Raw genomic sequence first — 57671 nt, forward strand, 5'->3', positions numbered from 1 at the left:
GGCCGCTCCTACAACGGGCGAGTAAACCTTTAAAACGAGCACCCCATGAGACTGTCCCGCTTCTTCATCGACGCCCCCCTGAGCCTTGGCGAACACGACCTGCCCGAGGCCCAGGCCCACTACATCGGCCGCGTGCTGCGCATGGCCCCCGGCGACGCCGTGCAGCTGTTCGACGGCAGCGGCCAGGAATACCTCGGCCAACTGCTTGAAGTGGGCAAGAAAACCGTGCGTGTCAGCCTCGACCAAGCCCTCACCGGCCAGGCCGACTCACCGCTGCACGTGCACCTCGGCCAAGGCCTGTCGCGCGGCGAACGCATGGACTGGGCGATCCAGAAGGCCACCGAACTGGGCGCCAACGAAATCACCCCGATCGTCAGCGAACGCTGCGAAGTGCGCCTGAAGGACGAACGTGCCGACAAACGTCTGGCCCACTGGCGCCAAGTGGCGATCAGTGCCTGCGAACAATGCGGGCGCTCAACCTTGCCGGTCATCCACCCACCCGTGCCCCTAACCGAGTGGCTGAGCAGCACTCAGGCTGACCTGAAGCTGGTCCTGCACCCGGTGGCCGAGCCGCTCACCAGCCATGCCAAGCCTGCAGGCCTGGCCTTCCTGATCGGCCCCGAAGGCGGCCTTAGCGAAGCCGAAGTCGAACAGGCCAAAGCCGCCGGTTTCCACGCAGCACGCCTTGGCCCACGCGTGCTGCGCACCGAAACCGCGCCGGTGGTGGCGCTGTCGGTGGCACAGCAGCTGTGGGGCGACTTTTAACTAACGCACATAGAACGACACCGCCACGAAGTGCATGAGGCTGCCGGCAATTACGAAGAGGTGCCAGATGCCGTGCCAGTGGCGGAAACGGCTATCGAAGGCGAAGAAGATGATGCCGACGGTGTAGAACACCCCGCCGGCCGCCAGCCAGGTAAAACCTGCGGTGCCCAGCGTATTGAGCAATGGCTTGACTGCAACCAGCACGATCCAGCCCATCACGGCATAAATGATGATCGACAGGATCCGCGCCTCGGAGCGCGGCTTGATCTCCTGCAACATGCCAATCACCGCCAGCCCCCAGACCACACCGAACAGGCTCCAGCCCCACGGGCCGCGCAGGCTGACCAGGCAAAACGGCGTGTAGCTGCCGGCGATCAACAGGTAGATCGACAGGTGATCGAGCTTGCGCATGATCACCTTCGCTCGACCGCGGGTGCTGTGGTACAGGGTGGAAATGCTGTACAGCAACAGCAGCGTGCTGCCGTAGATGGAGAAACTGACGATCTTCCACGGGTCGCCTTGCAGGCCCGCGACCACGATCAGCCAGATGGCACCGATACAGGCGAGGACAGCACCGACCAGGTGAGTCCAGGCGTTGAAGCGTTCACCGTAATACATGCAAACACAGACCTCCCGAGGTGGGCTGGGTTCCTGAAGCAGTCTTTTTCGGCCTTACATCCTACCCAAGATCAGGTTGCAGATCCGCGTCACGCACCAGCCTTTCCAATGCAACCAGGTCCGGCACCCTTGCCACCTGCTCGCCCACCTGCACCGCCGCCAACTCCAGGCGCCCCAGTGCCACGTCCACATAGTTGAGCTGGCTGTCGAGCTTGCATGAACGCGGGATGTCCTGCAGCAACAGCGCCAGGTACCGCAGCCCGGTATCGCCCAAGGCATTGAGCACCACTACGCGTGCCCGCTCACCGCACGGCGTCTCGCCACCGCACGCCGCCTCGAAACCAATCAGCGGCAAGCGTTGCTGGCGCCAGTCGATCCAGCCCAGGTGCCAAGCGGGATCACCGTGCTGACACACCAGGTTGCGCTGCCCGCTCAACTCGGCCACCGCCACGTTGGGCAGCACCAGGGTGCGGTCACCCAGCGGCAGCAACAGCCCGGTCAGGCTGCTGCGTTGCCCGGCAATCAGTTCAAGCATGGGTCTGGCTCCAATGGGCGATGCTCTGCAACAACAGCGACTCCTGGTACGGCTTGCCCAGGTATTCGTTGACGCCGATGGCCATGGCGCGGTCGCGGTGCTTCTGCCCGGTACGCGAAGTGATCATGATGATAGGCAGGTCCTTCAGGCGGGCGTCACGGCGGATACGTGTAGCCACCTCGAAACCATCCATACGTGGCATCTCGATGTCCAGTAGCAACACGTCGGGCCGGTGCTCTTCCAGCAAGGCCATGGCGTCAACACCGTCTTTGGCTGTGAGCACGCTCATGCCGTGGCGCTCCAGCAGGCGGCTGGTGACCTTGCGCACGGTTACCGAATCGTCCACCACCATCACCAGCAAGGGGCGGCGTGGTGCCGGGCCAAGCAGTTGGCGTTGGCTGCCACCAGCGGGCAGGCGAGCCAGCCGTCGCTGCTGGCCGCGCAGCTGGCCCAGCAGGTCAAGAATCAACACCACCCGACCATCGCCCAGCAACGTTGCCCCCGACAACCCGGCAACCGCGGCAAACTGCGGCCCCAAGCTTTTCACCACGATCTCGCGGCTGGGCGACAGGCCGTCGGCCTGGATGGCGAACGATTGCTCCTTGGCATGCACCAGCAGCACCGGCAATGGCACGCTCTGGCCCAGCAGGGTCGGGCGTGGCACACCTTGCAGCAACTCGCCCAGGTAGCGCAGCTCGTATTCGTGGCCGGCGTAGACATAACGTGGCGCGTCCAACTGGTAGCACGCCGCCAGCTCGGCCGGCGGCACACGAACGATACCTTCGATGGTATTGAGCCCAATTGCGTACTGCTCTTCGCCCAGGTGCACCATCAACGCGCGGTTGATGGACACCGTGAACGGCAGGCGGATCAAGAAGCGCGCGCCTTTGCCCTGGGCCGACTCGATGCTCATCGAGCCCCCCAGTTGCTTGACCTCCTCATGCACCACATCCATGCCCAGCCCGCGACCGGAAATTTGGGTGATCTTTTCAGCGGTGGAAAAGCCCGGGCGCAGGATGAACTGCAGGATCTCGTGATCGCTCAACTGGGCCTGCGGGTCCAGCAGGCCGCGCTTGATGGCCTTGCGCCGCACCGCCTCCAGTGGCACGCCGGCACCGTCATCGGTCATTTCGATGACGATATCGGCACCTTCGTGCAACAAATTCAGGTGAATGGTGCCCTGCTCCGGCTTGCCGGCAGCCAGGCGCATTTCGCGGCTTTCCAGGCCATGGTCGACGGCGTTGCGCAGCATATGCTCCAGCGGCGCCACCATGCGTTCGAGCACGCTGCGGTCCAGCTCACCCTCGGCATTGCCGACCACCAGCTCCACCTGTTTGCCCAGCTCGCTGGCCACCTGCCGCACCACGCGCTGCAAGCGCGGTACCAGGCGTTCGAACGGCACCATCAGGGTGGCGGTCAGGCCTTCCTGCAACTGGCTGTTCACCCGCGCCTGCTGCTGCAGCAGGCTATACGCCTCCTGAGCGCGCTGGGCCAGGGTTTCCTTCAGGTCGAGCAGGTCCGAGGCAGACTCGAACAGGGCCCTCGACAGCTGCTGCAGCTGCGAATGGCGGTCCATTTCCAGCGGGTCGAAATCGTCATAGGCATCGCCTTCGAACTGCTGACGGCTGGAAATTCGCCCTTGGGTCTCGACGTCCAGGCGCAGCAACTGGTCGCGCATGCGCTCGAGGGTGGTTTCCATCTCGTTGAGGGTGAACTGCGCATCGTTGACCTGCTGCTCGATGCGCCCACGAATGATCGAGTGCTCGCCGGCCAGGTTACCCAGGTCGTCGAGCAGCTCGGCATCGACCTTGACCATGTCGCCCGGCACCCGCTCTGGCGCCGCTGCCGGCACTTCGGCGGTTGCAGCCTCCAGCGCTCCCTGGCCCGCGGCACTGTCGGTCAGTGCCGCGCTGCTGAAATTGCGAATGTAGTCGATCAGCGCCGTGGCAGCATGCAGCGGCTGCCCCAGGCGCACGGCATCGAGCATGTGCGCCAGACGGTCGTGGCAGTTCTGTAGCAGGGCGAACAGCGGCGCGCTCGGTGGCAAACGGCCGGCGGCCAACAGTTCGTAGAGAAACTCCAGTTCGTGGGCCAGGTCGCCGATCGGGGCGATTTCGACCATGCGCGCCACGCCCTTGAGCGTGTGCAGGTCGCGCATCAGGTTGTCCACCTCGACGCTGTTGCGCGGGTCGGCCTGCCAGCGCGCCAGGGCTGCTGCGGCGCTTTCGACGATGTCCGAGCTTTCTTCGAGGAACACTTCCAGCAGTTCTTCGCCGGGGTTTTCCGGCTTCTCGACCAGCGGCTCGGCGGCCCCCGGCAGCAACGACGGGTGCCCCAGCCCCAAGGTATCGGTCAGGTCCATGTCCGGGTGCAGCGGTGTGACCGTATCAATGCCCACAAGGCCGGTTGCATCCGGGGGCAGGGCCTGGTCCAACAGGTTGCGCAGGCTGCCAACCAGTTCTGGGCGCGGCGCCAGATCCTGTCCAGCCGCCACTTCGTCGAGCATGTCCAGCAGGGCTTCATGGGCGTGCTGCGCCTGGGCGAAGAAGCGTGCATCGGCGGGCAGGCTGCCCTCTTCTACTGCACCGTACAGGTCGAGCAAGGCCTCGCACACATCATCCATCTGCCACAGGTCAGCCAGGTGAGCGGCATGGCCCAGGGTGGTCATTTCATCAAGCAGGGTGTCCAGTGCGTCACGCTGACCTGGCTGCTGCTGCCAGCGCGACAGCACCGACTCGGCATTGAGCAGAATGTCCATGGCCTGGGCCAGGAAACTGGCGACCAACTGCGGGTCGCGCTTGCTGCGCCGCGCGTGCTGCGGGTCGTCATGCAAGCTGGCCAGGCGGCCGTCCACTGCCTGGCCAACCTGCTCGATCAGCTCCGCAGCGCCGGGTATGGCAGCCAGCGGCGTACTGTCAAGTTGCGCCAGGCCCAGATGAAACAGCGAGCGCGCGGCTTCCAACCATTCCATCTCGGCCATTTGCAGCGGCAGTTGATGCCCCTTGTACTCACGGGCCAAGCGGTCGAAGGCGGTGGCGAGTTCGGCGACCGGCATCACCCCGGCCATGGCGGCACTGCCTTTGAGCGTGTGCAGGGCACGCTGCAGGCCATCGCTGACCGGCGTATCGTGACCATCGGCGCCCTGCAGGAAGGCATCGAGGCTGGCCAAGTGGCCCTGCGCTTCACTGCGGAAAATATCCAGTAACTGCGGATCCAGGCCATCGATATTGGCCGTGGCTGGTGCGTCGTTTTCAGCCAGGGCGTGCAGGTGCCCAGCCAGTTGCTCGATTTCGGTCAGTTGCGGCAGCTGGCCGGCGGCAAAGTCGGCCAGCAAATCGGGCAGATGGACGAACACCTGCTGCAGGGCCACCACGCCCTCCGGGCTGAGCACGCTGCGGCCTTCCAGTACCCGGTTCAGCAGGTGCTCGGCGCCCCAAGCCAGTTCAGCCACCGCCTCGGCATGCACCATGCGACCGCTGCCTTTGAGGGTATGCAACGCACGACGTACTTCCCCCAGCGCCCCACGCTGCTGGTTGTCCGCACGCCAGCGCAGCCAGTGACGCTCGATTTCCGGGAGCAACTCGCCAGCTTCCTCGAGAAACACTTCGCGCAGCTCGTCGTCGATGCCATCGCCATCGGCTCCCAGGCCCGCTCGGGCGTCAGCCTGCGCACAGTGCACGCCCAGCGCCGCCAGGCTGGCACGCGCCCTGTCGATGAAGGGCTGGCCATCCGCCAACGGGTCGGCCACCCGCCATTGCAGGTAACACTCGGCAGCACTCAGCGCCTCGGCCAGGTGCGTCAGCTCATCGGCGGGCGGCTCTTCGTCCAGGTGCTGCAACCAACGCTGCACATAACTTGCGCAGCCGGCAAACAGCTCGGCCACGGCGGGCAGCATCAACATGGCCAAAGCCCCGCGAACCTGCTGCAATAGCCCTGGCAAAGGTTGCAGGCGCTGCCGAGGCCAGTCGGACTCCAGGTAGTCGCCGATCAGGTCCTTGGCCTGCTGCAATACATTCAGCGACTCGCTCAGCACCAGCTGGCGTATCTCGGCCAGGTCCGAACCCGGCAGGCTACCCTGGCCGTTTTCCTCCAGTGGGCCGACCATGCCGTTCAGCGAGGCCTCCACGTACAGCAGGGCCCCCGCCACATCCATCAGTACCGCATCGTCCACCGACCGCTCGCCCTGGGCCAAGGCCTGCAGCTCCAGCACCTGGTCGATGATCACCCGCCGTGGTTGTTGGAAGCCCAGTACAGCCAGGGTATCGGCCACGTGGCGCAGCGGCGCCAGCAGGGCATCGAGCTGCTCGCTGTGCTGACGATCGCTGCGCACGAACTGGTCCAGGCGCTCCTTGATGCGCATGAGGTCGTCGCAGAGCGCGGTCACCACCGAGCGCAGGGCATCGCGGCCCGGCCCGGCCTGCAATTGATCGCGCCAGTTGCCCAACGACAGGTCGAGGTTGGCCAGGTCGTCGGACCCGGCAAAGCGTTGCGTAGCACCACTTATCAGGCTTGCCTGGGCTAGCGGCTCGATGCCACGGCAGGCGCGCAGCTGGTTGAGCAGTGGCAGCATCACCAACGGCAGATCGTGGCGGGCGCCGCGCAAGCGCTCAAGGTACGACGGCAACTGCTCCAGACCACGGAACAGCGCACCCAGGCAATCGCCCCGTGGGCTGACCTGGCCATCGGCCAACGCCTTGGCGAACAGCTCCAGTTCCTCTGCCAGGCGCGTGGCGCCACGCAGCTCGAGCATGCGCAGGCAGCCATGCACCTGGTGCAAGTTGTCGACCACGAAGGCCAGCATCGACAAGTCGCCCGGTTCGCCGGCGAAGCGCTCCAGCGCCTGCCGTGCCTGGCCCAGGCAATCGAGAATGGCGGCCTTGGTCCAGGCCAGCGCCACCGTTTCGTGGCGCTCGGGGCTTACAGCAGCGACAGCCATGGGCACTCCTCTGCGCGGCGCTTCACTTGGGCTCTGCCGGTGGCGGCAGGGTGAAACCGGACACCGAACGGCGCATCTCGCTGGCCATGCGGGCCAGGTGGCGAATACTGTCGGCGGTGGCACCCGAGCCTGCGGAGGTTTGCGCGGTAATCTGCTGGATCACCGCCATGGTATGGGAGATCTGCCCTGCCGAAGAAGTCTGCAACTGGGCAGCGTCGGAAATGCTGTGGATGAGGTCGGCAAGGTTCTGCGATACCCCTTCGATCTCGGCCAGCGCCACCCCGGCATCCTGGGCCAGGCGGGCGCCGCGCACCACTTCGGCGGTGGTCTGCTCCATGGAGATCACCGCTTCGTTGGTGTCGGCCTGAATGGTGCGCACCAGTGCCTCGATCTGGCGGGTGGCCGACGACGAGCGTTCGGCCAGGCGCTGTACCTCGTCGGCGACCACGGCAAACCCGCGGCCGGCCTCACCGGCCAGCGAGGCCTGGATCGCAGCGTTGAGTGCGAGAATGTTGGTTTGGTCGGCAATGTCGTCGATCAGGCTGACGATGTCGCCGATCTCCTGGGAAGACTCGCCCAGGCGCTTGATCCGCTTGGCGGTGTCCTGGATCTGCTCGCGAATGTTGTCCATGCCGTTGATGGTGTTATGCACCACCTCGTTGCCCTTGTTGGCAATAGCCACCGAGCGCTCGGCCACCTTGGCCGATTCATAGGCATGCGCCGACACCCGATCGATCGACTCGACCATGTCGCCAACCGCCTCGGACGCTTCGCTGATTTGTGCGGCCTGGTGCTCGGAGGCCTTGGCCAGTTGGCGAGCGGTGTTCTGCGTGTCCTGCACAGCGGCGGCAACCTGCATGGCGCTGTGGTTGATGGTGGCGACCAGGTCGCGCAGCTGGTCCACGGAATAGTTGATCGAGTCGGCAATGGCGCCGGTGAAGTCTTCGGTCACCGACACGGTCACGGTCAGGTCGCCGTCGGCCAGCTCTTCGATTTCGTCGAGCAGGCGCATGATCGCCTGCTGGTTGCGTTCGTTCTTTTCTGCGGTCTCGCGCAACTGGCGGTTGGTGGTACGCACCATGACCAGGCCGATGAGGATGATCGAGGCCAGCGCCAGCAGGCCCAGGGCGTAACCGCCAACGGTGTCGAGGGTGCGCCCACCGGCCAGGTTCTCGAAACCGTTGGCCAAGTGCGAGGCTTCGTCGAGCAAGGTTTGCGAAAGGCTGAAAATGTTGCCTGCGGCTTCACGCACACGGAACAGTTCGGGCGAAGTTTCGAGAATTTCATCGACCGAACCTGCAACGAACTGGAACAGTTCGGCAATTTCGGCCAGCCGTGCGCGGGCGTCGGCGTCCTCGACGCGGGTTACCTGGATGGTCGCATTGCCATTGAGCATGCCCTCCAGCACCTGGCCAAAGCGCCCGGCGTCGCGGCCAAAGGCATCGGCCGCCTGGGCTGCGCTGTCGTCACCGGCCAACACCGTGTTGACCGAGCCGAGAATACGCTCGGCCAGCAACAGCTGGCGCTGGGCCACCGCCACCTGATTGGCCGGGGCACCGCTCTGCAGCAGGATCTCGACCACTTTTTCGTATTCCACCTGCAACTGCGGCACGGTCTCGGCCAGGGTCGCCGCCACCTGGTGCAACGACAGCACGGTCTGCTCGCTGGCCAGGATGATGTCGGTGTTCTTACGCAGGTTTTCCCAGTCACGGCGTACCGACTCCATCTCGTCACGCACCGAGGGTGGCGCAGGCGGCAGGCCGGTGGACTTGTCACCCTGACGCAGGTAGCCCCAGCGACGCTCGAAATCGTTGCGCGCATCCGACAGCAGCTTGAACGCCAACGCCTTGCCGGTGGCCGCTTCGGTGGCGTTCTTGGCAATGCGTTGCGACAGCACACGCAGCTCGCCGGCATGGCCGATGTACTGCTTGTCGTAGTTGGACTGGGTATTGAGGTAGGCGAAGTTGGCGAACAGCAGGATGATCGACAGGATCAGGATCAGGAACAGCACGGTGATCTGCGCGATGCTGCGGGTACGTGGGGTCACGGTGGTGGCAGTGACGGGGGTGGCAGGCTTGTTCACGTTCGCAGGTCCTATAACGCCACATCGAGAAAGCCCGGCGCCTGGGCCAGGGCGAAGGGGCTGAAGATCGCCCAGTTGCGTTCACGCGGGAAGTGCCCCTGCACAAAGCGTGCAGCGGCCCGGATCAGTGGTTGCGGCGGCGACAGCTGCAAGCTGTCGAGGGCAAAGTGCTGCAGGCCCAGTACCTCGTCCACCAGCAGGCCGACGAACAGGTCATCGTGGTCCAGCACCAGCACCCGCCGCTGCTTGCCTGGGGCGGCGTGGCCCAGGCCGAAGAAGCTGCTCAGGTCCATCACCGGCAACAGCCGGCCACGCAGGTTGGCCACCCCGCACACCCACGGCTGCACGCCGGGAACACGGCTACTGCGCGGTTCGCGCAACACCTCGGCCACTTCGCCCATGGGCGCGACGAACCACTGCCCGGCGATGCGAAAGCCGATGCCGCTCCACTGCTGCAGGCGGTTGTCCTGCGGTGGCTGGTCGGCCACCAGCAGGCGGCAGCGCCGGTCGATGTCCAGCAACAACTCGAAGGCGGTCAACGACGCGCCCTGCGGGCGGGTGGTCAAGCCCCCAGCACTTCTTTGAGCTTGGCGATCAGCGCGTCCTCTTCCACCGGCTTGGTCAGGAAGTCACGTGCACCCTGGCGCGTGGCCCAGATGCGGTCGGTTTCCTGGTCCTTGGTGGTCACCACGATTACCGGGATGGCGCTGGTCTCTGGGTCCTTGCTGAGCTGGCGAGTGGCCTGGAAACCGTTCATGCCAGGCATGACGATGTCCATCAGCACAGCGTCGGGCTTGTCTTGCCGGGCCAGGGCCACGCCATCGGCACCGTTGCTGGCCTTGAGCACCTGGTAGCCGTGCTTCTCCAGCCATTCGGTCAATCTGTACATCTCTGTCGGCGAGTCGTCGACAATCAGAACTCGGGCCATGCTGTTTCCCCATCAGGAAAGTAGGACCGTGCCATGGCGGGGCGCGGTCAGGGTGCGTGTTGTTGAGGTACGGCAAACCCGGGCACGTGGGCGCGGATCGCGTCGAGCAATTCTTCCTTGCTGAACGGCTTGGTCAGGAACTGATCGGAACCGACCACCCGGCCACGAGCCTTGTCGAACAGGCCGTCGCGCGACGACAGCAGGATCACCGGGGTGTCCTTGAAGACACTGTTGTGCTTGATGACCGCGCAGGTCTGGTAACCGTCCAGGCGCGGCATCAGCACATCGACGAAAATGATGCTGGGCTGGTGGTCGACGATCTTGGCCAGGGCATCGAAGCCATCGCTGGCGGTGATCACCTCGCAGCCCGCTTCACCGAGCAACATCTGTGCGGTGCGGCGGATCGTGCGGGAATCGTCGATCACCATCACCTTCAGGGGTTGTTCCATAGACGCCTACCAATGGAAATTAGCTGCACTTTTAGCACACTCCGGAAGGCCATTCCATCTGCGCCGCCCCTTGACCGGCGGCGCTCGCGGCGCCACCCTGAGCCACTTTTCTTTCGAGCCATCGCGGCCAAGCGCCGCCAAGAGGAACCACCCCATGAGCGTTCGCCTCGGCATTGTCATGGACCCCATCGCGTCCATCTCCTACAAGAAGGACAGTTCGCTGGCCATGCTGCTGGCCGCCCAGGCACGCGGCTGGAGCCTGTTCTACATGGAACAGCAAGACCTGTACCAGGGCGAAAGCAAGGCCCGTGCACGCATGCGCCCGCTGAAGGTGTTCGCCGACCCGGCACATTGGTTCGAGCTGGGCGAGGAGCAGGACAGCCCGCTGGCCGAGCTGGACGTGATCCTGATGCGCAAAGACCCGCCGTTCGACATGGAGTTCGTCTACAGCACCTACCTGCTGGAACAGGCCGAGAATGATGGCGTGCTGGTGGTCAACCGCCCGCAGAGCCTGCGCGACTGCAACGAGAAGATGTTCGCCACGCTGTTCCCGCAGTGCACCACGCCGACCCTGGTCAGCCGCCGCCCGGACATCATTCGCGAATTCGCCGCCAAGCATGCTGACGTGATCCTCAAACCACTGGATGGCATGGGCGGTACGTCGATCTTCCGACACCGCGCTGGCGACCCCAACCTGTCGGTGATCCTGGAAACCCTGACAGCGCTGGGTACCCAGCAGATCATGGCCCAGGCCTACCTGCCGGCGATCAAGGACGGCGACAAGCGCATCCTGATGATCGATGGCGAGCCGGTGGACTATTGCCTGGCGCGTATCCCTGCCAGTGGCGAGACCCGTGGCAACCTGGCCGCTGGCGGCCGTGGCGAGGCCCGCCCGCTGACCGAGCGCGACCGCTGGATCGCCGCCCAGGTCGGGCCGACCCTGCGCGAGAAGGGCCTGCTGTTCGTGGGCCTGGACGTGATCGGCGACTTCCTCACCGAAATCAACGTCACCAGCCCCACCTGCATTCGCGAGATCGATGCCGCCTACAACACCGATATCGGTGGCAAGTTGATGGATGCCATTGATCGCAAGCTCAAGGCGCGCTGACAGCCAACGCGAAGCTAGACCCTAGAGTGGGGTATGATGCCGGTCCTATTCGACTGAGCTACTGCCCCGCCCTGCGGTTGCTGGATACCTGATGACGCTGCCCGCTGACATCCCTGCCGACCTGCTGCCTCCCCGTGTTCGCCCGGTGGACCGGCTCGGCTTCACCCTGTTTCTGGCTGCCCTGGTGCACCTGGCGCTGATTCTTGGCGTCGGCTTCACCGTGGTCAAGCCTGCCGAAATTCGCCACACCATGGACATCACCCTGGCCACCTTCAAAAGCGAGAAAGCGCCCGAGAAGGCCGATTTCCAGGCCCAGGACAACCAGCAGGGCAGCGGCACCCTGGACAAGAAGGCGGTCCCCACGACCACCGAACTGGCCCCGTTCCAGGACAGCAAGATCAACAAGATCACCCCACCACCCGCCGCCAGGCCCGAAGTGGTACCCCCGCCTACCCCGCAGAAGTCGGCGGTAGTGACGACCGCGCCCAAGCCGCAAAAGGTCGAACCCAAGCCCAAGGAAAGCAAGGCGCAGCCCAAACCGGCCGCGCCTGCGCCAGACTTCGACAGCTCGCAGCTGTCCAGCCAGATCGCCAGCCTGGAGGCGGAGCTTTCCAACGAACAGCAGATGTACGCCAAACGCCCGCGCATTCACCGCCTGAACGCCGCCTCGACCATGCGCGACAAGGGCGCCTGGTACAAGGAAGAGTGGCGCAAGAAGGTCGAGCGGGTGGGCAACCTGAACTACCCCGACGAAGCGCGCCGGCAGCAGATTTACGGCAACTTGCGCATGATGGTGTCGATCAACCGTGATGGCTCGCTGTACGAGGTGCTGGTGCTGGAGTCGTCCGGGCAACCGGTGCTGGACCAGGCGGCACAGCGCATCGTAAGGCTGGCGGCGCCGTTTGCACCGTTTACTGGGGATTTGGCTGAGTTTGACCGGTTGGAGATTATTCGGACATGGCGGTTTGCCCGTGGGGACCGTTTGTCCAGTAATTGAGTATTGGCCTTGGGCGTAGGGCTTGCGAGATGCGGTGGCGCGGAGATCGAGCGCCGCGCGGGCGGCGCTCGATCTCAAAGACACCAAAAACCTCAAGACAGACACCAACCAAACGACACAAATCCGCACCTTGTCAGCCTCGCCACCTGGCGCCACACTATCCCCCATGAAAACCCTAGCCCCCAGCTACCTCAAGCATCAGTTTCTGATCGCCATGCCGCACATGGCCGATCCGAACTTCGCCCAGACCCTCACCTACATCGTCGAGCACAATGAGCATGGCGCCATGGGCCTGGTGGTCAACCGGCCGCAGGAACTGAGCCTGGCCGACATCCTCGAGCAGCTGCGCCCGGACGAAATGCCGCCGGCCAGCACCTCGCAGGTGCCGATCTACCAGGGCGGCCCGGTGCAGACCGACCGCGGCTTCGTGCTGCACAGCAGCGAGTGCAGCTTCCAGGCCACAGTGGCCCTGGAAGGCCTGTCGCTGACCACATCGCAGGATGTGTTGCTTGCGATTGCCGCAGGGGTAGGCCCGAAACAGAGCCTGATCACCCTGGGTTATGCCGGCTGGGAAGCGGGCCAACTGGAGGCCGAGCTGGCCGACAATGCCTGGCTGAACTGCCCGTTCGACCCGGAAATCATCTTCGGCATGGCCAACGACCTGCGCCTGGAAGCTGCAGCCGCCAGCCTGGGGATCAACCTGCACCTGCTGACCAGCCAGGCGGGCCACGCCTGATGGCCGAGCTACGCCTACTGCTGGGCTTCGACTACGGCAGCAAACAGATCGGTGTGGCCGTCGGCCAGGTGATAACCGGCCAGGCCCGCGAACTGTGCACCCTGAAGGCACAGAACGGCGTGCCGGACTGGGCCCAGGTGGAAAAGCTGATCGCCGAATGGAAGCCGGACGCCATTGTCGTCGGCCTGCCACTGAACATGGACGGTACGCCCAGCGAAATGAGCGCCCGCGCCGAAAAGTTCGCCCGCCGCCTGAACGGCCGCTTCAACCTGCCCGTGCACACCCACGACGAGCGCCTGACCACCTTCGAGGCCAAAGGCGAACGCATGGCCCGTGGCGGTCAGCGCGGCAGCTACCGCGACAACCCGGTCGATGCCATCGCCGCTGCCTTGTTGCTGCAAGGCTGGCTGGAGGCCAACACCTGATCATCTTTGCCGCCGGGCCCACCCGGCGCACCCTTCCGAGGAGCCCGCAATGAGCCTACCCAATCCCGCCGAGCTGATCCGGCAGATGGCTGTCGACCTTCGCGCCCACCTGGCCCGCCGTCACATCAGCGAGCCGCGCTATATCGGTATCCGCACCGGCGGTGTCTGGGTTGCCCAGGCCCTGCAGGAAGCCATGGGCGACACCAGCCCCATGGGCACCCTGGACGTTTCGTTCTACCGCGATGACTTCAGCCAGAACGGCCTGCACCCGCAAGTGCGTCCGTCCGAGCTGCCGTTCGAAGTCGAAGGCCAACACCTGGTGCTGGTGGATGACGTACTGATGAGCGGCCGCACCATTCGCGCTGCGCTCAACGAGCTGTTCGATTATGGCCGCCCGGCCAGCGTTACCCTGGTCTGCCTGCTGGACCTGGATGCCGGCGAACTGCCAATCCGTCCGAACGTGCTTGGCGCCACCCTGTCGCTGGCGGCCCATGAACGGGTAAAATTGACCGGACCCGCACCGCTCGCCCTCGAGCGCCAGGACCTCGCCTCCGCTTCCGCCCTTTAAGAGTCCCCCGCGATGACGCCAATCGACGCCAAGCGCCCGCTGCAGCTCAATGATCAGGGCCAGCTGCGCCACTTCCTCTCGCTCGACGGTTTGCCCCGCGAACTGCTCACCGAGATTCTCGACACCGCCGACTCCTTCCTGGAAGTCGGTGCCCGGGCCGTGAAAAAAGTCCCGCTGCTGCGCGGCAAGACCGTATGCAACGTGTTCTTCGAGAACTCGACCCGTACCCGTACCACCTTCGAACTGGCGGCCCAGCGCCTGTCGGCCGACGTGATCAGCCTGAACGTGTCGACCTCCTCGACCAGCAAGGGCGAAACGCTGTTCGACACCCTGCGCAACCTCGAAGCCATGGCGGCCGACATGTTCGTCGTGCGCCACTCCGACTCGGGCGCCGCGCACTTCATCGCCGAACATGTGTGCCCGGACGTTGCCGTGATCAACGGCGGTGACGGCCGCCACGCGCACCCGACCCAGGGCATGCTCGACATGCTCACCATCCGCCGCCACAAGGGCAGCTTCGAAAACCTGTCGGTGGCCATCGTCGGTGACATCCTGCATTCGCGCGTGGCCCGCTCCGACATGCTCGCGCTCAAAGCGCTGGGTTGCCCGGACATTCGCGTGATCGGCCCGAAAACCCTGATCCCGATCGGTATCGAGCAGTACGGCGTAAAGGTCTACACCGACCTCGCCGAAGGCCTGAAAGACGTCGACGTGGTGATCATGCTGCGTCTGCAGCGTGAGCGCATGGCCGGTGGCCTGCTACCCAGCGAAGGCGAGTTCTACCGCCTGTTCGGCCTGACCACCGCACGCCTGGCCGGGGCCAAGCCCGACGCCATCGTCATGCACCCAGGCCCGATCAACCGTGGTGTCGAAATCGAGTCTGCAGTGGCCGACGGCAAGCACTCGGTGATCCTCAACCAGGTCACCTACGGCATCGCCGTGCGCATGGCCGTGTTGTCCATGGCCATGAGCGGGCAGAACGCGCAACGTCAATTCGACCAGGAGAACGCCCAGTGACCATCAGTATTCTCGGCGCCCGGGTCATCGACCCCAACAGCGGCCTGGACCAAGTCACCGACCTGCACCTGGAGGGCGGCCGCATTACCGCCATCGGCGCCGCCCCGGCCGGTTTCAGCGCCAGCCGCACGATCCAGGCCGATGGCCTGGTCGCCGCGCCCGGCCTGGTCGACCTTGGCGTTTCCCTGCGCGAGCCGGGTTACAGCCGCAAAGGCAACATCGCCAGTGAAACCCGCGCGGCCGTGGCCGGCGGCGTTACCAGCCTGTGCTGCCCGCCGCAGACCAAGCCGGTGCTGGACACCTCGGCGGTGGCCGAGCTGATCCTAGACCGTGCCCGCGAAGCGGCCAACAGCAAGGTCTACCCGATCGGCGCCCTGACCAAAGGCCTGGAGGGCGAGCAACTGGCCGAGCTGGTGGCCCTGCGTGACACCGGCTGCGTGGCATTCGGCAACGGCCTGAAGGAAATCCCCAACAACCGTACCCTGGCTCGTGCCCTGGAGTACGCGGCCACCTTCGATCTGACGGTGGTGTTCCACTCCCAGGACCGCGACCTGGCACAGGGCGGCCTGGCCCACGAAGGTGCCATGGCCAGCTTCCTTGGCCTGCCGGGCATCCCGGAAAGCGCCGAAACCGTGGCCCTGGCGCGCAACCTGTTGCTGGTGGAGCAGAGTGGTGTGCGTGCGCACTTCAGCCAGATCACCAGCGCCCGTGGCGCGCGGCTGATCGCCCAAGCCCAAGCCCTGGGCCTGCCGGTGACGGCCGATGTGGCGCTGTACCAGCTGATCCTCACCGACGAGTCGCTGCGCGAATTCTCCAGCCTGTACCACGTGCAGCCGCCGCTGCGCACCGCAGCCGACCGTGACGGCCTGCGCGAGGCAGTGAAGTCGGGGGTGATTCAGGCGATTTCCAGCCACCACCAGCCGCATGAGCGCGACGCCAAGCTGGCCCCGTTCGGCGCCACCGAGCCGGGTATCAGCAGCGTCGAGTTGCTGCTGCCGCTGGCCATGACCTTGGTGCAGGATGGCCTGCTCGACCTGCCAACCTTGCTCGCCCGCCTGAGCAGCGGCCCGGCTGCCGCCTTGCGCTTGCCAGCCGGCGAGCTGAAAGTGGGTGGGGCGGCCGACCTGGTGCTGTTCGACCCGCAAGCCTCCACCGTTGCCGGCGAGCAGTGGTTCTCGCGCGGCGAGAACTGCCCGTTCATCGGCCACTGCCTGCCCAGTGCCGTGCGTTATACCTTGGTCGATGGGCACGTCTGCCACGAGGCCTGACAAAGCGCGAACTTGCTTTGTGTAGGAGCGGCCTTGTGTCGCGAACGGGCCGCGCAGCGGCCCCAGGGTCTCTGCATCACGCATGAATCGCTGGGGCCGCTTTGCGGCCCTTTCGCGACACAAGGCCGCTCCTACATCGACCGTGCCCGGTTCGAAGACCGGACCAACCATTCATCCCCCACGGTTGAAATCCTTCCCCCCACCCCCATATGAGTCTGCATCAGGCACTTTCGCCCCGCTGCGTGGAGACTCTCCCCTTGACCACCATCGTTTCTGTCCGCCGTAACGGCAAAGTCGTCATGGGCGGCGACGGCCAGGTATCCCTCGGCAACACCGTGATGAAAGGCAACGCCAAAAAGGTGCGCCGCCTGTACCACGGCCAGGTCATTGCGGGCTTCGCCGGTGCTACCGCCGACGCCTTCACCCTGTTCGAACGCTTTGAAGGCCAGCTGGAAAAACACCAGGGCCACCTGGTCCGCGCCGCCGTCGAGCTGGCCAAGGAATGGCGTACAGACCGCTCCCTGAGCCGCCTGGAAGCCATGCTGGCCGTGGCTAACAAGGACGCCTCCCTGATCATCACCGGCAACGGTGACGTGGTCGAGCCCGAAGATGGCCTGATCGCCATGGGTTCCGGCGGCGCCTATGCACAGGCCGCCGCCCGCGCCCTGCTGAACAAGACTGACCTCTCGGCACGCGAAATCGCTGAAACCGCCCTGAACATCGCCGGCGACATCTGCGTGTTCACCAACCATAACCTGACCATCGAGGAGCAGGACCTGGCCGACTGATTCAGCTGTTCTGGCGCCCCTTCCCGGTGAAGGGGTTTTTCCACGCTGACTCATCTGCCCAAGGACCCTATTGATCATGTCCATGACCCCCCGCGAGATCGTCCACGAACTCAACCGCCACATCATCGGCCAGGACGACGCCAAGCGCGCCGTGGCCATTGCCCTGCGCAACCGCTGGCGGCGCATGCAGCTCCCTGCCGAACTGCGTGCCGAAGTCACCCCGAAGAACATCCTGATGATCGGCCCTACCGGCGTCGGCAAGACCGAAATCGCCCGCCGCCTGGCCAAGTTGGCCAACGCGCCGTTCCTCAAGGTCGAAGCCACCAAGTTCACCGAGGTGGGCTATGTGGGCCGCGACGTCGAGTCGATCATCCGTGACCTGGCTGATGCCGCGCTGAAAATGCTGCGCGAGCAAGAAATCATCCGCGTACGCCACCGCGCCGAAGATGCCGCCGAAGACCGCATTCTCGATGCCCTGCTGCCACAAGCGCGCGTCACCAGCTTCAGCGAGGAAGCCGCACAGACCAGCAGCGACTCCAACACGCGCCAACTGTTCCGCAAGCGCCTGCGCGAAGGCCAGTTGGACGACAAGGAAATCGAGATCGAAGTGGCCGATGCCGTAGGCGTGGAAATTGCTGCACCGCCCGGCATGGAAGAAATGACCAACCAGTTGCAGAGCCTGTTCGCCAACATGGGCAAGGGCAAGCGCAAAGCGCGCAAGCTGAAGGTGAAAGAAGCGCTTAAGATGGTTCGCGATGAAGAAGCGAGCCGCCTGGTCAATGAGGAAGAACTCAAGGCCAAGGCCCTGGAAGCAGTCGAGCAGCACGGTATCGTGTTCATCGACGAAATCGACAAAGTGGCCAAGCGTGGCAACGTTGGCGGTGCCGACGTGTCCCGTGAAGGCGTACAGCGCGACCTGCTGCCGCTGATCGAAGGCTGCACCGTCAACACCAAGCTGGGCATGGTCAAGACCGACCACATCCTGTTCATTGCCTCGGGCGCGTTCCACCTGAGCAAACCGAGCGACCTGGTGCCTGAACTGCAAGGCCGCCTGCCAATTCGTGTGGAGCTGAAGGCGCTGACCCCAGAAGACTTCGAGCGCATCCTGCAAGAACCGCACGCGTCGCTGACCGAGCAGTACCAGGCATTGCTCAAGACCGAAGGCCTGAACATCGCGTTCCAGGCTGACGGCATCAAGCGCCTGGCCGAGATTGCCTACCAGGTCAACGAGAAGACCGAGAACATCGGTGCCCGTCGCCTGCACACCCTGCTCGAGCGTTTGCTCGAAGAGGTGTCGTTCAGCGCGGGCGACCTGGCCAGCACCCACGACGAAGCGCCGATCCAGATCGACGCGGCGTACGTGAACAGCCACCTGGGTGAGCTGGCGCAGAACGAAGACCTGTCGCGTTACATCCTGTAATACCGCAGGGGGCCGCTTTGCGGCCCCCTTGCACATTCCCCCAAATCTCCTGAAGCTGTGCTTCATCAGCTCCCGAGAGATTCTGCCCATGGCCCGCCTGCCCACTGCCATCAACCTGCACAAAGCCTCGAAAACCCTCAGCCTCACCTACGCCCCCGGCGAGGTCTACCAACTGCCCGCCGAATTCCTGCGCGTGCACTCCCCCTCCGCCGAAGTCCAGGGCCACGGCAACCCCATTCTGCAGTTCGGCAAGATCAACGTCGGCCTCGTCGGCCTCGAACCCGCCGGCCAATATGCACTGAAACTGACCTTCGACGACGGCCACGACAGCGGTCTGTTCACCTGGGAATACCTCGAGCAGCTGTGCCTGCGCCAGGAACAGCTGTGGGCGGAATACCTCGACGAGCTGCACAAGGCCGGCAAATCCCGCGACCCGGCCGAGTCGGTGGTCAAACTGATGCTCTAGCGCAAGGCCTGCGGGGTTTAGAGCGCATTTTCTAAATTCATCTGTTTGAATGGCTTGCAGACAGCCCAGTGAGGGGCTGTCTTGCGCATTACATGAAAGTCGGGTAACCAATGGGTGTGGCAAGTTCCCTGCATCACTTTGCAGGTCGTCAGAACCCCCGCAGCACCGCTGTTCCTTATCACTGGTCACCCGAGTAGCAGTACCGGGCTCAGCGCTGTGCACCCGCCACGGCAACCGGTACTCGTCTCAGGACAACGGAGCGTCGTAGATGAGTAACAAGAACAACGATGAGCTGCAGCGGCAGGCCTCGGAAAACACCCTGGGGCTGAACCCGGTCATCGGCATTCGCCGCAAGGACCTGTTGAGCTCGGCACGCACTGTGCTGCGCCAGGCCGTGCGCCAACCGCTGCACAGCGCCAAGCATGTGGCCCACTTTGGCCTGGAACTGAAGAACGTGTTGCTGGGCAAGTCCAACCTGGCCCCGGAAGGCGACGACCGTCGCTTCAACGACCCGGCCTGGAGCAACAACCCACTGTACCGCCGCTACCTGCAAACCTACCTGGCCTGGCGCAATGAACTACAGGACTGGATCGGCAGCAGCGACCTGTCACCCCAGGACATCAGCCGCGGCCAGTTCGTCATCAACCTGATGACCGAGGCCATGGCGCCGACCAATACCCTGTCCAACCCGGCCGCGGTCAAACGTTTCTTCGAAACAGGCGGCAAGAGCCTGCTCGATGGCCTGTCAAACCTGGCCAAGGACATGGTCAACAATGGCGGCATGCCCAGCCAGGTGAACATGGATGCCTTCGAAGTGGGCAAGAACCTGGGTACCAGCGAAGGCGCGGTGGTGTACCGCAACGATGTGCTGGAACTGATCCAGTACAGCCCCATCACCGAGCAGGTACACGCTCGCCCGCTGCTGGTGGTACCGCCGCAGATCAACAAGTTCTACGTGTTCGACCTGAGCCCGGAAAAAAGCCTGGCACGCTTCTGCCTGCGCTCGCAGCAGCAGACCTTCATCATCAGCTGGCGCAACCCGACCAAGGCCCAGCGCGAGTGGGGCCTGTCCACCTACATCGATGCGCTCAAAGAAGCAGTCGACGCGGTGCTGGCGATTACCGGCAGCAAGGACCTGAACATGCTCGGTGCCTGCTCTGGCGGCATCACCTGCACCGCACTGGTGGGTCACTATGCCGCCATTGGCGAAAACAAGGTCAACGCCCTGACCCTGCTGGTCAGCGTGCTCGACACCACCATGGACAACCAGGTTGCATTGTTCGTCGACGAGCAGACCCTGGAGGCCGCCAAGCGCCACTCCTACCAGGCAGGCGTGCTGGAAGGCAGCGAAATGGCCAAGGTGTTCGCCTGGATGCGCCCCAATGACTTGATCTGGAACTACTGGGTCAACAACTACCTGCTCGGCAATGAACCGCCGGTGTTCGACATCCTGTTCTGGAACAACGACACCACGCGCCTGCCGGCCGCCTTCCACGGCGACCTGATCGAAATGTTCAAGAGCAACCCGCTGACGCGCCCCGAAGCCCTGGAAGTGTGCGGCACCGCAATCGACCTGAAGCAGGTCAAATGCGACATCTACAGCCTTGCCGGCACCAACGACCACATCACCCCCTGGCAGTCGTGCTACCGCTCGGCACACCTGTTTGGCGGCAAGATCGAGTTCGTGCTGTCCAACAGCGGGCATATCCAGAGCATCCTCAACCCGCCGGGCAACCCCAAGGCACGCTTCATGACCGGTGCCGACCGCCCAGGCGACCCAGTGGCCTGGCAGGAAAACGCCACCAAGCATGCCGACTCCTGGTGGTTGCACTGGCAAAGTTGGCTGGGCGAGCGTGCCGGCGCGCTGAAAAAGGCGCCCACCCGCCTGGGCAACCGTGCCTACGCTGCCGGCGAGGCCTCCCCAGGCACGTACGTTCACGAACGTTGAGTAGCAGCGCCGTGGCCACCTGCGGGGCGCCACGGTGTTTACTTCACCCAAGAGTCACGCGCATGCCGCAACCCTACATTTTCAGGACCGTCGAGCTGGACGACCAGTCCATCCGCACCGCCGTCCGCCCGGGCAAGCCGCACCTGACGCCGTTGCTGATCTTCAACGGCATCGGCGCCAACCTGGAGCTGGTGTTTCCGTTCATCGAAGCATTGGACCCGGACCTGGAAGTCATCGCTTTCGACGTGCCCGGTGTCGGTGGCTCGTCCACCCCACGCCACCCGTATCGCTTCCCTGGGCTGGCCAAGCTGACGGCACGGATGCTCGACTACCTCGACTACGGCCAGGTCAACGTCATCGGCGTGTCCTGGGGCGGCGCCCTGGCCCAGCAGTTCGCGCACGACTACCCCGAGCGCTGCAAGAAGCTGGTGCTGGCCGCCACCGCTGCTGGCGCGGTCATGGTGCCAGGCAAGCCCAAGGTGCTGTGGATGATGGCCAGCCCCCGCCGCTACGTGCAGCCGTCGCATGTCATACGCATTGCGCCGATGATCTATGGCGGCGGCTTCCGGCGCGACCCGGACCTGGCCATGCACCATGCCGCCAAGGTGCGCTCTGGCGGCAAGCTGGGTTACTACTGGCAGCTGTTCGCCGGGCTTGGCTGGACCAGCATCCACTGGCTGCACAAGATCCAGCAGCCCACCCTGGTATTGGCCGGCGACGACGACCCGCTGATCCCGCTGATCAACATGCGCCTGCTGGCCTGGCGGATTCCCAATGCCCAGCTACACATTATCGACGACGGCCATTTGTTCCTGATCACCCGGGCCGAGGCCGTCGCCCCCATCATCATGAAGTTTCTGCAGCAAGAACGTCAGCGCGCAGTCATGCACCCTCGCCCGGCTTCGGGCGTGTAGGCGCGGGCTTGCCCGCGAGGCGGCGCCATGGCCAGAACGAGGGAGTGTTGCCATGAAAGACAAACCGGGCAAAGGATCGACAACGCTCCCCGCCACCCGCATGAACGTGCAGAACGCCATCCTCGGCCTGCGCGGCCGCGACCTGCTGTCCACGTTGCGCAACGTCGGCCGCCACGGCCTGCGCCACCCGCTGCATACCGCGCACCATCTACTGGCGCTTGGCGGGCAACTGGGGCGGGTGATGCTGGGGGACACGCCCTACCAGCCAAACCCACGTGACGCGCGCTTCAGTGACCCGACCTGGAGCCAGAACCCGTTCTACCGCCGTGGCCTGCAGGCCTATCTGGCCTGGCAGAAACAGACGCGCCAGTGGATCGATGAAAGCCACTTGAACGACGATGATCGAGCACGCGCCCATTTCCTGTTCAACCTGATCAACGATGCGCTGGCCCCCAGCAACTCACTGCTCAACCCGCTGGCAATCAAGGAGCTGCTCAACACCGGCGGTCAGAGCCTGGTGCGTGGCGTAGCCCACCTGCTTGAAGACTTGCGCCACAACGATGGCCTGCCGCGCCAGGTGGACGAGCGTGCGTTCGAGGTGGGCGGCAATCTCGCCGCGACGCCTGGCGCCGTGGTTTTTCGCAATGAGCTTTTGGAGCTGATCCAGTACAAGCCGCTGAGCGAGACGCAGCACGCCCGCCCTCTGTTGGTGGTGCCGCCACAGATCAACAAGTTCTACATCTTCGACCTCAGCTCGACCAACAGCTTCGTCCAGTACATGCTCAAGAACGGCTTGCAGGTGTTCATGGTCAGCTGGCGCAACCCCGACCCACGCCACCGCGAATGGGGCCTTTCCAGTTACGTGCAGGCCCTGGGAGAAGCACTGAATGCCTGCCGCAGCATCAGCGGCAACCGTGACCCCAACCTGATGGGCGCCTGTGCCGGTGGCCTGACCATGGCTGCGCTGCAGGGCCACCTGCAAGCCAAGAATCAGTTGCGTCGCGTGCGCAGCGCCACCTACCTGGTCAGCTTGCTGGACAGCAAGTTCGAAAGCCCAGCCAGCCTGTTCGCCGATGAGCAGACCATCGAAGCCGCCAAACGCCGCTCCTATCAGCGCGGCGTGCTGGACGGTGGCGAGGTGGCACGGATCTTTGCCTGGATGCGGCCCAACGACTTGATCTGGAACTACTGGGTCAACAACTACCTGCTCGGCAAGACACCGCCGGCTTTCGATATCCTGTACTGGAACGCCGACAGCACGCGCCTGCCCGCCGCGCTGCATGGCGACCTGCTGGAGTTCTTCAAGCTCAACCCCTTGACCTACCCGGCCGGGCTGGAAGTGTGCGGCACGCCCATCGACCTGCAGCAGGTCAACCTGGACAGCTTTACCGTGGCCGGCAGCAACGACCACATCACCCCATGGGACGCGGTGTACCGCTCGGCCTTGCTGCTGGGTGGCGAGCGGCGCTTCGTGCTGGCCAACAGCGGGCATATCCAGAGCATCATCAACCCGCCCGGCAACCCCAAGGCTTACTACCTGGCCAACCCCAGGCTGAGCAGCGACCCCCGCGCCTGGTTCCACGACGCCAAACGCAGCGAAGGCAGCTGGTGGCCGTTGTGGCTGGAATGGATCACTGCACGCTCCGGCCCGCTCAAGGCGCCGCGCAGCGAGCTGGGCAATACCACTTACCCACCGCTAGGCCCCGCGCCAGGCACCTATGTGCTGACCCGATGAGCATGCTGACTGGATGAAAACCCGCGACCGTATCCTGGAATGCGCCCTGCAGCTGTTCAACCAGCAGGGCGAACCCAACGTCTCCACCCTGGAAATTGCCAACGAAATGGGCATCAGCCCAGGCAACCTGTATTACCACTTCCATGGCAAGGAACCCTTGGTATTGGGCCTTTTCGAGCGTTTCGAGGAAGCGCTGATGCCCTTGCTCGACCCTCCCCTGGATGTGCGCCTGGATGCCGAGGACTATTGGCTGTTCCTGCACTTGATCGTCGAGCGCATGTCACAGTACCGCTTCCTGTTCCAGGACCTGTCCAACCTGACCGGGCGCCTGCCCAAGCTGGCCCGTGGCATGCGCGGCCTGATCAATGCGCTCAAACGCACACTCGCGGCGCTGTTGGCCAGCCTCAAGGGCCAGGGGCTGGTAGAGAGTGAGACCCAGGCGCTGGGGCAACTGGTGGAGCAGATCACATTGACGCTGATGTTTTCGCTGGATTACCAGCGGGTGCTGGGGCGCGAGGGGGATGTGGGGATCGTGGTGTACCAGGTGATGATGCTGGTGGCGCCGCATCTGCAGGCGCAGGCACGGGCGGCGGCAGAGCAATTGGCGGTGCGCTATCTGGAAGGATAAACCTGCTGTTTCGGCGCAGAGGCCTTCGCGGGCATGCCCGCCCCCACAGGGCCTGCGCTGACCTGCTGATCGGCACTGTACCTGTGGGAGCGGGCAAGCCCGCGAAGAAGGCGACGCAGTATCAGATCAGGGTACCGGTGCCAGTCGGAGCCGACGGCGTGCTGCTTGCCGGGGCGGCGGCAGGTGCCGGTGCTGCGGTCGCGGCCGGTGCGGCGCTGGCCGCTGGAGCTACAGGCTTCGCGGCTGCCGGTTTGGCCGGTGCCTTCTTCACTGCGGGTTTCTTCGCTGCCGCTGGTTTGGCTGCTGCCGGTTTCGCCGCAGGCTTGGCTGCCACGGGTTTGGCTGCTGGCTTGGCCGCAGGTTTGGCCGCCGCAGTTTTAGCTGCAGGTTTTGCCGCCGCAGGCTTGGCCGCTGCGGCCTTGGCCAATGGCTTGGTTGCTGCCTTGCTCGCAGCCGGTTTGGCCGCGGCAGTGCGCGACGATATCGGCGTAACCGAAGCACCGGTCAGTTTCTCGATCTGCTTGGTCAGGCTATCCACCTGCTGATGCAGGGCCTTGATCTCGTTGCGGCTCGGCACGCCCAGGCGTGAGATGGCGCTGTTCAGACGCTTGTCGAAAGCCTCTTCGAGCTCGCTCCACTTGCCCAGCGCACGGTCCTTCACACCAGACACACGCGAAGTGGTCGATGATTTGGCGGATTCGGCTACTTCTTCAGCCGTCTTCTTCGCCTGCTTCTCGGCCTTCTCGCCATCTTTCACCAGCGTGTCGAACAGCTTCGGGCCGTCCTGGTCGATCTTCGAATAGATACCCAGCCCCGCCAGCCAGATCTTGCGGGAGTATTTCTCGATCCCGCCGACCCAGGAGCTGCCTTCTTTTTCGGTGTTCTTCTTGCCAGCCATCCTGCTCTCCTTATGGTTTGTGCGCGACGCGTTCAAGCAGTTCGTGCAGCTGTTCAAGCTTGATCGACAACGCCTCAACGTCATGTTTAGACGGAATGCCGAGGCGATTCAAGGCGCGCCCTACCCGTGCGTCGAAAGCTTTTTCGATCTTGTCGAGTTGAATCTCTACCTTGCCGCGTACGCGGCTGACTTCTTCAGCGGCTTCATCGATCTGGTTGTTGGCAGCATCGAGCTCTTTGTCGATACGTTTCTTGCCACGCTTCTCGACGCCTTCGCCGGCCTTGACCAGCTCCTGGAAATAATCGGAGCCTTCCTGGCCCACGCGCGCATAAGCGCCGATGCCAGCCAGCCAGATCTTGCGCGCGTAGCCGCGCACTTCGCCCAGCGTACCCAGGGCGTCGTCCTTTTTCTTCACAGTCACTTTGGCCATGCTCTGTACCTCATGCTCATGAGTGGAGGAGGAACCGCCCATGGAGGCTGGGCTTGAGCATAAGGTAGAGGCTGTAATTAGAATCTTCACCCTAAGATCGCCACGCTGACTTATCTACCGCCACTGCTTCAGGTTGGCGTTTCAGCATTCGGCTCCCTTTGACCGGAGCCACAAACCATGCCCCAATCACTGCCCCTGGCATACCTATCATTCAAGCAACAGGTAGCGCAGCAGTTCGCCAACCGCCCCAGCCTGCGCGAAGTCGTAGCCAGCGCAGGTTACGACGCACTCGTGGCACGCTACCCATGGACCCGCGAAAACCACCCAGAGCTGCGCTCCATAGCGGGCTTCAGCATCCTGCATAGCCTGGATGAAGAGCTACCTGCACAGCCAAGCAACTTGGTGGACACACTGCTCGAACATTTGCTCAGCGGCCAGCCCATGGCGCTCGAGCCCACGGATCAGCTCAGCCTGAACCCACCAACCGTCTTTCGCCCCCAGCATGTCGCGCCGGCCATCGATATTCGCATGGCCGACCTGAACACTGACTACGACGATGTGCTGGCAACCCTTTGCGAGACATTTCAGCAGGCACAGATCAGTTACTGGAACGGCCGCGACGGTGACTCGGACGTAACCCGCCTTCAGTGGATGCAACAGGTACTCAAGGCCGCACTGCTCGCCACGCTTGAGCACCAAGGCCTGGACAGTGATCAGAAGGCCTTGCTGTACACCCTGCTCGCTCGATCCCATACAACGGTAGACGTACAGGCTTTGCAGGTTTCGCTCGGCAACCCAGGCAACGTGGCCCATGAGGTGTTGCCGGACCTGCTCATCACGGGCAAAAAAGATGCACGCGATCTGGTTCTGTGGTGCAGCCCCTCCGGTACCGTGCGCGGTTTCAACGGGCTCAGCGCGTTCGCCGCCGCCCTGCGCGACGAGCTTTCCGAGCACCATGCGTTCGATACGATGACCTGGGCCTGCGCGGCATTGACCGAAGACCCGTTCGCCTATCAGGCCCGGCAATTGCTCAACGGCCTGCTGCAAAAGATTGACCGGGTGCAGCTTGGCACTATCGAACAGGTTGTTGATCTGGAGCGCGTATTCAGCAAGCTGAGCGACCCCTCATCGATATTCCCGGCGAGCTTTCGTATCGAACGGTCGGCACCCTCGATCACGCTGCCTGACTGGCTTGAAAAAGCCACGGCAACTGACCGCTTCCAATACCACATGGCACTGCTGGAGCTAACGGCAGGGCACATGCTGGCACGCGGTGAAACCTCCCTGGACGGGATCGAAGACTTGCAGCACTACACGGCTCGCCGCCTGCGCGAGCAAATGCGTCATGACTACCCGAACCAGCCGCTTTGCGACCCTGACCAGGTGCAGATCACGATTTCACAAGTCGTGCAGGTGTCCTCCATGGGGCCCGCGAAGCTTGAGTACCTGAAAACCATCAGCCTGACCGAGCTGGCCATCTCACGTTTGCCATTGGGTAGCGACCAGGTGGCTTCGGCGGTTCAACTGGCCGGGCAACAGCCGCCCGGCAGTTGGATGGACCTTGATTATGTCGATGCACTGATCACTGCCGTGGATGTCGGAGGCCAGTACCCGAAGTATGTCCACGACCAGTTGCAGACGGGTTCTGAGAACGACGAACGTCGCCAGCGCTTTGCTGAAGAATGGCGTGTTGCGCTACTGCTTAGCGCGCTACAGGCCAAGATCACGGGGCAGTTGAACGAGCGCACCTGGCAGGCCGTTGCGGATTTTTGCCGCCGTGAAGCCCATGCCAGTACATCGCTGAAGATGGGGCCACTGTCATTGTGCAGCGTGCCGGGTGGCCCAAAGACCAACCTGGTGCATGGCATGTTCGTCATCGAAGTACCCGCAACTGGGGCCTGGATACTCTACCGGCCCTTGCTTGCCAGGCAGGCCATCAGGCAGTTCGACAGCCGCAGCCAATTGATGACGAGCATTCGGACCGAACACACCCTGCAGCAAGAAGTCCTTGACTGGCTGGATGACGATGCCCGCCCCATTTATGCCAATGATGGTTTCACCCACCCACACTTGCATGCTGGTCTCGCTGAACTGGCCCACCTGTTGGGACCTGGCCCTGGGCTGGCCGCTGATGCCCTCGAGCGCTTGCGAGCACCTGCCACATTGGCTTTCACGCCATGGTCAGGCGATGTGGACAGTTCGATGTACCAGGCCAGGGCGAGCGTTCTCCTGCTACTGGCCTCACGGCAGAGCCTCTCCAATGCCCAGCAACGCTGGGCTTTGGTCGTGCGGCTCGCATGGCTGGCGTTCAACACGGTCACGCCACTGCTGCGTGGGCCGGCAGGTCTGCTGGCCTGGTTGGTGGAAGCCCTGCTCGCCATCAAGGATGACCTGACAGCCTTGACCCAGGGTAGCGACGAAGAAAAGTTGCTCGCCGGTGCCGACATCCTGCTGAACCTGGCCATGCTGCTGGCCCACGGGCCCGGTACTGCCGAGCACGAAGCTGAACTGCCGCTTCAGCCCGAACCGCGCCGTGCTCGCAGCGCAAATGCACAGCAGCCGTCCGAACAGGAAACCTGGCAAGCTCCTGCCGAGCAGTCCCGGCCCGCACCAATCCACATCAGCCAATGGGGCCACGACCAACGGCTCGGCAACCTGCCCCGCGAAGCCCGTGCGGCGCTCGCCACCTTACGCGCCAAGATCAGCCTTAACGAGCAGACTGCGCTGGCCAGCGGCCGTCTGCGGGGCCTGTACAAGGTTGACGACCGCTACTACGTGAAATTGCAGGATGTCGCCTACGAGGTCGAAGAAAGTTGGAGCGGCGTACGCATCATCGGACCGCAGGTCAGTCACAGCGAATGGTCGCAGTCATGGGGTGCAGCCCCTGACGGCTACTACATTGTCGGCCGCGAACGCAGCCGCGGCCCTTGGCTGACGCGCTGGAACGGTGAATGGATGCTCGACTTGCACCTGTCGGGCGGTATGCCGAGAACAGCCAAGGCACTGATCGACGAAAAAAAACAAGCGCTGAAGAAAATGCAGGAAGACCGAGCGGCGAATGACAAAAAGCTCACCAACACAGAAATATTCCTCGACGGCTATCTGCAACGGGTAAAGCCATATGACGAGGCATACCTGGCATTTCAGCGATCCCTCGATGCCTACCCCGACACAGCCCTCGACGACCTGCCGGAGGAGCTGCAAGCAAGGCGGCGGGCACTGCGCACGCTGCGCAACGAGTCACGTGCGAACTTTGATGTGCTCGCCCTCACCTACGAAAAACAGGCCGAGCTGATAAGGAATCAAGCGCAGCTCTTCGCCAGCATGAGTGACCCCAAATACGCCAGATTCGACCCCAACGCAGTGGCCTCCTTCGCCCGTGGGCAATGGTGGGAACAGTTGCTTACCGCCGACTTGCATCAGTTCCACCGACTGCTCGATATGAATGACTATGCCGCACTTAAAGACCAGTCACGTCGGCTCTTGCAGTTACCCTTCGGCCAGGAGCAGGCACAGCTGTACCTGGACTACAGCAAGAAGGTCGAAGCAGCACTGGCCACCCATAGACGCCTCTTCAACGTCAGCCAACGCCTTGACCACAACCTCAGCGAGGCACTGACAGATGGGCAGATCCAGTTCTCTGGCAAACGCAAGAAGCTCGATGTCATCATCAACAACCGGCGATATTCCACACTGATGGTCCGAGCTCAGATCCTGAGCGACCTGTATCAGTTGGTCGTGAGCAGAGATCAGCTAACTGCGGAGGACTTCGAAAGTGTCCTGCTCTCGCATAAAACCCTGCGTAACAAGCCACTGCACGAAGCGCTGCTTAGCCACGACAGCCTGGCTGCAGCCCAGCTGGCCCCAGAAGAACAGAAAGAGCCACTGGAAAGCGCGTTAGGCGAATACAAACTGTCACTGGGCAATGCCGAGTATTTGCTTTCACGCAACATTCCGGCGGTGAACAGCAGCAAACTCAACGAATACATCGCAGAGCTGAATGCACTGATAACCCTGACTGAGCGTGACTTGGCCGCCACTTCTGCCGCGGCCGATCTGCAGGAAACAGCGCTCGAACAGCCGCTGACCCACAAAGTGCGATCTGTGAAACGCAAGGTTATCCGCACCAGCCGGGGCAAATCAGTGGTGGTCGAAGAAACCAAGGACGGCGACGAAGCCGTGCAGGTCGACCCGTTGACCGAAAAAACGGTTGCGCGCTATCAGCAACAAGGTGATCACTGGGAAGCGGTGCCGCAAGCTGCGTCAGCACCCGACTACACGCGCTTGCGCCGCACCGGCGCCGACCTGCTGGCTCAGAAAGATACCAGGATCGCCCACGCCTCCCGCCACCTGGACGGGCCAAACAGCCTGGCGGACCAGCTTGATTTCTACATTCAGGACATGGCAGACATCGCCGACGCGTTGCGCGCCGGCCCGGACCAAGGGCATGCACTGGCCACCAGGCTGGACCTGGCAGTTACCGAAGTGCGGGCAGAAAAAAAGCGCCTCTTGACCACCGCCTACCTGGGCACTCAGCACCCGGACAGCAAGGCCCTGCATTTCCTCCTGGAGGCAAACGAAATCGAGGTCAAGCTCACCAGGGCCCGCAAAAGGCTCAAGGCCAATGACTTTCTGGATGTCTATGACGTTTATCGCCTGGAACCCAGGCAGAAGCTCTGGGAAGCGCATTTCCACTACACCAGCGCAAATGCCAACCCACGGCGCTTTGCCAAAGGCCATTTGAAGTTCCCGAACACCATGAGCCGCGAGGAGCGTTTGCAACGCGCACAGGCTCCGGCAGAGCGATACGAAATCTACCGGGGTGATCTGCGCCTCGAGCAGGTCGAGGACATCATCCCGTTCCCCGATAGCTGAAGGCCGCAGGCGTCAGGCCAGCGCCTTGTCCAGCGCCCGCTCGATTTCACCCTTGATGGTGGCGCTCATCATCGACAGCATCATGCCCAGCTTCAGTTCCACGCGGATGCTGTCATCAAAGATGTGCACACTGCCATTGGCGCCGCTGCGGGCCACATCGACCCGGTCACCGTTCCAGGTGGCCTTGAGGTCATATTCGCGGCTGAGCTTGTCGACCAGCGCTTCGGCCTTGGCGCGGGCGGCATCGCGGCCGAGGGAGTGTTTGCGTTCGACGCTGATCTGGGTCATGCGGGCATTCCTGAAGATGTAGACATAATTGGCATTATGCCCGCCCCTGCCCACTGGCACACCCCGCCAAGACAAATCCGCCCGTTCGCCCTAGAATGGCGGTAATTTTTTTCGGTGAAGCGATATGAACGACCAGCGCAAAGGCGACCACGCCGAACCCACCACTCATTTTGGCTACCAGGACGTGCCTGAAAGCCAGAAGGCGAAGAAAGTCGCCGAAGTGTTCCACTCGGTAGCCGCCAAGTACGACCTGATGAACGACGTGCTGTCCGGCGGCATGCACCGGCTGTGGAAGCGCTTTACCATCGAGCTGTCGGGTGTGCGCAGCGGCAACCGCGTACTGGACATTGCCGGCGGCACCGGTGACCTGGCGGCCAAGTTCTCGCGCCTGGTAGGCCCGACCGGGCAAGTGGTACTGGCCGACATCAACGATTCGATGCTCAAGGTTGGCCGTGACCGCCTGCTTGACCGTGGTGTGGCCGGCAACATCGAGTTCGTCCAGGCCGACGCCGAAAAGCTGCCGTTCCCGGACAACCACTTCGACTGCGTGACCATCGCCTTCGGCCTGCGCAACGTCACCCACAAAGACGAAGCCATCCGTTCGATGTTGCGCGTGCTCAAGCCCGGTGGCCGCCTGTTGATCCTGGAGTTCTCCAAGCCGACCAACAAGCTGATGTCCAGGGCCTACGACGCTTACTCGTTCGCCTTCATGCCGCTGGCCGGCAAGCTGATCACCAATGACGCCGAGAGCTACCGTTACCTCGCCGAGTCGATCCGCATGCACCCGGACCAGGAAACCCTCAAGAGCATGATGGTCGAGGCCGGCTTCGACCGCGTCACCTACCACAACATGACCAGCGGTATCGTTGCCGTACACCGGGGGATCAAGCCCTGATGCTGCTGGCCGGGCTGCTCGCCAGCGTCGAACATGGCCTGAACCGCGTCCTGCGCATGGACAGCACGGCCCTGCCGCGCCTGGCCGCGCTGGAAGGCAAGGTCATCGAGATCGACTGCCGCCAACCGGCCCTGCAGGTGTTCATCCTGCCCGATGAAGACGGCCTGATGCTCGCCGCCCACTGGGAGGGCGAAGTCGACTGCAGCCTGCGTGCCCCGGCTGGCAGCCTGGCGCAGCTGGCCCTGGCCAGGGACAAGACCGCTGTGCTGCACAGCCCGCAGGTCGAGCTGCATGGCGACAGTGCCGTACTGCTCGACCTGTTCGGCGTGCTGCAGGACCTGGAGCTGGACTGGGAGCACGAGCTGCAACGCTGGCTCGGCCCCGTCGCCACGGCCATGCTGGCCGGCCATATCCGCCTGCGTGCACGCTGGACCCGCCAAGGCCTGGCACGTTTCAGCCAGAACCTGTCCGAGTACCTGGCCGAAGAGTCCCGCACCCTGGTCGGCAAGCGCGAAGCCGAAGCTGCCTTCAGCGAACTCGATGCCCTGAAGCTCGATACAGAACGCCTCGAGGCGCGCCTCAAGCGCCTCTCCCGATCCCTTGATACCAGCGATAACGCATGAAGCTGCTCGCCGTCCGCCGTCTTTTTCGCATCCAGCGTGTGGTGATCCGCTACCGTCTCGATGACCTGTTGTTCGAACAGCCACTGCTGCCTTGGTGGCTGGCCAGCCTGCGCCTGCTGATGCCGTGGCGCTGGCTGCCACGCAAGCCCACCGAACTCAGCCGTGGCGCGCGCCTGCGCCTGGCGCTGCAGGACCTGGGGCCGATCTTCATCAAGTTCGGCCAACTGCTGTCCACCCGCCGCGACCTGCTGCCCACCGACATCGCCGACGAGTTGATGCTGCTGCAGGACCGTGTGCCACCGTTCGACCCGCAAAAAGCCGTGGCGTTGATCGAGGAACAGCTCGGTGCAAAAGTCGGCGAGGTGTTCAGCCGCTTTGACGTCGAGCCACTGGCCTCGGCCTCGGTGGCCCAGGTACATGCCGCCCGCCTGAAAACCGGTGAAGAGGTGGTGGTCAAGGTGGTACGCCCGGGCCTGAAGCCGGTCATCGCCCAGGACTTGGCCTGGCTGTTCCTGATCGCCAAGGCCGCCGAGCGAGCCTCGGCCGATGCCCGTCGCCTGCACCCGGTGGAAATCGTCGGCGACTACGAAAAGACCATCTACGACGAACTCGACCTGCTGCGCGAGGCGGCCAACGCCAGCCAGCTGCGACGCAACTTCGAAGGCTCCGAGCTGATGTACGTGCCCCAGGTGTACTGGGACCTGTGCCGCCCCAAGGTGCTGGTAATGGAGCGCATCTACGGCGTACCGGTAACCGACATGGTCACCCTGGCCGACCAGCGCACCGACATGAAGCTGCTGGCCGAGCGTGGCGTGGAGGTGTTCTTCACCCAGGTGTTCCGCGACAGCTTCTTCCACGCCGACATGCACCCCGGCAACATCTTCGTCAGCACGGTCAAACCGTGGAGCCCGCAGTACATCGCCATCGACTGCGGCATCGTCGGCAGCCTGACCGCCGAGGACCAGGACTACCTGGCGCGCAACCTGATTGCCTTCTTCAAGCGTGATTACCGCCGCGTCGCCCAGTTGCACATCGATTCGGGCTGGGTGCCGGCGCACACCAAGGTCAACGAGTTCGAAGCGGCGATCCGCACCGTGTGCGAGCCGATCTTCGAAAAACCGTTAAAGGATATTTCCTTCGGCCAGGTGCTGATGCGCCTGTTCCAGACCGCGCGGCGCTTCAACATGGAAGTACAACCGCAGCTGGTACTGCTGCAGAAGACCCTGCTCAACATCGAAGGGCTGGGCCGCCAGCTGTACCCTGACCTGGACCTGTGGAGCACCGCCAAACCGTTCCTTGAACGCTGGATGCGCGATCGCTACAGCCCAAAGGCCGTGTTCGGCAACATTCATGGGCAGGTCGAGCAGTTGCCGCACCTGGCCAACATGGCCCGCGACCTGCTCGAACGCCTGTCGCAGCCGCACCTGAACGACCCGCAACTGCCGGAGCGTCGCCGCCAGGGTGACCGCTGGGCACTGCGCCTGCTGGGTGCCGGCCTGCTCGGCGGTGGTGCGGTATTGGCCGCAGGCGCCGCCGAGGCCGCGAGCCTGGCCGCCCCTGCTGCCTGGCCGGCCTGGCTGATGCTGGCCGCCGGCCTTTACCTGATCGTGCGCCAATAGCCAGCCGCGCCCGTGGCTGGCACACTAGCGCAAAGGGCCCGGTACAGGAGCGGGCCCGCTTTGGAGTCGACGATGAAAGACTGGCTGGACGAGATCAAGTGGAACAGCGATGGCCTGGTACCGGCGATCGCCCAGGACCACAAGACCGGACGCGTGCTGATGATGGCCTGGATGAACCGTGAATCGCTGGCCCTGACCGCCACCGAGCAACGCGCCATCTACTGGTCGCGTTCGCGCGGCAAGCTGTGGCGCAAAGGCGAGGAATCCGGGCACGTGCAAAAGCTGCATGAGCTGCGCCTGGACTGCGACGCCGACGTGATCATCCTGATGGTCGAGCAACTGGGCCATATCGCCTGCCATACCGGCCGTGAAAGCTGCTTCTACCGCGTGTATGAAGACGGCCAGTGGAAAATCGTCGACCCGGTCCTGAAGGACCCGGATGCCATCTACAGCGCAGGACACTGACATGAGCGACACCCTCAACCGCCTGGCCGAAGTGCTTGAAGAACGCAAGCACGCGGCGCCTGACAGCTCCTATGTGGCCAGCCTGTACCACAAGGGCCTGAACAAGATTCTCGAAAAGCTCGGCGAAGAGTCGGTCGAAACGATCATTGCTGCCAAGGATGCCGAGCACAGCAAGGATTACAGCGATGTCATCTACGAAACCGCCGACCTGTGGTTTCATAGCCTGGTGATGCTCAGCGCACTGGGCCAGCATCCACAAGCCGTACTCGATGAGCTGGAGCGCCGTTTCGGGCTTTCCGGGCACGATGAAAAGGCCGCGCGTCAGCCCTCGGCTTGAGCACAAAGCATTCTAGGAGAGCACCATGGGTATTTTTGACTGGAAACACTGGATCGTCCTGTTGGTCGTCGTGGTCCTGGTGTTCGGCACCAAGAAGCTGAAAAACTTCGGCAGCGACCTGGGCGAATCGATCAAGGGCTTCCGCAAGGCCATGAACGAAGAAGAGACCAAGCCAGCCGAGCAAACGCCACCGCCTGCCCAGCCCGTGCCACCGGTGCAAAACACCGCGCAGCCGCAGCAAGGCCACACCATCGATGGCCAGGCCCAACCGGTCCAAGAGCCGCAGCGGAAAGACTGACCCATGTTCGGCATCAGTTTCAGCGAGCTGCTGCTCGTAGGCCTGGTCGCCCTGCTGGTGCTCGGCCCCGAGCGCTTGCCGGGTGCCGCACGCACGGCAGGGCTGTGGATCGGCCGGCTCAAGCGCAGCTTCAACAGCATCAAGATGGAAGTGGAGCGCGAGATCGGCGCTGACGACATCCGCCGGCAGCTGCACAACGAGCACATCCTGCAGATGGAAGAGGAAGCCAAGCGCATCCTCAACCCGCTGACGCCACCCGCGCAGCCGCCGGTAACCACGGCCAGCGTGCAGCCGCCTGCCGGGCTCGAAGCCAGGCCGGTCGAAGCACCTGCCGCCCCGGTCGCACCTTCTGAACCGCCTCAACCGCCGCGAGCCCCATGAGCGAGAATCCGGAACACGACCAGCCTATGCCGCTGGTTTCGCACCTGACCGAACTGCGCACCCGCCTGCTGCGCTGCGTTGCCGTCATTTTCCTGATCTTTGCCGGGCTGTTCTCCTTCGCCCAGCAGATCTACACCCTGGTCTCGGCGCCTCTGCGTGACCATTTGCCGGCCAACGCGACGATGATCGCCACCGACGTGGCCTCGCCGTTCCTCACGCCGTTCAAGCTGACCATGATCGTGTCGCTGTTCCTGGCCATCCCGTTCATTCTCCAGCAGATCTGGGGCTTTATCGCGCCAGGGCTGTACCGCCATGAAAAACGCATTGCCATTCCACTGCTGGTGTCGAGCATTCTGTTGTTCTACGCCGGTATGGCCTTTGCCTATTTCCTGGTGTTCCCGCTGATGTTCAAGTTCTTTGCCGCCGCCACCCCGGCAGGCGTGGCAATGATGACCGACATCGCCAACTACCTCGACTTCGTGATGACGCTGTTCTTCGCCTTTGGCGTTGCCTTCGAAATCCCGGTGGCGGTGGTGCTGCTGGTGTGGATCGGCGTGGTCGACGTGAAGTACCTGAAGAAGATCCGCCCCTACGTGATCATCGGCTGTTTCGTGGTCGGCATGGTCCTCACCCCGCCGGACATCTTCTCCCAGACTTTGCTGGCCGTGCCCATGTGGCTGCTGTTCGAGGTCGGTGTGCTGTGCGGCAGCCTGATCCGCAAGCGTAGTGCCCACGACGAAGAAGCCAACGACCACAACGACCAGCCACCTGCGACCCAACCGTGAACCTGTTGCTTCTTGAAGAGGCCGACTTCGTCTCGGCCGACCGCGTCGTTCTCGCCGACCGACGCTTCATCCACATGCAGGAAATCCATCGCGTGGCGGTGGGTGACAACCTGCGCGTGGGCCGCATCAACGGCCTGATGGGCAAAGCCACGGTGCTGCGCCTGGAAAAGCACGAAGCCGAACTTGAAGTAGCCTTCGACCAGCCACCACCGGCCAAGCTGCCATTAACCCTCATATTGGCGGTGCCGCGGCCCAAAATGCTGCGGCGGCTGTTCCAGACCGTGGCCACCCTCGGCGTATCACGGCTGATCCTGGTAAACAGCTACAAGGTCGAGAAAAGCTTCTGGCAAACGCCTTTCCTGCAGCCCGAGAGCATTCGCGAAAACCTGATCCTCGGCCTGGAACAGGCGCGGGACACGGTGCTGCCCGAGGTGATCATCGAGAAACGTTTCAAGCCTTTCGTCGAAGATCGGCTACCCGCCATCGCCACTGGCACCCTGGGCCTGGTCGGCCACCCCGGCCCCTACCCCGCCTGCCCGCGTGCCGTGGAGCAAGCCGTAACCCTGGCCATTGGCCCCGAGGGCGGCTGGATCCCCTACGAAATCGAGCTGCTGGGCAAGGCTGGGCTGGCACCGGTGCAACTGGGTGATCGCATCCTACGGGTAGAGACCGCCGTCACCGCGCTGCTTTCGCGTATTTTCTGACGTAAACGCCCCTTTTTCACCCATCAAGTTTCCCTCCCCGGGGCCGATGGCCTTGGCAACACAACAACTATTTGTGCTGCCAAGCCGCCGGGGAGTCGTACATGTATCAATGGTTAGCCCAATCGCTGGGCAATGTGAGCGTCAATCGCAAATTGGGGCTGGGCTTCGGCCTGGTGCTGCTGTTGACCTTGGCCATTACCCTGGCCGGCTGGCACGGCATGGACAGCATCATCGACCGTGGCGACAAGCTGGGTAACATCTCGGTCATCCAGCAGTACACCCAGGAACTGCGCATTGCCCGCCAGCATTACGAGCGCCGCAGTGATGATGCGTCGGTGGCCGAGCTGGAAAAAGCCCTGGCCAACCTCGACCGCCAGGTGCAGCTGATGCTCGGGCAGATCGAACACCCCGCCGACCGCCAGCGCCTGGAGCAGCAGCGTGAGGCTGTGCGCATCTACCAGCAGGCATTCAACGAGCTGAAGCAGGCCGGCCAGCGCCGCGAGGCCAGCCGTAGTGTGCTTGGCGACAGCGCCGACAAGGCCGCAGAGCTGATCGGCCGCGTGCAGCGGGGCCTGCTGCAAGGTGGCGATATCAACCAGTACCAGCACGCTGTGGAGGTGAGCGCCCTGCTCCAGCAAGCCCGCTTCCAGGTGCGTGGCTACACCTACAGCGGCAATGCCGAGTTCCAGCAAACGGCGCTGAAGGCCATCGACCAGGCCCTGGCCGAGCTGCGCGCATTGCCGGCCAAAGTGTCGGCCGAACATGCCGCCGGCCTCGACGATGCTGCCACTGCCATGGGCGGCTACCGCGATGCGGTCACCCAGTTCGGCAATGCCCAGGCCGCCAGCGAGCAGGCCCTGCAGCACATGGCCGAGCAAGGTACGCTGCTGCTGCAGACCAGCCAGGCGATGACCACATCGCAGACCGAGGTACGTGACGCAGGCGCAGCCCAGGCCAAGACCCTGCTCGCCGTGGCCACGGTGCTGGCCCTAGCCCTCGGCCTGCTGGCCGCCTGGGCCATTACCCGGCAGATCATCATCCCCCTGCGCCAAACCTTGCGCGCCGCCGAGCGCGTGGCCAGTGGCGACCTGACCCAGAACCTGCAAGTGCAACGTCGCGACGAACTGGGCCAGTTGCAGGCCAGCATGCAGCGCATGACCCAAGGCTTGCGGGAACTGATCGGCGGCATTGGCGACGGCGTCACGCAGATCGCCAGCGCTGCCGAGCAACTGTCGGCCGTCACCGAGCAGACCAGCGCCGGGGTCAACAACCAGAAGGTCGAAACCGACCAAGTGGCGACTGCCATGAACCAGATGACGGCCACCGTGCACGAAGTAGCGCGCAATGCCGAACAGGCCTCGGAAGCCGCCTTGATGGCCGACCAGCAGGCCCGTGAAGGCGACCGGGTGGTGGGCGAAGCGGTGGCGCAGATCGAGCGCCTGGCGGGCGAAGTGATCAACTCCAGCGAAGCGATGAACCAGCTCAAGGCCGAAAGCGACAAAATCGGCAGCGTGCTCGACGTGATCAAGTCGGTGGCCCAGCAAACCAACCTGCTGGCCCTCAACGCGGCGATCGAAGCCGCCCGCGCCGGTGAGGCCGGGCGTGGCTTTGCCGTGGTGGCCGACGAAGTGCGCAGCCTGGCCCAACGCACCCAGCAGTCGACTGAAGAGATCGAAGAGCTGATTGCCGGCCTGCAAAGCGGCACCCAACGGGTGGCCAGCGTGATGGACAACAGCCGCCAACTGACCGACAGCAGCGTCGAGCTGACCCGCCGCGCCGGCAGCTCGCTGGAAACCATCACCCGTACCGTGTCGTCGATTCAGGCGATGAACCAGCAGATTGCCACGGCGGCAGAGGAACAGAAAGCCGTGGCCGAGGAGATCAACCGCAGCGTGATGAATGTGCGGGATATTTCTGACCAGACCTCGGCGGCCAGCGAAGAGACGGCCAGCTCCAGCGTTGAGCTGGCGCGGCTGGGGACCCACCTGCAGGGGTTGGTGGGGCGGTTCAAGCTCTGAGCTGAGAGGTGGTTCGCCTGTACAGGCGAACCATCCTACATGCAGCAGTGAAATTTCCTACCTGATTATCAGGTCAAGTCCTACAACTCCGCTGCCGATTGGCAGGGATGTGATGCCGGCAATACGCCTGCATGCATTTTCCCAATCGCTCGGAGATTCCCCATGCTCGGCTACCTCAACCGCAAGCTCGGCAACATCAGTGTCGCTGCCAAGCTGGCCCTCGGCTTCGCCGTGGTCCTGCTACTCACCCTGGCCACCACACTCAGTGGCTGGCGCGCCCTGGATGGCGCGATCGTGCGCTCGCAGCAGCTCGGCGAAATAAACCTGATCAACGACCTGGGCAAAGACCTGCGCGCAGAACGCATCACCTACCGCGTGCTCAGCGACGACACCAGCAAGACGCGCATGACCGGCATCTACGACCAGCTCGAAAACCTCCTGACCACGTTGCAGCATCGCAGCAGCATCGATGAATCACGGCAGTTGCTGGCTAAAGACCTGGCACTGTTGCAGCGCATGCGCAGCGACTTCAGCGAACTGCAGCAATACGTCGCCAAGCGTACTGGCTTGCGTAAGGCCATGCAGATACAGGAGCAGAAACTCAACGAGGCGATCGACGAACTGCAAACCCAGGCTTTACTGAAGATGCCTGCAGACAGCCAGCAAAACGGTGTACTGGGGCTGATGGACACCCTCACCCGGCATGTCGACGGGGCCAACCAGCAAAGCCTGGTGCCGGCCTATACCTTCGATCCGGTCGAGGATTTCGCCAAAGTCGGCGACAACGCCCTGGATGCCGCCAACAGTAGCCTCGGGCAACTGCTTGCAGGCCTTGCGCCGCTGGGCTTGCCACGCGCAGTCAGCGAGCAGCCTGGTGTCGAGCTGGCCAAGTACCGCGCCAGCCTTGAGCAGTACCGCCACGCCGCCGTACGTGTCGAGCAGTTGCAGAACAACCTGGACATCATGGGCACCGAGCTGCGGGCGACGAGCCTCGAACTGGGCAAACGCAAGGTCGAACAACGCGACAGTGAGGCCCTGGCCGCCCGCTCGCTGCTGACCAGCGTGGCGCTGATGGCACTGGTGGTAGGGGTATTGGCCGCCTGGCTGATCACCGTGCAGATCACCCAACCGTTGCGCCAGACACTCGCCGTGGCCGCGCGTATCGCCAAGGGTGACCTGAGCCAGGTTGACGCAGTGCACCGCCGCGACGAAATGGGCCAGCTGCAAACCAGCATGCGCCAGATGACCTTGAGCCTGCGCGAACTGATCGGTGGCATCGACCAGGGTGTCGGCCAACTGTCACAGGCCGCCACTCAGTTGGCGGCCAGTAGCGAGGACACCAAGCTGCGCATCAACCAACAGCGCGAAGAGACCGACCAAGTGGCCACCGCCATGAACCAGATGAGCGCCACCGTGCAGGAAGTGGCACAGAACGCCGAGCAGGCCTCGCTGGCCGCGAGCAACGCCGACCAGCAGGCACAACTGGGCGACCGAGTGGTGGCAGAGGCCATCGGCCGTATCGAACAACTGGCCGGGCAGATGGACCATTGCCTGGCGGCCATGCAACACCTGGCGGGCGAGAGCCAGCGCATTGGCAGCATCCTCGACGTGATCAAGTCGGTATCCGAACAGACCAACCTGCTGGCCCTGAACGCGGCGATCGAAGCTGCACGGGCGGGAGAAGCCGGGCGTGGCTTTGCCGTGGTGGCCGATGAAGTGCGCGGCCTGGCCCAGCGCACCTCGACGGCGACCGAGGAGATTGGCCAGTTGATCGACAGCCTGCACAACGGTACCGACGAAGTGACCCGCCTGCTGGACAGCAGCAAGAGCCTGACCGAGCAAAGCGTGGAGCTGAGCCGCAAGGCCGGGCAGGCGTTGGGCCAGATAACCGATACGGTGTCGAGCATTCAGGGCATGAACCAGCAAATCGCCACGGCCAGTGAAGAACAGAGCGTGGTGGCCGAGCAGATCAACCGCAGTGTGATCAACGTGCGGGATGTGTCGGATCAGACCAGTGCGGCCAGTGAACAGACGGCGGCTTCGAGCGGGGAGCTGGAGCAGCTGGGGCAGCAGTTGCGGGGGATGGTGGGGCGGTTCAACATCTGAAATTGCTGGGGGGCGCAAAGCGCCCCCCATGCGGTTACAGCACCTGGCGCAGGAAGGCCTGCGCACGCGGGTCTTTCGGGGCGGCGAAGAACGCGGCCGGGGCCGAATCCTCCAGCAGCTTGCCATGATCGAAGAACAGCACACGGTCGGCCACTTCGCGGGCAAAGCCCATTTCGTGGGTGACGCAGACCATGGTCATGCCTTCCTGGGCCAAGGTCTTCATCACGTCCAGTACCTCGCCGACCATTTCCGGGTCGAGCGCCGAGGTTGGTTCGTCGAACAGCATCACTTTCGGGTCCATCGCCAGCGCTCGGGCAATCGCTACGCGCTGCTGCTGCCCGCCAGAAAGCCGAGACGGGAACTCGTTGGCCTTTTGCGCAATGCCGACCTTTTCCAGCAGCGCCCGGGCCTTGGCTTCGCGGTCAGCCTTGTTGCGCTTGCGCACCACCTTCTGCGCCAGGCACAGGTTTTCCAGCACGGTCATGTGCGGGAACAGGTTGAAGTGCTGGAACACCATGCCGACTTCGCGGCGGTAGGCGTTGATGTCGGTCTTGGGGTCGGCCAGCTGCAGACCGTCGATGGCCACATGGCCCTGGTCGAAATGCTCCAGGCCGTTGAGGCAACGCAGGAAGGTCGACTTGCCCGACCCCGACGGGCCGAGCACTACCACCACTTCGCCCTTGGCGACCTGGGTGGTGACGTTATCCACAGCCCGTACCACCTGGCCACGGGTGTCGAAGACTTTCAGCAGGTCACGGACTTCAATCACTTTGCGCAAGCCTCCGCTCGAGCCGACTGGCAATGTGCGACAGCGGCAGGTTGATCAGCAGGTACAGGCCTGCCACGCAGAACCAGATTTCGAAGGTAGAGAACGAGGTGGTGATAGCCTCACGGCCACTCTTGGTCAGCTCGGTGATGGCGATTACCGACACCAGCGAAGTGTCCTTGACCAGGCTGATGAACTGGCCGGCCAGCGGTGGCAGCACACGTTTGAACGCCTGCGGCAAGATGACGTGGCGCATCGACTGACCAGCGTTCAGGCCCAGGGAACGAGCTGCTTCATTCTGGCCCTTGGCGATCGACTGCACGCCGGCACGGACAATTTCGGCCACGTAGGCGCCAGTGAACAGCGCCAGCGCCGCCACCCCGGCAAATTCCCGGGACAGGTTGAGCACAGTGCCGATGAAGAAGTAGAAGATGAAGATCTGCACCAGCAGCGGCGTGCCGCGCACCAGTTCGACATAAACGGTCGACAGGTCGCGCAGGGTGGGGTTGTTGGACAACCGGCACAAGCCAGCGAACAGGCCGATCACCAGGCCCAGCGCCCCGGACACCACCGAGATCCACAAGGTGGTCCAAAGGCCCCAGGCCAGCGGGCCCGCTGCCCAATGCCGGGTTACACCAATCGGGTCGCCTTCGGCGACATCGTCGCCACGGCTCAGCTGCAGGCTGTCCTTGGCCACATCGAGCACTTGCTCGGCACCGCTCTCGTCCTTCAGCGTGACGCGAGCGTTATCGCCGGAGATGACGATTTCCTGCACGGTGCCGTAATTGGCAGCGCGCTGTGTTTCCTCGGCCTTGTAGGCAAAGTACTGCGGTACGCGGTTCCAGCGCCACTCGTAGGAAATCATCGAAGTGGCCATGTACAGGCTGAGCGCCAGGCCCACCAGGACCAGGGCGGTCAGCCCGTGCCAGGGCCACTGGGCTTTCTTGTGTTTGATCACGTGGGGTACTTCCGTAAATGCGAACGCGCAGGGTTTGCCTGCGCGTCGGGGTCATAAAGCCGGGCTTTTGGCCTGGGCCTTATTCCATTTCCTTCAGCCAGTCCTTGTTCTTGAACCACTTGTCGTGGATACGATCGTAGGTCCCGTCATGCTTGATCTGGTGCAGGAAATTGTTGATGAAGTTGATGCTGTCGTAGTCGCCTTTCTTCAGGCCGAAGGCCAGCGGCTCGTAGGTGAAGGGCTCTTCGAGGAACAGCAGCTTGCCGGCGCCGGCTTTTTCCACGGCAACCACGTTGTATGGGGCGTCATAGACGAAGGCATCGGCCTTGCCGTTGACCACGTCCATCACCGCTTCCTGCTCGTTGTCGTAGCCGTGGTACTTGGCTTTGCCGATCAACTTCTTGGAAACCATTTCGCCGGTGGTGCCCAGCTTGGACGTCAGGCGGTACTTCTCGTTGTTCAGGTCCTTGTACGACTTGATCTCGCCAGCCAGCTCCTTGCGGATCAGCAGGGTCTGACCAACCACGATGAAGGGTTCGCTGAAGTTCAGGCGCAGGTTGCGCTCCTGGGTCAGGGTCATGCCGCTGCCGATCATGTCGAACTTGTCGGTCAGCAGGGCCGGGATGATGCCGTCATAGGCGGTGGACACTGCCTCGAACTTGACGCCCATCGACTTGGCCATGGCTTTGAGGATATCGACTTCGAAGCCGATGATCTCGCCACGCTTGTTGGTCATCTGGAACGGCATGTAGGTCGGGTCCATGCCCACCCGCAAGGTGCCGCGCTTGACCGCGTCATCGATGGCGCCCGCCTGGGCCGCTGTCACGGCGACCAGGGCGGTAACACCGACCAACAGTCGCGAAAGGTATTTCTTGATCATCACCAAGTCCCCTAGCAAGAAAAGTAGCGAATCTTATTGTTGGCACGGCCGTGCAGGCCGATGAGTCGTATCGGAGAGGGATGCTAACGCATGGCGGCCCGGGGACCTAGAGCTGGGGGGGACTTTGTTGGCCAAAATCGGTTATGCAGGGACATTGCTGGCGAGGGCTTCCGCTCCTACAGAGGAATGTATATCCCTGTAGGAGCGGCCTTGTGTCGCGAATGGGCCGCAAAGCGGCCCCAAGATCTATCAGGCGCCGGCGAGTACTGGTTGGCCTTCACTCTCCGGATGCAACGGCAACAGCGGCGAGTGCGGGTCGTTTTTGATGGAAGCACGCCACACATCGATCCACGCCGCATTGTGCTCGGCCCACACTTGCTCATGCAGGCGAGTCAGCGCCACGGGGTCACTGAGCAGAGCCAGACGGGTATTGAGGTCCAGCCCTTTCGGCCCGACCTCCATCGCCTTGGCCACGCGCTCGGCACGCAGTGCTTCGATCGGCGCCGCCTGGCCGTGACGGGCAGTGGCCATGGCGCAGGCCAGGGCGTTCTGCCGCGGGTCGACCACTGCCCGCACGAAGCCATCATGCAGGGCATGCCAGCGGTTTTCGTGGGTGTACTGGTCGGTAGCCAGCAGCTCTTGCGGGGTGGCGTATTCCTCGGGGATGAGGAACAGCTTTTCGTCCTTGGCCGCCAGGCCCAGGCGGGTGCGGCTGGAAATTACCGACACCGGGATCGACAGCACCAGCGAACCGACGATAGGCGCCAGCCACCACAGGAAGCTTGGGTTCAACCACGCCACCAGCGCGGCCCAGGCAATACCCAGCAGGGTTTGTGGGCCGTGGCGACGCACCGCTTCGCTCCACGGCGTGGAGTCGTCGTCACGCTGCGGCGAGTTCCAGGTCGCGGCCCAGCCGAGGAACGCGGCCAGCACGAAGCGGGTGTGGAAGATCATGCGTACCGGTGCCAGCAGCATGGAGAACAGCATCTCCATCAGCATCGACAAGGTAACCTTGATCCGCCCGCCGAACTCGACGGCGCCCTTGGCCCAGATCAGGATGACACTGAGCAGCTTGGGCAGGAACAACAGCACGATCGTGGTGGAGAACAGCGCCACGGCCTTTTCCGGGTGCCACTGCGGCCACAGCGGGTAAAGCTGGTACGGCTCGATGAAATACTGCGGCTCCATCAGCGTGTTGGTCGCCAGCAGCGCAGTCGACAGCACCAGGAACAGGAACCACAACGGTGCCGACAGGTACGACATGACCCCGGTGAGGAACACCGCACGGTGTACCGGGTGCATGCCCTTGACCAGGAACAGGCGGAAGTTCATCAGGTTGCCGTGGCACCAACGGCGGTCGCGCTTGAGCTCGTCGAGCAGGTTCGGCGGCAGTTCTTCGTAGCTGCCCGGCAGGTCGTAGGCGATCCACACGCCCCAGCCGGCGCGGCGCATCAGCGCGGCTTCGACGAAGTCGTGGGAAAGGATGGCACCGGCGAACGCGCCCTTACCCGGCAACGGCGCCAGGGCGCAGTGCTCGATGAACGGCTTCATGCGGATGATCGCGTTGTGGCCCCAGTAGTGCGACTCGCCCAGCTGCCAGAAGTGCAGGCCAGCGGTGAACAGCGGGCCGTACACGCGGGTGGCGAACTGCTGCATGCGTGCATACAGGGTGTCCATGCCCGAGGCTTTTGGCCCGGTCTGGATGATGCCGGCGTCCGGGTTGGCCTCCATCAGGCGCACCAGGCTGCTCAGGCACTCGCCGCTCATGACGCTGTCGGCGTCGAGCACGACCATGTACTTGTACTCGCCACCCCAGCGACGGCAGAAGTCGTCGAGGTTGCCGCTCTTGCGCTTCACCCGGCGCCGACGGCGGCGGTAGAAGATGCGGCCAAAGCCTTTGGTTTCGCGGCACACGTCCAGCCAGGCCTGTTGCTCGGCCACGGCAATGTCGGTGTCGTTGGTGTCGCTGAGCACGAAGAAGTCGAAGCGGTCGAGGTTGCCGCTGGCGGCCACCGACTCGAACGTTGCGCGCAGGCCGGCGAACACGCGCGGCACGTCTTCGTTGCAGATCGGCATCACCAACGCGGTACGCGCCTCGGGTGCAATCGGCTCGTTGCCGGCGCTACTGCCCGAAATCTTGTATTTGTCGCGCCCGGTGAGCAGCTCGAGGAAGCCCATCAGTGCGGTCCAGAAGCCCGCCGATACCCAGCAGAACAGGATGCCGAAGAGGATCAGGATGGAGGTTTGCAAGGCATACGGCCACACCTGCACGACGGTGTCCCACAGCGACTGGCTGAGGATTTCGTCGAGGTCGACGAACGACCAGCCCTGGTACGGCAGGATGCCCTTCATGTACCAACCGGCGACGATGGTCTGGCCGATCATCAGGGCCAGCAGGATGTAACGGCGGATCGACCCGACCGTGCGCCAGCGTGCCGGCGGCAGCTCGCGCTTGGGTGGCTGCGGCGCGTTGGGACGGCCGGTCATGCGCCGCCACATGCGGATCAGCACGTTGGTGCGCCACGGCTCGGGCACGACCTTGGTGCGCTTGATCGGTGGGGCGATCTTCAGGCACAGGCGGCCGCTGCCATCGACACCGAGCATTTCGGCATCTTCCAGCTCGGCAGCACTGCCCACGGTCAAACGTGGACCGACCGAGGCCTGTACGGCCTCGGCAGGGCCGGCGGCCGGGTCGGCCGCCAGACGTTGGTGCAGCTCACTGAACGACGAGCAACTGGCGAGTTCCGCCCGTTGCTCGTCACTCAGTGGCAGGTGAGCCAGGTACTCGCCAAGCGATACTGGCCTTGCGTTTGAGTTACTCATCGGCAGGCAACTGATAGCTCCAGGTCTCGGTCAGCACCTTCTCGGTGGTGGCCGGGGCCCCGTTGGTGGGCGCCGCATCGGCGGCAGGTTGTTCGGCCTTGGCAGGTTGCTCGGCCTTCACGGCTTTCTCGGCCTTGGCATGTTTGGCTGCGGCCTTGTCCTGCTTGGCGTCCTGGGCAGGCTTGGCGGGCTCGACCGGCACATCACGCACCAGCGCGGCACGCATTTCGGTCGACTTGTTGGCTTCCTTGACCTTCAGACGCAGGGTCAGGCGCCAGCCCTTGGTCTCAGGGTTATAGCGCAGATTGTTTTCGACCACCTCGGCGTTGTCGTCAACGCTGATCTGGCTGCGCACGGCGGTATCTTCCGGCAAGGCGGCCAAGGCGGGGCCTGTGAAATCGACCAGGAAGGCCACGCTGCCGTCTGGCTGGCGGATCAGGTTGGACTGCTTGACGTCACCGGTGGAGCGCAGGGTCTGCTTGACCGAACCCAGATCAGGCGCCTGGAATTTCGCCTCGTCGATGGTCCAGTGCAGGCGGTAGGCGTACTCGATCGGCTTGCCTGGCTCTGGCAGCTTCTCCGGGCTCCAGAAAGCTACGATGTTGTCGTTGGTTTCGTCGGCAGTCGGGATTTCGACCAGGTCGACGGTGCCCTTGCCCCAGTCACCCTTTGGCTCGATCCAGGCGCTTGGGCGCTTCTGGTAGTTGTCGTCGAGGTCTTCGAAGTCGCTGAAGGCACGCTGACGCTGCATCAAGCCGAAACCACGCGGGTTCTCGACGCTGAAGTTGCTCACGGCGAGGTGTTTCGGGTTGTTCAGCGGGCGCCACAGCCACTCGCCATTGCCGGCGTGAATCGACAGGCCTTCGGAGTCGTGCAGGGCCGGGCGGTAGTTGAGCACTTTGGACGGCTGGTTGGGGCCGAACAGGTACATGCTGGTCAGCGGGGCAATGCCCAGGCGGCTGACCTGGTCACGCAGGAACACGCGGGACTGCACGTCGACCACGGTATCGTTGCCTGGGCGCAGGGTCAGCTTGTAGGCACCGGTGGAGCGCGGCGAGTCCAGCAAGGCGTAGATCACCAGGTGCTTGTCGGCCGGTTTGGGTTTCTCGACCCAGAACTCGGTGAAGCGCGGGAACTCTTCGCCCGATGGCAGTGCAGTGTCGATGGCCAGGCCACGGGCCGACAGGCCGTACACATGGCCCTTGCCGACCACGCGGAAATAGCTGGCGCCAAGCAGGGTCATGATCTCGTCCTGCTTGTCGGCCTTGTTGATCGGGTACAGCACGCGGAAGCCGGCGTAACCAAGGTTCTTGGTGGTTTCCGGGTCGTGCGGCACGTCACCGAACTCGAAGCGGCTCGGGTCGTACTTGATTTCCTCGACCTTGGAGGCGGTGACTTCGTTGATTTTCACCGGGGTGTCGAAGTGCATGCCCTGGTGATAGAACGACAGTTTGAACGGGGTCTTGTCCTTGGCCCACTCGGCCTTTTCCTGCAGGAAATGGATTTTCTGGTAGTCCGCGAACTTCATGTCGCGGAACACCGCAGGCAGGTTGCTTTTCGGTGCGTCGTACTTCTGGCCGGCCAGATCCTTTGCCTTGGCTGCAACATCGTCAAGATTGAATGCCCACAGCTGGCCCGCGCTCATCAGGCCGACCAGTGCCACACTGGCCATCAGGGCCTTGCGTAGACGCACGCCGGGGATTCTTGATGCTTTTTGGGGACTAACAATCACGAGCAACCCTCGCCGAAAACAGATCATGAAACCAACGGCCAGCGACAAATGCCGGGTTGGCGAGCACTGTTCGGACCCCGTGAGGGCGTAATGATTCCCCAAACGGATCCAGACAATGCTCGAGTCAGAGTGAAACGAACCTGCGAACGCAGGTCCATGCAGCGCGCGATTATCCAGCAGGTCGCGTGACAACGCATCAGGCTGGAACAACTATTTATCGTACAAAACCCCTTGTTTTCCTATAAACAAAGGGTTTTTTGACCTCACATTTGTAACATAAATGTTACGGGGCCATCATTGACCAGGTGCACCTGCATATCCGCACCGAAGCGGCCGCTGGCCACGTCGGCGTGCTGAGCGTTTGCCTGCTGCAAAAGATAGTCGAACAATTCGGCGCCGAGGGCCGGTGGCGCTGCCGTCGAGAAGCTTGGGCGCATGCCATTGCGGGTGTCGGCCGCCAAGGTGAACTGCGACACCAGCAACAAGCCACCCCCGACATCCTTGAGCGACAGGTTCATCTTGCCTTGCTCGTCGCTGAACACACGGTAGTTCAGCAGCTTGTGCAACAGCTTATCGGCCTGTTCACGGGAATCTTCAGGCTCGACCGCCACCAGTACAAGCAGACCCTGGTCGATGGCGCCGACCACCTCCCCCGCTACTTCGACGCGTGCACCGCGCACGCGCTGCAGCAGGCCCCTCATGCTTCTTCCAGGGGCAGGTCGAGCAGGCGCCGGGCCATCTGGTCGGCGGCACGTACCAGGGCATCGGTGATGCCAGGCTCCGAAGCCGCGTGACCGGCGTCACGGATCACTTTCAACTCGCTGTTCGGCCAGGCCTGGTGCAGGGCCCAGGCGTTGTCCAGCGGGCAGATCACGTCGTAGCGGCCGTGCACGATCACCGCCGGCAGATGGGCGATTTTCGGCAAGTCGCGGATCAGCTGATCCGGCTCGAGGAAGGCATTGTTCATGAAGTAGTGGCATTCGATACGGGCGATCGACAGCGCACGCTGCGGTTCGGAGAACCGGTCGACGACCAGCGGGTTCGGACGCAGGGTGGCGGTACGGCCTTCCCAGGTGGACCAGGCCTTGGCCGCATGCATCTGGGCAATCTGGTCGTTGCCGGTCAGGCGCTTGTGGAAAGCCTTGACCAGATCGCCACGCTCTTCCGGCGGAATCGGTGCGATGTAGTCCTGCCAGTAGTCCGGGAACATGCGGCTGGCGCCTTCCTGGTAGAACCATTCGATCTCCTGTGGCCGGCACAGGAAGATGCCGCGCAGGATCAGGCCATGCACACGCTCGGGGTGGGCCTGGGCGTACGCCAGGGCCAGGGTCGAGCCCCACGAGCCGCCGAAGAGCACCCACTTGTCGATACCCAGGTGCTCACGAATGCGCTCCAGGTCCTCGACCAGGTGCCAGGTGGTGTTGTTCTCCAGGCTCGCATGGGGCGTGGAGCGGCCACAGCCGCGCTGGTCGAAGGTGATGATGCGGTACAGCGTTGGGTCGAAGTAGCAACGGCTCTGGGCGTCGCAACCGGCGCCCGGCCCACCGTGGATGAACACCACCGGCAGACCTTCTGGCGAGCCGCTCTCGTCGACATACAGCACATGCGGCGCTTCCACGGCCAGATCGTGCCGGGCGTAGGGTTTGATCTGCGGGTAGAGGGTCTGCATTGCGCACTCCGTGTGAGGATTATTCGGCCGTGGGCCATCATAAACCTGAATTGCGCTTTGAGCACCGCCTCTTCCACTCAACGCGGGTAACGCGCTTCCCCCCAAGCCAGCAGCGCTTGCAAAAGCTGCTTCAATACCACTTGCGTCGGTTGCGCCAAGTCTTCCCGGTAGGCAAACGGCTCGGTTTCCTCCATGTACGTGCTTTGCGCCAGCTCCAACTGCACCGCATGGATATGGTTGGCCGGGTCGCCATAATGCCGGGTGATGTGCCCGCCCTTGAACCGGCCATTAAGCACATGGCTGTAACCTTGCGCCTCGGCGCACACGGCCTGCAGCCGCTCAGCCAGTGCCGGGTCGCAACTGGCACCGTTGAAAGTGCCCAGGTTGAAGTCCGGCAACTTGCCGTCGAACAGGTGCGGGATATGCGAACGGATCGAATGGGCATCCCACAGCAGCGCATAGCCAAACTGCTCGCGCAGCCGGTCCAGCTCGTGACGAAGGGTGTCGTGATAAGGGCGCCAGATTTGCTCCAGGTAAACTTTACGTTCTTCGCCGGACGGCACCAACCCATCCTTGAACAGCGGCTCGCCTTCGAACAACGTGGCCGGGTACAGGCCCGTGGTCGCGCCGGCGTACAGCGGTTTGTCGTCATCCGGGCGATTCAGGTCGATGACGAAACGCGAATACTCCGCGGCCACCACGCTGGCACCCAGGTCACGGGCAAAGTCATACAGCCGCGGGATGTGCCAGTCGGTGTCCGGCAAGCTGCGCGCCTGGTCGACCAGGCCGTCGCGCACGGCGTCGCTCAGGCGCAGGCCGGCGTGCGGCATGCTGATCAGCAGCGGCAGGCGGCCTTGGTGAAAACTCAGTGCCTTGTCCATCATGCCTCGCTCAGTTGGAGATTTCGTGGCCCTTGCGCACCACGCGCTTGGGCAGGTCGCCACCCAGCCAGTAGGCCAGGTCGGCGGGACGTTCGATTTGCCAGGCGACGAAGTCGGCCACCTTGCCCACCTCCAGCGAGCCGTGGCTGTCGCCCAGGCCCAAAGCAGTGGCGGCATGCACGGTGACGCCGGCCAAGGCTTCTTCCGGGGTCATGCGGAAACAGGTACAGCCCATGTTCAGCATCAAGCGCAGTGACAGCCCTGGCGAAGTGCCGGGGTTGAGGTCGCTGGCCAGGGCAATCTTCACTCCGTGGCGGCGCAAGGCGTCCATGGGCGGCAACTGGGTTTCGCGCAGGAAGTAGAAGGCGCCCGGCAGCAGCACGGCGACCGTGCCGGCTTTTGCCATGGCAATGGCGTCTTCCTCGGTCATGAACTCCAGGTGGTCGGCCGACAGTGCCTGGTAGCGTGCTGCCAGGCTGGAGCCATGCAACGACGACAGCTGTTCGGCGTGCAGTTTGACCGGCAGGCCCAGCGCGCGCGCCTTGATGAACAACCGCTCGACCTGGGCTGGGGAGAACGCCAGGTGTTCGCAGAAGGCATCCACCGCATCCACCAGGCCTTCGGCGGCCAGGGCTGGCAGCATCTCGTCACAGATGTGCGCGATGTAATCGTCGGCCCGGCCCGCGTACTCCGGCGGCAAGGCATGCGCCGCCAGGCAGGTGGCACGCACCGCCAACGGCAGCTCGTCGGCCAAGCGCCGGGCCACACGCAGCATCTTGCGCTCGTTGGCCAGGTCCAGGCCGTAGCCGGACTTGATCTCGATCGTGGTCACGCCATCGCGCATCAGCGCCTGGACCCGCTGGCGAGCACTGGCGAACAGCTCGTCTTCGCTGGCCGCGCGGGTGGCCCGCACGGTGCTGGCGATACCACCGCCTTGCGCTGCGATTTCGGCATAGCTCACGCCTTGCAGGCGCTGCTCGAACTCACCGCTGCGGTTGCCACCGAACACCGCGTGGGTGTGGCAGTCGATCAGCCCCGGGGTGACCCATGCGCCGCCCAGGTCCACCGTGCGGTCAGCCTCGACCGGTGCCAGCTCGGCGCGTGGGCCGATCCATTCGATCAGCCCGGCGCTGGTGACGATGGCCGCGTCTTCGATGGCCGAGTATCGGCCTTCGGCCATGGTTGCCACATGGCAATGCTGCCAGAGGGTTCTCATGCACAATCTCCTTTACTAGCGGTGCAGCTCGGCCGGTTCCACTGCCGGCTGGCCCTGCCCTGCGCGCGGCTTGCACCACAGCAGGTAGGACGCCACCAGGAACACCACCCAGATCACGCCGACGATCAATGCCGCCTGGGTGTCCGGGAAGTAGCCAAGCACGCCAAAGATGAACACCATGAACGCAATGGCCATGGCCGGGCCATAGGGCCAGAACGGTACCGGGAACTTGAGCTGGGCCACTTCCTCACGGCTCATGCTGCGGCGCATGGCCACCTGGGTAAGCAGGATCATCAGCCACACCCACACCGTGGCGAAGGTGGCGATCGAGGCAATCAGCAGGAACACGTTTTCCGGGATCAGGTAGTTGAGCAGCACGCCGATCAGCAATGCAGCGCCCATCACCACCACGGTCATCCACGGCACGCCATGTTTCGACAGCTTGCCGAAGCTGCGTGGCGCATGTCCTTGATGGGCCAGGCCGTACATCATGCGGCCGGCGCCGAAGATGTCGCTGTTGATGGCCGAGATGGCGGCGGAAATCACCACGACATTCAGCACGGCGGCGGCCGAGCCAATCCCCAGGTTGCTGAAGATCTGCACGAACGGGCTGCCCTGGCTGCCGATTTGCGGCCAGGGGTACAGGCACATCAGCACGAACAGGGTGAGCACGTAGAACAGCAGGATGCGCAGGGGCACCGCGTTGATCGCTTTGGGGATAACGCGTTGCGGGTCCTTGGCCTCACCGGCGGTGACGCCGATGATCTCGATACCGCCGAAAGCGAACATCACCACGGCAAACGACGCAATCAGCCCGCCGATGCCGTTAGGCATGAAGCCGCCGTGGTCGAACAGGTTGCTCATGCCCACGGCATGCCCGGTGCCCACCTGGCTGAAACCGAAGGCCATGATGCCGAGCCCGGCCAGGATCATCGCAACGATGGCGCCCACCTTGAGCAGCGACAGCCAGAACTCCATCTCGCCAAATACCTTGACGTTGCACAGGTTCAGGCCGCCGATGATGAAGACGATACCCAGCACCCAGATCCAGCGGGCGACCTCCGGGAACCAGAAGCCCATGTAGATCCCGAAGGCGGTGACGTCGGCGATGGCGACGATGACCATCTCGAAGGCGTAGGTCCAGCCGAGGATGAAGCCGGCCATGGGGCCGAGGTAGGTGCTGGCGTAGTGACCGAAGGAACCGGCCACCGGGTTGTGCACGGCCATTTCGCCGAGGGCGCGCATGACCATGAACACAGCGGCGCCGCCGATCAGGTAGGCCAGCAGCACGGCCGGGCCGGCCATCTGGATGGCCGAGGCGGAACCGTAGAACAGCCCGGTGCCGATGGCGGAACCGAGGGCCATGAAACGGATGTGGCGGGCACTTAGCCCGCGTTTGAGACCTTGAGCTTGTTGCATGTCACGTCCTTAAATTGTTTTTGTGGTCGTGAGATCAGAAGGGGCTGCTGCGTAGCCCATTCGCGGGCACGCCCGCTCCCACAGGAATACCGCAGCTTTGTGCCGTACCTATGAGAGCGGGCGCGCCCGCAAAGGGCCGCAATGCGGCCCCCAGGGGCATTACAGGCTTGGCAGCACGCCCGCCGGCAACAAACCGGTCAGGCTGCCCTTGGCCAACAGTTCCACAGCCTTTTCGATGTCTGGCGCGAAGAAACGGTCACGGTCGTAGTGCGCCACTTCGCTGCGCAGCGCCTGGCGTGCCTTCTCCAGCTTGGCCGAAGTCTTCAGGCCCTTGCGCAGGTCCAGACCCTGGCAGGCGCCCAGCCATTCGATGGCCAGTACGCCACGGGTGTTTTCGGCCATTTCCCACAGGCGCTTGCCGGCAGCCGGGGCCATCGACACATGGTCTTCCTGGTTGGCCGAGGTTGGCAGGCTGTCGACGCTGTGCGGGTGCGACAGGGCCTTGTTCTCGCTGGCCAGGGCGGCAGCGGTCACCTGGGCGATCATGAAGCCGGAGTTCACCCCACCGTTTTCCACCAGGAACGGCGGCAGCTGGGACATGTGCTTGTCCATCATCAGCGAGATGCGGCGCTCGCTGAGCGAGCCGATTTCGGCAATGGCCAGGGCCAGGTTGTCGGCAGCCATGGCCACGGGCTCTGCGTGGAAGTTACCACCGGAAATCACGTCACCCTCGGCAGCGAACACCAGCGGGTTGTCCGACACAGCGTTGGCTTCGACGCCCAGTACCTCGGCGGCCTGGCGCAGCTGGGTCAGGCACGCGCCCATGACCTGCGGCTGGCAGCGCAGCGAGTACGGGTCCTGAACCTTGTCACAGTTCTTGTGCGACAGCGACACTTCGCTGGAATCGCCCAGCAGGTCGCGGAAGCAGGCGGCGGTGTCGATCTGGCCGCGCTGGCCACGCGCTTCGTGGATACGCGCATCGAACGGCGAACGCGAGCCCAATACGGCTTCGACGCTTAGGCCGCCGCAGGCGATGGCGGCGGCATACAGGTCTTCGGCCTGGAACAGGCCACGCAGGGCATAGGCGGTGGACGCCTGGGTGCCGTTGAGCAGGGCCAGGCCTTCTTTGGCAGCCAGGGTCAGCGGTTCGAGGCCGGCAACCGCCAGGGCTTCGGTAGCCGACAGCCATTGGCCCTTGTAGCGGGCTTTGCCTTCACCCAGCAGCACCAGCGACATGTGCGCCAGCGGTGCCAAGTCGCCGGAAGCACCCACGGAGCCTTTCAGCGGGATGTGCGGATAGACTTCGGCGTTTACCAGGGCAATCAGGGCGTCGATGACTTTGCGACGAATGCCTGAAAAACCACGGCTGAGGCTGTTGATTTTCAGCACCATGATCAACCGCACCAGGTCGTCATCCAGCGGCGCGCCGATACCGGCGGCGTGGGACAGCACCAGCGAGCGCTGCAGGTTTTCCAGGTCGTGGCTGGCAATGCGGGTCGAGGCCAACAGGCCGAAACCGGTGTTGATGCCGTAGGCGGTGCGGTCTTCGGCAATGATTTGCTCGACGCAGGCAACGCTGGCGTCGATGGCCGGCGCGGCGCTGGCATCCAGTTGCAGGCGCACGGGCGCGGCGTGGATCGCGCGCAGCTGGGCCAAGGTCAGGGTGCCAGGCTTGAGGGTGAGTTCGGTCACTTTGCTACTCCAATCGCGTGGAGCCGCAGGCCCGTCGTTGGGTGCCTGCGCGCTCCTTCTTGTTGTTCAGTATCACCCCTTGCGGGGTGCGATCCAAAGCGTGGCGATCAGCCAGTGATCATCGGCAGGTCCAGGCCCTGCTCCTTGGCGCAGTCGATGGCGATGTCATAACCGGCATCGGCGTGGCGCATGACGCCAGTCCCTGGATCGTTGGTCAGTACGCGGGCGATACGCTCGGCAGCTTCATCGGTACCGTCACAGACGATGACCATGCCCGAGTGCTGCGAGAAGCCCATGCCCACACCACCGCCGTGGTGCAGCGACACCCAGGTGGCGCCGCCTGCGGTGTTCAGCAGGGCGTTGAGCAGTGGCCAATCGGAAACGGCGTCCGAACCATCACGCATGGCTTCGGTTTCGCGGTTGGGGCTGGATACCGAACCCGAGTCCAGGTGGTCACGGCCGATCACCACCGGTGCCGACAGCTCGCCGCTGCGGACCATTTCGTTGAAGGCCAGGCCCAGCTTGGCGCGAAGGCCCAGGCCAACCCAGCAGATACGCGCCGGCAGGCCCTGGAAGCTGATGCGCTCGCGGGCCATGTCCAGCCAGCGGTGCAGGTGGGCGTCGTCGGGGATCAGTTCCTTGACCTTGGCGTCGGTCTTGTAGATGTCCTCTGCCTCGCCAGACAGCGCCGCCCAGCGGAACGGGCCGATACCACGGCAGAACAGCGGGCGGATGTAGGCAGGGACGAAGCCTGGGAAGTCGAAGGCATTGGCCACGCCTTCTTCCTTGGCCATCTGACGGATGTTGTTGCCGTAGTCGAAGGTCGGGATGCCCTGTTTCTGGAAGTCCAGCATGGCCTGTACGTGCACGGCCATCGACTGCTTGGCGGCCTTGACCACTGCAGCCGGTTCGGTCTGCGCACGGTCGCGGTACTGTTCCCAGGTCCAGCCGGCAGGCAGGTAGCCGTTCAGCGGGTCGTGGGCGCTGGTCTGGTCGGTGACCATGTCCGGGCGCACGCCACGCTTGACCAGCTCTGGCAGGATTTCGGCGGCGTTGCCGTGCAGGGCGATGGAAATGGCCTTGCCTTCGGCGGTGTACTTGGCGATGCGCGCCAGGGCGTCGTCAAGGTCAGTGGCCTGCTCGTCTACGTAGCGGGTTTCCAGACGGAAGTCGATGCGGCTCTGCTGGCACTCGATGTTCAGCGAGCAGGCACCGGCCAGGGTAGCGGCCAGTGGCTGCGCGCCACCCATGCCGCCGAGGCCTGCTGTGAGCACCCACTTGCCTTTCAGGCTGCCACCGTAGTGCTGGCGACCGGCTTCGACGAAGGTTTCATAGGTGCCCTGAACGATGCCTTGGCTGCCGATGTAGATCCAGCTGCCAGCGGTCATCTGGCCGTACATGGCCAGGCCCTTGGCGTCCAGTTCGTTGAAATGTTCCCAGTTGGCCCAGTGTGGCACCAGGTTGGAGTTGGCGATCAACACGCGCGGGGCGTTGCTGTGGGTCTTGAACACGCCGACCGGCTTGCCCGACTGCACCAGCAGGGTTTCGTCGTCTTCCAGGCGGGTCAGGGTTTCGACGATCTTGTCGTAGCATTCCCAGTTACGGGCGGCGCGGCCGATACCGCCGTACACCACCAGTTCTTTCGGGTTTTCCGCGACCTGCGGGTCGAGGTTGTTCATCAGCATGCGCAGTGGCGCTTCGGTCAGCCAGCTTTTGGCGGTCAGCTTGTTGCCACGTGGGGCACGGATTTCAACGTCACGGTATTTGTTGTTGTCGGTCACGGGAAAGGTCCTCTGCGGTCGTCCGCGGGCGGGTATGTCGTGGTGAATATACAAACACACCTTTACTTGTATGTACAAGCATGGACAACCAAAATAATTGGACCTGTGCGTTCCTGGCTTGGGTTTTGTGGTGGTGCATAGATCGAGCGCCGCCCGCGCGGCGCTTCGCGAGCTGCGCTCGCTCCTACGTTTGTTTCGGGCCAGTATCGCCTGTGACAGGCGCGCGCGACCGCCTGGTTTGTACGACGCGATATCGAGCCGTGCGCCCAGGCGTTCGCGCGCAAATCCCACAGGCATGATTGGCCCGAAACAAACGTAGGAGCGAGCGCAGCTCGCGATGCGCCGCGCGGGCGGCGCTCGATCTCACAGGCAATGAAAATGCATTGCCAAGCCCATCAGCGCAAAATGAGCTCGATCAAGCAAAACCGCCCCTGAACCTCCAGCCCAAGCAACTCGTCGTTGCCCTCCAGCCGCAGGCAGTCATACAACCCCAACCGCTGCGTCTCACGCCCGGCAACGCCAACCTCGACCTGGCTACCGGCCGCAAACAACAGCACCGTCGACGCCGAGCTGTACAACCGGCTGGTGCCATCGAACCACTGCAACCGCGCCCGATACCGCTGCGGCGCATAGATCAGGTTGAAATCGCGGATCGCCCCCCCCAGCAGCTTGCAACTGACCTGGCTTTCACCGCTGAAGGCAAAGGCATCGAACGGCAGCAACGGCCGGCTGGCCTGGCCGTCGACCATCAAGCGCATGCCGTCGCCCTGCAGCACGGTGATGATTCGCTGATAACCGGC

At 63.5% G+C, this 57671-nt stretch carries 50 protein-coding genes and 2 pseudogenes (1 of these 52 running past the window's edge); 29 read left to right on the forward strand and 23 right to left on the reverse strand.

Features of this window, described 5'->3' with window-relative positions; translation table 11 throughout:
* Positions 1-45 precede the first annotated feature (45 nt).
* Positions 46-765, forward strand: a complete 720-nt coding sequence (locus DM807_RS02740) for a 16S rRNA (uracil(1498)-N(3))-methyltransferase (protein WP_012274545.1) — start codon at positions 46-48, stop codon at positions 763-765.
* On the opposite strand, the gene trhA is transcribed toward DM807_RS02740, so the two are convergent.
* The 7 genes from trhA to DM807_RS02775 form a co-directional block, all read right to left on the reverse strand.
* Positions 766-1383, reverse strand: coding sequence for a PAQR family membrane homeostasis protein TrhA (gene trhA / locus DM807_RS02745; protein WP_012274546.1), 618 nt, complete (start codon positions 1381-1383; stop codon positions 766-768).
* Between the two features lie 61 nt (positions 1384-1444).
* The gene (locus DM807_RS02750) at positions 1445-1918 is read right to left on the reverse strand and encodes a chemotaxis protein CheW (RefSeq protein WP_012274547.1); all 474 of its coding nucleotides are present in this window, start codon (positions 1916-1918) and stop codon (positions 1445-1447) included.
* The gene (locus DM807_RS02755) at positions 1911-6854 is read right to left on the reverse strand and encodes a hybrid sensor histidine kinase/response regulator (protein WP_179027032.1); all 4944 of its coding nucleotides are present in this window, start codon (positions 6852-6854) and stop codon (positions 1911-1913) included. Before DM807_RS02755 ends, DM807_RS02750 begins: the two co-directional genes overlap by 8 nt.
* Before the next feature lie 22 nt (positions 6855-6876).
* Positions 6877-8901, reverse strand: a complete 2025-nt coding sequence (locus tag DM807_RS02760) for a methyl-accepting chemotaxis protein (protein ID WP_223296421.1) — start codon at positions 8899-8901, stop codon at positions 6877-6879.
* A 47-nt stretch (positions 8902-8948) separates the two neighbouring features.
* Positions 8949-9503, reverse strand: coding sequence for a chemotaxis protein CheW (locus DM807_RS02765; RefSeq protein WP_012274550.1), 555 nt, complete (start codon positions 9501-9503; stop codon positions 8949-8951).
* Positions 9500-9865 (reverse strand): twitching motility response regulator PilH, encoded by a 366-nt coding sequence (gene pilH / locus DM807_RS02770; RefSeq protein WP_012274551.1) that lies wholly within the window; start codon positions 9863-9865, stop codon positions 9500-9502. The genes DM807_RS02765 and pilH overlap by 4 nt, the downstream gene beginning before the upstream one ends.
* Positions 9866-9912: 47 nt before the next feature.
* Complete coding sequence (locus DM807_RS02775) at positions 9913-10314, reverse strand: response regulator (RefSeq protein WP_012274552.1); 402 nt, start codon at positions 10312-10314, stop codon at positions 9913-9915.
* Positions 10315-10468: 154 nt separating this feature from the next.
* On the opposite strand from DM807_RS02775, the gene gshB reads away from it, so the two are divergent.
* From gshB to DM807_RS02845, 14 genes are all read left to right on the forward strand, one after another.
* Positions 10469-11422 (forward strand): glutathione synthase, encoded by a 954-nt coding sequence (gene gshB / locus DM807_RS02780; protein ID WP_012274553.1) that lies wholly within the window; start codon positions 10469-10471, stop codon positions 11420-11422.
* A 91-nt stretch (positions 11423-11513) separates the two neighbouring features.
* Positions 11514-12419 (forward strand): energy transducer TonB, encoded by a 906-nt coding sequence (locus DM807_RS02785; RefSeq protein WP_012274554.1) that lies wholly within the window; start codon positions 11514-11516, stop codon positions 12417-12419.
* Between the two features lie 166 nt (positions 12420-12585).
* Positions 12586-13155, forward strand: coding sequence for a YqgE/AlgH family protein (locus DM807_RS02790; protein WP_012274555.1), 570 nt, complete (start codon positions 12586-12588; stop codon positions 13153-13155).
* A complete protein-coding gene (ruvX, locus tag DM807_RS02795; RefSeq protein ID WP_003249316.1) occupies positions 13155-13580 on the forward strand; it encodes a Holliday junction resolvase RuvX in 426 nt (141 codons plus the stop codon). The genes DM807_RS02790 and ruvX overlap by 1 nt, the downstream gene beginning before the upstream one ends.
* Before the next feature lie 49 nt (positions 13581-13629).
* Complete coding sequence (gene pyrR / locus DM807_RS02800; protein ID WP_012274556.1) at positions 13630-14148, forward strand: bifunctional pyr operon transcriptional regulator/uracil phosphoribosyltransferase PyrR; 519 nt, start codon at positions 13630-13632, stop codon at positions 14146-14148.
* 12 nt (positions 14149-14160) lie between these two features.
* On the forward strand, positions 14161-15165 hold the full coding sequence (locus DM807_RS02805; protein WP_008099987.1) for an aspartate carbamoyltransferase catalytic subunit: 1005 nt from the start codon (positions 14161-14163) through the stop codon (positions 15163-15165).
* On the forward strand, positions 15162-16433 hold the full coding sequence (locus DM807_RS02810; RefSeq protein ID WP_071984724.1) for a dihydroorotase: 1272 nt from the start codon (positions 15162-15164) through the stop codon (positions 16431-16433). The genes DM807_RS02805 and DM807_RS02810 overlap by 4 nt, the downstream gene beginning before the upstream one ends.
* A gap of 257 nt (positions 16434-16690) precedes the next feature.
* On the forward strand, positions 16691-17221 hold the full coding sequence (gene hslV, locus DM807_RS02815; RefSeq protein WP_003249309.1) for an ATP-dependent protease subunit HslV: 531 nt from the start codon (positions 16691-16693) through the stop codon (positions 17219-17221).
* A 76-nt stretch (positions 17222-17297) separates the two neighbouring features.
* The gene (gene hslU / locus DM807_RS02820; protein ID WP_012274558.1) at positions 17298-18641 is read left to right on the forward strand and encodes an ATP-dependent protease ATPase subunit HslU; all 1344 of its coding nucleotides are present in this window, start codon (positions 17298-17300) and stop codon (positions 18639-18641) included.
* An 88-nt stretch (positions 18642-18729) separates the two neighbouring features.
* Entirely contained in the window at positions 18730-19107 is a 378-nt protein-coding gene (locus tag DM807_RS02825) for a gamma-butyrobetaine hydroxylase family protein (RefSeq protein ID WP_012274559.1), read from the forward strand.
* A 268-nt stretch (positions 19108-19375) separates the two neighbouring features.
* Entirely contained in the window at positions 19376-21055 is a 1680-nt protein-coding gene (gene phaC / locus DM807_RS02830; protein ID WP_060494473.1) for a class II poly(R)-hydroxyalkanoic acid synthase, read from the forward strand.
* A gap of 62 nt (positions 21056-21117) precedes the next feature.
* Positions 21118-21969 carry a poly(3-hydroxyalkanoate) depolymerase gene (gene phaZ, locus DM807_RS02835; protein ID WP_012274561.1) on the forward strand — a complete coding sequence of 284 codons (852 nt, stop codon included), beginning with the start codon at positions 21118-21120 and terminating at the stop codon, positions 21967-21969.
* 52 nt (positions 21970-22021) lie between these two features.
* A complete protein-coding gene (gene phaC / locus DM807_RS02840) occupies positions 22022-23704 on the forward strand; it encodes a class II poly(R)-hydroxyalkanoic acid synthase (protein ID WP_179027033.1) in 1683 nt (560 codons plus the stop codon).
* Between the two features lie 13 nt (positions 23705-23717).
* On the forward strand, positions 23718-24332 hold the full coding sequence (locus DM807_RS02845; protein ID WP_012274563.1) for a TetR/AcrR family transcriptional regulator: 615 nt from the start codon (positions 23718-23720) through the stop codon (positions 24330-24332).
* A 121-nt stretch (positions 24333-24453) separates the two neighbouring features.
* Here the strand turns inward: DM807_RS02845 and DM807_RS02850 are convergent, their stop codons facing one another.
* The gene (locus DM807_RS02850; protein ID WP_179027034.1) at positions 24454-25230 is read right to left on the reverse strand and encodes a phasin family protein; all 777 of its coding nucleotides are present in this window, start codon (positions 25228-25230) and stop codon (positions 24454-24456) included.
* A 10-nt stretch (positions 25231-25240) separates the two neighbouring features.
* Complete coding sequence (locus DM807_RS02855) at positions 25241-25660, reverse strand: phasin family protein (protein WP_012274565.1); 420 nt, start codon at positions 25658-25660, stop codon at positions 25241-25243.
* Positions 25661-25837: 177 nt separating this feature from the next.
* On the opposite strand from DM807_RS02855, the gene DM807_RS02860 reads away from it, so the two are divergent.
* On the forward strand, positions 25838-30535 hold the full coding sequence (locus DM807_RS02860) for a DUF6543 domain-containing protein (protein WP_179027035.1): 4698 nt from the start codon (positions 25838-25840) through the stop codon (positions 30533-30535).
* Positions 30536-30547: 12 nt separating this feature from the next.
* Here DM807_RS02860 and DM807_RS02865 read toward each other — a convergent pair whose 3' ends face one another.
* A complete protein-coding gene (locus DM807_RS02865; protein ID WP_012274567.1) occupies positions 30548-30823 on the reverse strand; it encodes a polyhydroxyalkanoic acid system family protein in 276 nt (91 codons plus the stop codon).
* Between the two features lie 124 nt (positions 30824-30947).
* Here DM807_RS02865 and ubiE point away from each other — a divergent pair, with 124 nt between their 5' ends.
* The 13 genes and pseudogenes from ubiE (at position 30948) to DM807_RS28025 (ending at position 41054) form a co-directional block, all read left to right on the forward strand.
* Positions 30948-31718 (forward strand): bifunctional demethylmenaquinone methyltransferase/2-methoxy-6-polyprenyl-1,4-benzoquinol methylase UbiE, encoded by a 771-nt coding sequence (gene ubiE, locus DM807_RS02870; protein ID WP_012274568.1) that lies wholly within the window; start codon positions 30948-30950, stop codon positions 31716-31718.
* Positions 31718-32341 (forward strand): ubiquinone biosynthesis accessory factor UbiJ, encoded by a 624-nt coding sequence (locus tag DM807_RS02875; protein WP_012274569.1) that lies wholly within the window; start codon positions 31718-31720, stop codon positions 32339-32341. Before ubiE ends, DM807_RS02875 begins: the two co-directional genes overlap by 1 nt.
* On the forward strand, positions 32338-33960 hold the full coding sequence (ubiB, locus tag DM807_RS02880; RefSeq protein ID WP_012274570.1) for a ubiquinone biosynthesis regulatory protein kinase UbiB: 1623 nt from the start codon (positions 32338-32340) through the stop codon (positions 33958-33960). Before DM807_RS02875 ends, ubiB begins: the two co-directional genes overlap by 4 nt.
* A gap of 72 nt (positions 33961-34032) precedes the next feature.
* Complete coding sequence (hisI, locus tag DM807_RS02885) at positions 34033-34425, forward strand: phosphoribosyl-AMP cyclohydrolase (protein ID WP_012274571.1); 393 nt, start codon at positions 34033-34035, stop codon at positions 34423-34425.
* 1 nt (position 34426) lies between these two features.
* Entirely contained in the window at positions 34427-34762 is a 336-nt protein-coding gene (locus DM807_RS02890; RefSeq protein ID WP_012274572.1) for a phosphoribosyl-ATP diphosphatase, read from the forward strand.
* Positions 34763-34787: 25 nt separating this feature from the next.
* Complete coding sequence (locus DM807_RS02895) at positions 34788-35060, forward strand: twin-arginine translocase TatA/TatE family subunit (RefSeq protein WP_012274573.1); 273 nt, start codon at positions 34788-34790, stop codon at positions 35058-35060.
* 3 nt (positions 35061-35063) lie between these two features.
* Entirely contained in the window at positions 35064-35441 is a 378-nt protein-coding gene (gene tatB, locus DM807_RS02900; RefSeq protein ID WP_012274574.1) for a Sec-independent protein translocase protein TatB, read from the forward strand.
* Positions 35438-36226, forward strand: a complete 789-nt coding sequence (tatC, locus tag DM807_RS02905; protein WP_012274575.1) for a twin-arginine translocase subunit TatC — start codon at positions 35438-35440, stop codon at positions 36224-36226. Before tatB ends, tatC begins: the two co-directional genes overlap by 4 nt.
* Entirely contained in the window at positions 36223-36930 is a 708-nt protein-coding gene (locus DM807_RS02910) for a 16S rRNA (uracil(1498)-N(3))-methyltransferase (protein ID WP_012274576.1), read from the forward strand. Before tatC ends, DM807_RS02910 begins: the two co-directional genes overlap by 4 nt.
* Before the next feature lie 218 nt (positions 36931-37148).
* Positions 37149-38093, forward strand: a pseudogene (locus DM807_RS28010) (methyl-accepting chemotaxis protein); the annotation flags it as partial.
* Between the two features lie 141 nt (positions 38094-38234).
* On the forward strand, positions 38235-38948 hold the full coding sequence (locus tag DM807_RS28015; protein WP_425326922.1) for a methyl-accepting chemotaxis protein: 714 nt from the start codon (positions 38235-38237) through the stop codon (positions 38946-38948).
* 162 nt (positions 38949-39110) lie between these two features.
* Positions 39111-40199 (forward strand): annotated as a pseudogene (locus DM807_RS28020) (methyl-accepting chemotaxis protein); the annotation flags it as partial.
* Positions 40200-40340: 141 nt separating this feature from the next.
* Complete coding sequence (locus DM807_RS28025; RefSeq protein WP_370739374.1) at positions 40341-41054, forward strand: methyl-accepting chemotaxis protein; 714 nt, start codon at positions 40341-40343, stop codon at positions 41052-41054.
* A 34-nt stretch (positions 41055-41088) separates the two neighbouring features.
* Here the strand turns inward: DM807_RS28025 and DM807_RS02925 are convergent, their stop codons facing one another.
* The 13 genes from DM807_RS02925 to DM807_RS02985 all read right to left on the reverse strand — a co-directional run.
* Positions 41089-41823 (reverse strand): amino acid ABC transporter ATP-binding protein, encoded by a 735-nt coding sequence (locus tag DM807_RS02925; RefSeq protein WP_003249271.1) that lies wholly within the window; start codon positions 41821-41823, stop codon positions 41089-41091.
* Positions 41816-42778, reverse strand: a complete 963-nt coding sequence (locus DM807_RS02930; RefSeq protein WP_012274579.1) for an amino acid ABC transporter permease — start codon at positions 42776-42778, stop codon at positions 41816-41818. The genes DM807_RS02925 and DM807_RS02930 overlap by 8 nt, the downstream gene beginning before the upstream one ends.
* A 79-nt stretch (positions 42779-42857) precedes the next feature.
* A complete protein-coding gene (locus DM807_RS02935; RefSeq protein WP_025752328.1) occupies positions 42858-43655 on the reverse strand; it encodes a transporter substrate-binding domain-containing protein in 798 nt (265 codons plus the stop codon).
* 252 nt (positions 43656-43907) lie between these two features.
* On the reverse strand, positions 43908-46481 hold the full coding sequence (mdoH, locus tag DM807_RS02940; RefSeq protein WP_012274581.1) for a glucans biosynthesis glucosyltransferase MdoH: 2574 nt from the start codon (positions 46479-46481) through the stop codon (positions 43908-43910).
* Positions 46474-48213 (reverse strand): glucan biosynthesis protein G, encoded by a 1740-nt coding sequence (locus tag DM807_RS02945; protein ID WP_209976282.1) that lies wholly within the window; start codon positions 48211-48213, stop codon positions 46474-46476. The genes mdoH and DM807_RS02945 overlap by 8 nt, the downstream gene beginning before the upstream one ends.
* A gap of 263 nt (positions 48214-48476) precedes the next feature.
* Entirely contained in the window at positions 48477-48914 is a 438-nt protein-coding gene (dtd, locus tag DM807_RS02950; RefSeq protein ID WP_012274583.1) for a D-aminoacyl-tRNA deacylase, read from the reverse strand.
* Positions 48911-49882, reverse strand: coding sequence for a prolyl aminopeptidase (gene pip, locus DM807_RS02955; RefSeq protein WP_012274584.1), 972 nt, complete (start codon positions 49880-49882; stop codon positions 48911-48913). Before pip ends, dtd begins: the two co-directional genes overlap by 4 nt.
* A gap of 77 nt (positions 49883-49959) precedes the next feature.
* Positions 49960-50763, reverse strand: a complete 804-nt coding sequence (gene hutG / locus DM807_RS02960; protein WP_179027049.1) for an N-formylglutamate deformylase — start codon at positions 50761-50763, stop codon at positions 49960-49962.
* A 10-nt stretch (positions 50764-50773) separates the two neighbouring features.
* Positions 50774-51979, reverse strand: a complete 1206-nt coding sequence (gene hutI / locus DM807_RS02965; RefSeq protein ID WP_012274586.1) for an imidazolonepropionase — start codon at positions 51977-51979, stop codon at positions 50774-50776.
* Positions 51980-51994: 15 nt separating this feature from the next.
* A complete protein-coding gene (locus DM807_RS02970; protein WP_012274587.1) occupies positions 51995-53398 on the reverse strand; it encodes an amino acid permease in 1404 nt (467 codons plus the stop codon).
* A 159-nt stretch (positions 53399-53557) separates the two neighbouring features.
* Positions 53558-55090, reverse strand: coding sequence for a histidine ammonia-lyase (hutH, locus tag DM807_RS02975; protein ID WP_012274588.1), 1533 nt, complete (start codon positions 55088-55090; stop codon positions 53558-53560).
* 107 nt (positions 55091-55197) lie between these two features.
* Positions 55198-56871, reverse strand: a complete 1674-nt coding sequence (gene hutU, locus DM807_RS02980; protein WP_012274589.1) for a urocanate hydratase — start codon at positions 56869-56871, stop codon at positions 55198-55200.
* 395 nt (positions 56872-57266) lie between these two features.
* Positions 57267-57671: the 3' portion of a HutD/Ves family protein gene (locus DM807_RS02985; RefSeq protein ID WP_012274590.1), read on the reverse strand. It continues 168 nt past the right edge of the window; 405 of the gene's 573 nt are visible here — the last part of the coding sequence; its start codon lies off the right edge, out of view — the gene reads right to left on this strand; the stop codon is at positions 57267-57269.

The organism is Pseudomonas hunanensis, assembly GCF_013393325.1.
Classification (GTDB): domain Bacteria; phylum Pseudomonadota; class Gammaproteobacteria; order Pseudomonadales; family Pseudomonadaceae; genus Aquipseudomonas; species Aquipseudomonas putida_P.

Coding starts and splice junctions, on each gene's coding strand:
- DM807_RS02740 (WP_012274545.1), top strand. CDS start 46: ATGAGACTGTCCCGCTTCTTCATCGACGCCCCCCTGAGCCTTGGCGAA.
- trhA (WP_012274546.1), bottom strand. CDS start 1,383: ATGTATTACGGTGAACGCTTCAACGCCTGGACTCACCTGGTCGGTGCT.
- DM807_RS02750 (WP_012274547.1), bottom strand. CDS start 1,918: ATGCTTGAACTGATTGCCGGGCAACGCAGCAGCCTGACCGGGCTGTTG.
- DM807_RS02755 (WP_179027032.1), bottom strand. CDS start 6,854: ATGGCTGTCGCTGCTGTAAGCCCCGAGCGCCACGAAACGGTGGCGCTG.
- pilH (WP_012274551.1), bottom strand. CDS start 9,865: ATGGCCCGAGTTCTGATTGTCGACGACTCGCCGACAGAGATGTACAGA.
- DM807_RS02775 (WP_012274552.1), bottom strand. CDS start 10,314: ATGGAACAACCCCTGAAGGTGATGGTGATCGACGATTCCCGCACGATC.
- gshB (WP_012274553.1), top strand. CDS start 10,469: ATGAGCGTTCGCCTCGGCATTGTCATGGACCCCATCGCGTCCATCTCC.
- DM807_RS02785 (WP_012274554.1), top strand. CDS start 11,514: ATGACGCTGCCCGCTGACATCCCTGCCGACCTGCTGCCTCCCCGTGTT.
- DM807_RS02790 (WP_012274555.1), top strand. CDS start 12,586: ATGAAAACCCTAGCCCCCAGCTACCTCAAGCATCAGTTTCTGATCGCC.
- ruvX (WP_003249316.1), top strand. CDS start 13,155: ATGGCCGAGCTACGCCTACTGCTGGGCTTCGACTACGGCAGCAAACAG.
- pyrR (WP_012274556.1), top strand. CDS start 13,630: ATGAGCCTACCCAATCCCGCCGAGCTGATCCGGCAGATGGCTGTCGAC.
- DM807_RS02805 (WP_008099987.1), top strand. CDS start 14,161: ATGACGCCAATCGACGCCAAGCGCCCGCTGCAGCTCAATGATCAGGGC.
- hslU (WP_012274558.1), top strand. CDS start 17,298: ATGTCCATGACCCCCCGCGAGATCGTCCACGAACTCAACCGCCACATC.
- DM807_RS02825 (WP_012274559.1), top strand. CDS start 18,730: ATGGCCCGCCTGCCCACTGCCATCAACCTGCACAAAGCCTCGAAAACC.
- phaC (WP_060494473.1), top strand. CDS start 19,376: ATGAGTAACAAGAACAACGATGAGCTGCAGCGGCAGGCCTCGGAAAAC.
- phaZ (WP_012274561.1), top strand. CDS start 21,118: ATGCCGCAACCCTACATTTTCAGGACCGTCGAGCTGGACGACCAGTCC.
- phaC (WP_179027033.1), top strand. CDS start 22,022: ATGAAAGACAAACCGGGCAAAGGATCGACAACGCTCCCCGCCACCCGC.
- DM807_RS02845 (WP_012274563.1), top strand. CDS start 23,718: ATGAAAACCCGCGACCGTATCCTGGAATGCGCCCTGCAGCTGTTCAAC.
- DM807_RS02850 (WP_179027034.1), bottom strand. CDS start 25,230: ATGGCTGGCAAGAAGAACACCGAAAAAGAAGGCAGCTCCTGGGTCGGC.
- DM807_RS02855 (WP_012274565.1), bottom strand. CDS start 25,660: ATGGCCAAAGTGACTGTGAAGAAAAAGGACGACGCCCTGGGTACGCTG.
- DM807_RS02860 (WP_179027035.1), top strand. CDS start 25,838: ATGCCCCAATCACTGCCCCTGGCATACCTATCATTCAAGCAACAGGTA.
- DM807_RS02865 (WP_012274567.1), bottom strand. CDS start 30,823: ATGACCCAGATCAGCGTCGAACGCAAACACTCCCTCGGCCGCGATGCC.
- ubiE (WP_012274568.1), top strand. CDS start 30,948: ATGAACGACCAGCGCAAAGGCGACCACGCCGAACCCACCACTCATTTT.
- DM807_RS02875 (WP_012274569.1), top strand. CDS start 31,718: ATGCTGCTGGCCGGGCTGCTCGCCAGCGTCGAACATGGCCTGAACCGC.
- ubiB (WP_012274570.1), top strand. CDS start 32,338: ATGAAGCTGCTCGCCGTCCGCCGTCTTTTTCGCATCCAGCGTGTGGTG.
- hisI (WP_012274571.1), top strand. CDS start 34,033: ATGAAAGACTGGCTGGACGAGATCAAGTGGAACAGCGATGGCCTGGTA.
- DM807_RS02890 (WP_012274572.1), top strand. CDS start 34,427: ATGAGCGACACCCTCAACCGCCTGGCCGAAGTGCTTGAAGAACGCAAG.
- DM807_RS02895 (WP_012274573.1), top strand. CDS start 34,788: ATGGGTATTTTTGACTGGAAACACTGGATCGTCCTGTTGGTCGTCGTG.
- tatB (WP_012274574.1), top strand. CDS start 35,064: ATGTTCGGCATCAGTTTCAGCGAGCTGCTGCTCGTAGGCCTGGTCGCC.
- tatC (WP_012274575.1), top strand. CDS start 35,438: ATGAGCGAGAATCCGGAACACGACCAGCCTATGCCGCTGGTTTCGCAC.
- DM807_RS28015 (WP_425326922.1), top strand. CDS start 38,235: ATGAACCAGATGACGGCCACCGTGCACGAAGTAGCGCGCAATGCCGAA.
- DM807_RS28025 (WP_370739374.1), top strand. CDS start 40,341: ATGAACCAGATGAGCGCCACCGTGCAGGAAGTGGCACAGAACGCCGAG.
- mdoH (WP_012274581.1), bottom strand. CDS start 46,481: ATGAGTAACTCAAACGCAAGGCCAGTATCGCTTGGCGAGTACCTGGCT.
- dtd (WP_012274583.1), bottom strand. CDS start 48,914: ATGAGGGGCCTGCTGCAGCGCGTGCGCGGTGCACGCGTCGAAGTAGCG.
- pip (WP_012274584.1), bottom strand. CDS start 49,882: ATGCAGACCCTCTACCCGCAGATCAAACCCTACGCCCGGCACGATCTG.
- hutG (WP_179027049.1), bottom strand. CDS start 50,763: ATGGACAAGGCACTGAGTTTTCACCAAGGCCGCCTGCCGCTGCTGATC.
- hutI (WP_012274586.1), bottom strand. CDS start 51,979: ATGAGAACCCTCTGGCAGCATTGCCATGTGGCAACCATGGCCGAAGGC.
- DM807_RS02970 (WP_012274587.1), bottom strand. CDS start 53,398: ATGCAACAAGCTCAAGGTCTCAAACGCGGGCTAAGTGCCCGCCACATC.